Source organism: Desulfonatronum zhilinae (genome assembly GCF_900182865.1).
Lineage (GTDB): Bacteria > Desulfobacterota > Desulfovibrionia > Desulfovibrionales > Desulfonatronaceae > Desulfonatronum > Desulfonatronum lacustre.
In genome coordinates this window covers 1-57,671 of record NZ_FXUJ01000013.1, presented here as the reverse complement: position 1 = coordinate 57,671, position 57,671 = coordinate 1, and the positions used below count along the sequence as shown (strand labels likewise).

Sequence of the window (57,671 nt, the reverse complement as noted above, 5' to 3'; positions counted from 1 at the left end):
GCATTCCGGCCTCCATCATGCTCATGGGCTTGGTGGGTCTGGCCGTGCTGTTGATCTGGCCGCTGTTGGGCATGCCGATCCTTCTGGATTGATCCGGCTGAGGCCGACATCACCCCAATCCTCCCGGCCCGCAACCCGGGCCGGGAGGCCAACCATACAAACAAGGAGAATCCAAACATGAAGTGCAAGGAAGAAATCAGCGCCCTGTTCGACAAGTGGAACCAGGCCGTCCAGAGCGGCAACCCGGACAACGTGGTGGCCATGTACGCCTTCAACGGCATCCTGCTGCCCACGGTGTCCAACCAGGTCCGCCACAACCACGCCGAAATCCGGGACTACTTCGTCCACTTCCTGGCCAAGAAGCCCAGCGGCGTGATCAATGAAAGCAACATCCGGGTCTACGGCGACATTGCCATCAACTCCGGGGTGTACACCTTCACCTTCAGCCCCGACGGCCAGGAGCCCTTCTCCGTGGCCGCCCGGTTCACCTACGTCTACCAGTGGTTCGGCGACCACTGGCTGATCGTGGAGCACCACTCCTCGGCCATGCCGGAAAAGTAAGAAAAGCTTAAAAAAACGGCCCCGCGAGAGCGGGGCCGTGCAAGTCAGGTGAGGAGTGCCAAGAGCGGCACTCGCAGCTGCGGTACAGAAGCAGGAAGAACTCGCCAGCTTTGCCCCGTAATAGCCTATACGACAAGCTAAAGAATCCTGACCCAGAAGACCGGAATTCTTTAGAAAAACAGTCGAAACGGAATAATCCGCTTTTCCAGCAGGTAGTTCAGGATGGGGTCGCGGCCCTGGAGGACGACGCGTTTGGTGGGGGATTCCTGGATGATCAGCAGGGGGACGCCGCGAAAGCCGCTGTTGCGCAGGAACGTGCCTCCCTTGCGCGCGGCATCGGCGACCTGGGGCTGAATGGCGATGTCCGGAGCGGCCGATTGCTCCACCAGGAGAATGGCTTGGAACGGGTTGTCGGCGGTTTCCGGCAGGCCCAGAAGGGCCGTGAGCTTGCGCTGGTCCTCGGGCTGGGTATCCAGGGGCACGAGGTTCCATTCGCCGCTGACAGGGGGATGCGTGGCCAGGCTGGCCAGGACATGGGTACAGAAGGGGCAGTGCAGGCTGAAAAAATAGTACAGCTGAGGATACGTGGAGGAGTCCGCACGGTGGGTGATCAGGACGGTCTCCCGCAGGTCCGGGGTTCGCTCGGGGAACAGGAACATTGCCTGGGAAGCAAAGGCCGCGGTCCAAACGGCCAATCCCATGACCACGGCGGCCAGGGACTTCCGGGCTGCTCCGTAGGCCAGCAGAATCAGCAACAGGGCCACGCCCACGGCATAACAAAGCACGCAGGCTTCCTGGATCCCGAAACGCTGGAAGCCCAGGATGCCACCGTCGAACGCCAAGCCGGCGGTCAAGATGATGGCGATGAGCAGCCAAAGCCAGTTCTTGTCCCATTGCCGGGCCAGAAAAAAAGCGCCGGCCAGAAGCCAGAAAAAGATCACTCCCAAGCCGATAAAGGCCTTTTCGCCGAATTTGACGAAGGTCCCGACCACCGCGCATCCCGCAGTGGGGCACAACCCACCCCGCCCGGTCTCCATCAGCCAGTATTCCAGACTCAAGGCCAGAGCCGCGATCACGGACAAAATCACCGGCATCCAGGAAATAATCACGCTTCCACGATCCGGTGCGCCCAGAGCAATGGGTCCTCTTTTTTGCTTCATGTTTGTCCCGATGTTTTTTTCAGTTGGTCTTGCAGCCACGGACGAAGTCGTTCCAGAGCGTTGTTAATGGAGCAATCGTCCATGTCCAGAGCCAGGTCCGCGGCGGCCTGGTAGAGCGGTTCGCGCTCGGCATAAAGCTGTTCCAGGCTTTGTCCCGGCCGTCTGGCCAGGCCCCGGCCCCGGGCATCCCGGACCCGATCACAGACCGTGCCCACCCCGACCCGCAGATAAACCACCGGCCCCAGTTCCCGCAAGCGCCCTACAGCTCTGGGTCCGTAGACCACGCTCCCGCCGGTGGCCACCACGGTCCGCCACAGCCAGAGCTTCGCCACCACGTCTTCTTCGGCCCGCAAAAAGCCATCCAGACCGAACCGGTCCAGCAATGTCTGCAAGGGAGCGCCCCAGTGCGCCTCCATCAGCCGATCCGTATCCACCAGCGCCCAACCCAAATCCTGGGCCAGGGCCCGGCCCAGGGTGCTCTTCCCGGCCCCGGCCATGCCGATCAGACTGACGCAGGGCACGGTCCGCGGGGCGAGGTCTGGAGAGGTTTTGCGGAGGTCGGGATAAGGGATGGGCATGGGGAAGCTGGAAGTCAGATCACAATCGAGGTCGAAATCGAAATCGCGATCGAAATCGGAATTGGCATCAGAAAACTGTTGGTATCGAATTGTGAAGCATTTTTGTCAGAGATCGATTTCGATCACGATTTCGATTTCGATACCGATATCAGATAATGGTTGAGGGTCGAGAACAAATCTGCCCAGGACTACCCGCCGAGATAGGCCTTCTTGATCTCCGGGTGGTCCATGAGTTCGGAGCAGGGGCCGGAGACGCGAATCTCTCCGGTATCCAGGACGTAGGCCCGGTGGGCGAACTGGAGGGCCAAGCGGGCATTCTGCTCCACAAGCAGAATGGTCATGCCGTTCTGGTTCAGGCGTTTCAGGGCCCGGAACATGTCGTACATCAACAGCGGGGCCAGGCCCATGGACGGCTCGTCCAGCATCAGAAACCTGCATCCGGTCATCAGGGCCCGACTCACGGCCAGCATCTGCTGTTCGCCGCCGCTCAGTGATTCGCTACGCTGGTGGCGGCGTTCATGCAACCGGGGAAACAGGTCGAAAATCTGTTGGTATTCCTGTTCCAGATTCTCGCCGGGCTTCCGGGAATACGTGGCCAGTTGCAGGTTCTCCATGACCGTCAGGTTGCCGAAAATATGCCGCCCTTCCGGGCAGAGGGCGATCTTCAGGTTGGCCACCACACCATGGGCCTGGATTTTCAACAGGCTTTGCCCTTGAAAACGGATGTCCCCTTCCGTGACCCGGGGGGCCTCCGGCGGGGTCAGGCGGGCGATGGACATCAGGGTGGTGGATTTCCCCGCGCCGTTGGCCCCGATCAGGGTGACCACCTCGCCCTGATCCACATGAAAGCTGATTCCGTGCAGGGCCTGAATATTACCGTATTTGACCTTGAGGTTATCCACTGAAAGCATCACAGCGCTCCATCTCCCAGATAGGCTTTGATCACGTCGGGATTGTTCTGAATCTGGTCGGGCGTGCCTTCGGCAATGGTCGCGCCGAAGTCGATCACCTTGATCCAGGTGCACAGGCTCATGACCACGTCCATCTGGTGCTCGATCATCCAGATGGTCAGCTTGAACTCCTTGTGAATCCAGCGGATCAGTTCAATCAGGCCTTCGATGTCCGTGGAGTTCAACCCTGCCGCCGGTTCGTCCAAAAGCAGCAGGGACGGCTTGCCCGCCAGGGCCCGGGCGATCTCCACCCGTCGCTGCAATCCATAGGGCAGGTTTCGGGGACACTCCTGGGCATGGCGGTCCAGGCGCAGGGCTTCCAGTATTTCATGGGCGCTGTGCTCGATATCCGCCTCGGCCCGTTGATAGCGACGGGTCCGGACCAGGGCGTCCACCAGATTGTAGCCCAGGGTCTGGTGCCGGGCCAGACGGATGTTGTCCAGCACGGTCATGTCGTGCCAGAGCCGGATGTTCTGAAAGGTTCGAGCCACGCCCAGGGCCGTGATCTTGTGCGGCTTGAGCCGTCGGGTGTCCGTGCCCTTGAACAGAATGTTTCCCTGGGTGGGCTTGTAAAAGCCGCTGACCAGATTGAAGACCGTGGTCTTGCCCGCGCCGTTGGGGCCGATCAGACCGTTCAGCTCGCCGCCGTCAAAGCGCAGGTTGAAGTCGGACAAGGCGCACAAGCCGCCAAAAACCTGGGTCACGGATTGAATTTCCAGCAAGGCCATTTATCGCTCTCCTCCCACCCTACTTGAACTGAAACCAGCGGCGCAGGCGCGGAAAAATATCGGACAGCTCCCGGTTGCCCATGATCCCTTCGGGCCGGAAGTGCATCAAAATGATCAGCATCAGGGGCACGATCACCCATTTGATGATCTGCAAGGGCCGCATGGCCTCCATCAGCAGCGTGAACAACACGGCGGAAAGCACCGATCCGGTCAGGGAGCCCATGCCGCCCAGATAGACCATGACCATGATTTCCGTGGTTTTCAGGATCCCGAAGGCTCCGGGGTTCACGTAGCCCAGGACGTGGGCGAACAGCCCTCCGGCCAGACCGGCCAGACCGGAGGAGAGCATGAACGCCACCACTTTCATCTTGTTGGTGTTCACGCTCATGATCTCCGCGGCCACCTCGTCCTGACGGATGGCGATGATCCCCTTGCCGTAGGTGGAGGAGACGAAGCGCCGGATGATCCAGACGGTGAAGACGGTGCAGATGAAGATCCAGATCATCATCCAGGGCAGCTCGATCACGTCCTCCATGAACACCACCACGGAACGCATGCCCATGAACCCACGAGGGCCGCCAATGGCGCTGATGTTTTCGATGGTGCTCTTGATGATGTACAGGGAAGCGATGGTGATGATGGCTAGGTAGTCGTCCCGGGTCTTGAACGAGGGAATGGCCACCAGCAGCCCGGCCAGGGCCGCGGCCACGGCGCCGCCCAGCAGACACAGGGGAAAGATGATCAGGGCCAGCTCCGGGGACAGCACCGCCGGTCCGAAAACCCGGTCGTCGGTGAGCAGCCAGACCGAAAGCAGGGAGGAAACATACGCTCCCACGGCCATGAACCCGGCGTGCCCACAGGAGAACTCGCCCATGTAGCCGTTGACGATGTTCAGGCTGGAGGAAAGGATGATATTGATGCCCATGAACATGATCACGGACTGGATGTAAAGATCGATCATGCCGCCCTGGCTCATGCCGATCAGTCCGGCAAAAACCGCGGCCAGCAATATGGGGACGGTAAAACGCTGCATGGATTCGGTCCGCCTGTGCAGGATAAGAGGTTCAGGGGTTCACGGTTCAGCGGTTCAGCGGTTGATCAGAAAAAAACAAGAGGCCACGTTCAGTTCAGGTTGCAACAACCGTGAACCGTTGAACCCTTGAACCGCCCTAGATCTTCGTCGTCTGGGCCATGCCGAAGATGCCCGTGGGTTTGATGGACAGGATCAGCAGCAGGATGCTGAAGGCGATGAGGTCCCGGAAGGTGGACGGGAAAAAAGCCACGACCATGATTTCCAAAAAGCCGAGCAGAAAGCCGCCCACGAAGGCCCCCCGGATGTCCCCGATCCCGCCGACAACCGCGGCGATAAAGGCCTTCCAGCCAATCATCGCGCCCATGTACGGTTCCAGGACCGGATAGGACATGGAATAGAGCAGTCCGGCCAGCCCGGCCAGGGACGAGCCGAGAATAAAGGTGATCACCACGATGGTGGCCACGGGAATGCCCATCAGCGGAATGGCGAAGCGATCATAGGAAATGGCCCGCATGGCCATGCCGATTCGCGTTTTGGAGATGATGGTGTAGAGCATGGCGAAGACCAAAAACGCGGCAAGAATGGTGGCCACGCGCAGATTGGTGAACGTGACCCCGCCGATGGTGTACACGCTGCGCTCCACCAAATCCGGAAAGCTGCGCCGGCTGGCGCCCAGCACGGCCAGGTTGGCGTGCTGGAGAATCAGGCCGCACATCAGGGCCGTGATCACCACGTACAGCCGGTGCGCCCCCTTGTTGCGCAACGGGCGGTAGGCCACCCGCTCGATGGTCACGCCCACCCCGGCCGTGAGAATCATGGTGATGGGAATGGTCAGGAGCAGCACCATGGGATTGGAAAGGCCGAAGGAAAAGTCCGTGTACGTGCCCATCAAAAAAGTGGCCGCAAAGTAGGCGATGAACGCGCCGACCATGAAGATGTCGCCATGGGCGAAGTTGATCAGGCGCAGCACCCCGTAGACCAGGCAATAGCCCAGGGCGATCAGGGAGTAGAAGCTGCCCCACTGCAAGGCGTTCATGATGTTCTGAAACAGTGATTCCACGACAAGCCCTCGGGAAGAAAAGGTTGGAAGCTGATCCGGGACGGACGTTGAACGTCCGTCCCGGATCAGTGATTATTAGATCAGGTTACGGACAAACGGACTCGGTGAATTCGAATTCGCCGGCGTCGTTGATTTTGACCACCACGGCGCACTTGATGGGGTCGCCTTCGTCGTCGAAACGCATGGAGCCGGTAATGCCGTCGAACTCTTCGATGGCGGCCATGGCGTCACGGATGGCGGCCCGGTCGTTGCGCAGGTTGCCGGTCAAACCGCCGGTGGATTGGATGGCTTCAAGGACCAGACGTGTCGCATCCCAGGTCAGGGCGGCCACGTCGTCCGGCGTGTAGCCGTACTTGGCCTGGTACTTCTCGATGAAATCCTTGGTGGCCCCGGTGGCCCCGGCAGCGGCGTAGTGGGTGGAGAAATAGTGGCCTTTGCACAGGTCGCCGCACAGGGTCATCAGCTCGGCGGAGCCCCAGGCGTCGGCGCCCATGAACGGGCCGGTCCAGCCCAGGTCGCTGGCCTGGCGCACGATCAAGGCCACTTCGTTGTAGTTGTTGGGCAGGAAGATGAAGTCCGGCTGGGCCGCGAGGATCTTGGTCAGCTGGGCGCTGAAGTCTTGATCCCGGTCGCCGTAGGATTCAAAGGCCACAACGGAGCCTTTGCCATTTTTCGATTCAAAATCATCCCGAAAAAATTCGGCCAGTCCTTTGCTGTAATCATTCGCCAGAGCAAAAAGCACGGCTGCCTTGTCGGCATTAAACTGCTTCATGGCAAAATCCACGGCCACGGGAGCCTGAAACGGATCCAGGAACGCAGCTCGGAAGACCCAGGGACGATTCAGTGTCGCATCAGGATTGGTGGACCAGGGAGAGATCATCGGAGTGCGGTTGTCGTTGGCCACCTGCCCGGCGGGCACGGCCTGCTTGCTGGACTGCGGGCCGACAATGGCCAGAACGCGGTCCCGGTCGATCAGCTTGAGCATGGTCATGACCGCGGACTCCGGTTTGGATTCGTTGTCCTCGTAGATGAAGCGCAGTTCATGCTTGACTCCGCCGATTTCCAGGCCGCCCTGGGCCATGATCTCCTCACGCAGCATTTCAGCCGCGTAGCGGGAGGATTCACCAACCTTGGGAATGTCCCCGGTCAGCGGGATGACGAACCCGAGGGTGATGGGATCGGACGCATCGGCCCGGGAGTACTCGCCCTGCCCTCCCAAAACAAAGAAACATCCAAGAATCATTACCGAAAAAAGAATACTTACTCGCCGTAAAGACATCGCTCGCCTCCTGAATAAATGGTTAACGGACCCACTACCATGGGATGAAGGAGGACTTAGACGAAGTTTCAACAAAACAAAAGAGGTTGTGCCTATTTTTTTAACCAAATTTTACGATTCTGCCCATCCAGGCATCCCTCGGCTTCACATGATCTTCGTGAAAACATGAACAAGAGTGGCGATTGCTTGACCTCAATTTGTTTTCTTGGCAAAGCCTCGAGCAGTCTTATGAAAAAAACAAGCTTGTGAGCCGTAAACCTCGATATTTCAGCAAATCCAATCAAATCATTACAATTTAGTCAACTTTCGGCTTTCACAAGAACGTGACGTCTCAGACAGCGGTTGTCGCCGTCGCATCTTTGATCACTCCCATAATACCCGCCACAACAGGAGAGTTTTCCGTGCGCATCAAGCTCCGTGAAAAAGTATTCATCCCCTTGTTCATCGCCCTGCTCATGCTGGGCGCGGTCATGTATTTCGTAACGGACTCCAATCTGAAACGTCTGAGCAACGAATTCGTCACCCAGATCGGCCTGGGCAAGGTGGCTGAGATTGAAGCGGCCATGGATATGGCGAGCATGAAAGCCCAGGAATTGACGGCGCTGTTCACCAGATTGCAGGCGGTCCAACGGGCCTATCAGATCGCCCTTTCCGGAAACATTGACGACGAGGCCGACCCCATGCTCCGGCAGGCCCGCCAGATGTTACGCAACGAATTGCTCCACACCCTGCAAGGTTACGAGGCGGTGATGGATGACCGACTGAAACTCCACTTTCACCTGCCCAACGGGAGAAGCTTGGTACGTTTGTGGCGGGACCACAACTTCCGGCGTGACGGCGAATGGATCGACATTTCCGACGATATCTCCGGCTTTCGCCAAACCGTCATGGAAGCCAACCGGGAACGGCGCATGGTGCAGGGTCTTGAGGTCGGCGTCGGAGGCTTCGACATCCGTAGCGTCTTGCCCCTGACCTCCACCCGGGGCGAACACCTGGGCAGCGTGGAGATGCTGGTGGAATTCGAACCAATCCTGCGGACCGCGGCCGCTGGGGAAGGACAGCACCTGCTTCTGTTCATGAATTCGGACTTGTTGCACATCGCCCAGCGCCTGCAGGACGCTCAAAAGCATCCGTTAATCGGAAATCAGTACGTACAGGTCTCCGGGGCAGACGATCCGGCGGTGAACAGCCTGATCACCCCAGCCCTGCTCGGCCAGGCCAAATCACAACTCTCCGTGGCCATCCATGACAACTTCTCCCTGACGGCTTTCCCGCTGGAAGATTACGGCGGACGACAAATCGGGGTGATGGTTTACGTTCTGGACATTTCCAAAGAGCAGGAACTGATTCGCCACATCACCTGGTTGTTGATCGGGTTGATCGGGGTCATTCTTCTGGTCTTCGCCGTGGTGGGCCAGGCCACGGTGTGGGCCGCGATTCTCAAGCCCATGAAGCAACTGCTCGGCTTTGCCCAAAAAGTCGGTGCCGGCGATCTGGAAACCCGCGTCAACCTCGCCTCCCGTGACGAAATGGAAGAACTGGGCATTGCCATGAATACCATGGTCGGCAACCTGCGGGATAAAATCATCGAGGCCGAACAAAAAACCAAGGAAGCGGCCGAAGCCGTGGACCGGGCCAACGTCTGCACCCAGGACGCCGAGGAAGCCCGCAAGGAAGCTGAGCGGGCCCGCCGGGACGGCATGCTTCAGGCCGCGGAGCGCATCGACCAGGTCGTGGCCCAAATCGCCGCTTCGGCCCAGGAGATGTCCAGACATGTGGATACCGCAAGGCAGGGATCCGAGCAGCAGAAGATGCGCACCGGGGAAACAGCCACGTCCACGGAACAGATGAACGCCACGGTGCTGGAAGTGGCCAAAAACGCCTCCCATGCGGCCGAAGGCTCGGATCAGGCCAGGATCAAGGCGCAATCCGGCGCGGACATCGTTCAAAACGCGGTCAAGGCCATTGCCGACGTGCAGCGCAACGCCCTGGATCTGAAAAAGAAGATCACCAGCCTGGGAGAAAAGGCCGAGGGCATCGGTCGGATCATGACCGTCATCGACGACATCGCGGACCAGACCAACTTGTTGGCCCTGAACGCGGCCATCGAGGCGGCCCGGGCCGGAGACGCCGGACGCGGCTTCGCCGTGGTGGCCGACGAAGTCCGCAAACTGGCCGAGAAGACCATGACCGCCACCAAGGAGGTCGGCGACTACATCTCCGCCATCCAGGTGGAGGTCCGGGACAATGCGGCCAGCGTGGACCAGACCGTGGAGTCGGTCAAAGGCGCCACCCAGTTGGCCGCCAAGTCCGGCAAGGAGCTGCGGGAAATCGTCAATCTGGCCGAATCCACCTCGGACCAGGTCCGCTCCATCGCCACCGCGGCGGAACAGCAATCCGCGGCCAGCGAGCAGATCACCCGCTCAGTGGAGGAAATTGACCGCATTTCCACGGATAACGCCGAAGCCATGCAGTCGACATCCAGGGCTATCAAGGATCTGAACGCCGGCCTGGGGGAATTGGACAGCCTTGTGGAGGAATTGAAGCGCGTCGGATAGCAGCAGTCGATAATGGCGATAAAAGCAAAGGCCTCACGTCGGAGACGACGTGAGGCCCTTGCCGTTCATGACCAGATCAGCGCGACCCATTCACCCTCCGTCAGCCTTCGTGGGGTGGCCAGCCCTTGGTCGCGATAGGCGTTTTCCACCCGCTCGGCCTGCTCCCGAAGAATACCGGACAGGACCATGCCCGCCCCGGACTCCAGGCGTCGAGCCAGGGTCGGCGCCATATGCACCAATGGACCGGCCAGGATATTGGCCAAAATCAGCCCGAAGCGCCGGTCCGGATCAAGTATCTCCAGCCCGCCCTTGCGGATGGCCACTCCTTGGGAAACGTCGTTCAGAGCCATGTTTTCCAATGCGTTGGCCACGGCCACGGGATCGATGTCCAGGGCCAGACCGGTCATCCCGAGCTTGGCGCAGGCCAGGGCCAGAATGCCCGAGCCGGTTCCCAGGTCCAGAAACCCGGTATTCCCGGAAACGGCCTCTTCCCTCCACAACATGGCGATGGCCTTCAGACAAAGGGCCGTGGTGGCGTGATGCCCGGTGCCAAAGGCCATTTTCGGCTCGATGAGCAAGGGGATCAGCCCCGAAGCCTCGCCCTCCGACTTCAGCCAGGGCGGCAGCACCAGGAACGTGTCCTCAACCCGCACGGGAATGAAGAACTCTTTCCAGGATTCACTCCAGTCCTGGTCCTCATACGTGGACTCGGAACAGACCACGCCCGGCCACTCCCGCCGAACGTCCCGCAGGAGTTCACTGGCCACGCCGCGCGGGAACTCCTGAGCCGGGTCCGAATCACGGCCCGTTGCCTTCGTCTGGTCCTCGATTTCACAATAGATCACAAACCGAACCCGCCCGGACTCCGGATAATCCACCTCCCACCCCCAGGACACCCGTTGCGCCAGAAACCCGGCAAACCGATCCTCATCCTCTTCCACCACCAGCAATTCTATTCGCGATAGTTTCATGGTGCTCCAATCATTGCGTAATGGGTAACGTAAAAACCCGGCATTCAGCGCACGAATCGCACCGAACGCCGGGCCAGGAATTTTCGGCGACCGCCGAAGGTCTAGACGCCTCAGGTTCCCCCAAAGCCCACGGTCACCTTTCCGTCGGCCACGATAACGGGCACCTTGCGCCGCCCCTGGCTGAGCTTCAGCATTTCTTCCATCCGGCCGGCATCCATCTTCACGTCATAATAAACATGGCCGGGATTCGCCTCACGGGCGTTGGTGGTATAGGGTCAGCCCTGCTTTCCGTAGATAATCGTCTGGCTCATGGTCATCCTCCTTGTTTTGAAGTGTCAGAGATCAAGGTGATGTTTGACATTCACCGCTTTCCTGAGTCAACCTGATAGTCGACCGTTGAGCGGAGCCGGAAGGCTCCGGCCTGAACCTGATATGGACTGCAAGGAGCAAGAATGCGTCTCGTCATCGTATCCAATCGACTGCCCATCAATCTGGTGGAGGAGGACGGCAGAATCATCGCCAAGGAATCCGTGGGCGGACTGGCCACGGGGTTGAATTCCTACCTGGACTCCCTGGACCAAAATTCACCGTTCAGCGGCGACCCGCTGTGGATCGGCTGGCCGGGGATGTATCTGGACGACCCGAGCCGATTCGACTTCTCCTCCCGGATCATGGGCAAGTTCCGGATCTGTCCGGTCAACGTGACCCCGGACCAGATGGACAGCTTCTACCTCGGGTTCTGCAACTCCACCCTCTGGCCCCTGTTCCACTATTTCCCGTCCTATGTCGAATTCGACGAGGCGTCCTGGGACAGCTACGTCCAGGTCAACGACATCTTCCGTCAAGCCGTGGAGTCCGAACTGGAACCGGACGACGTGGTCTGGGTGCATGATTACCAGATCATGCTCCTGCCGGAGATGATCCGTTCCCATAGACCGGACGTGACCAGCGGCTTTTTCCTGCACATTCCTTTCCCATCCTATGAAATCTTCCGCCTCCTGCCCAGCACCTGGCGCACCCGTCTGCTGCAAGGTCTCTTGGGCTCGGATCTGATCGGCTTTCATACTTATGACTATTCCCAGCATTTCCTGCGCAGCGTCTCGGCCATTCTGGGTCTGGAGCACCATCTGGGCAAGATCATGGTCGGGGACCGGCTGGTCAAGGTGGACACGTTTCCCATGGGCATCGACTACCACAAATTCGCCCAGGCCGCCCGGGACCAGCGCACCCAGGATGAAAAACGCGAACTGCGCGATTCTCTGGGGTCAACCAAGATCATGCTTTCCATCGACCGTCTGGACTACAGCAAGGGCATCGCCAACCGGCTGCGGGGGTACGAGAAATTTCTGGAACTGTACCCGGAGTGGCATGAGCGGGTCGTCCTGATGTTGGTGGTGGTCCCGTCCCGTACCGGGGTGGGCAAGTACCAGGAGATGAAGAAGCAGATCGACGAGTTGGTGGGTGCGATCAACGGCCGGTTCGGCAAGCTGTCCTGGTCCCCGCTCATCTACCAGTACACCACCTACCCGCTGCGCGAACTGACCATGCTCTACGACATCAGCGACGTGGCCCTGGTCACTCCGCTGCGCGACGGGATGAATTTGATCGCCAAGGAGTACATCGCGGCCAAGACCGACGACCTGGGGGTACTGGTGCTCAGCGAGACCGCCGGAGCGGCCATCGAACTGGGAGAGACCCTGATCGTCAACCCCAACAGCCTGACGGACCTCGCCGAAGCCATTCACAAGGCCCTGGAAACGCCGGAAGAGGAGCAGCGCCGGATCATGACCCTGCTCAAAAACCGGTTGGAGCGCTTTGACGTCAACCATTGGGCCGAGGACTTCATGAATTCCCTGCTGCACGTCAAGGCTGAACAGGAACAAATGGAGTCCACGTTCATCAGCGCCGACGCAGCCGGGGAGATGGTGCGCCAATGCAAGTCCGCCTCAAGCCGCCTGCTGCTGCTGGACTACGACGGCACCCTGGTACCCTTTCACGACGCGCCGTCCATGGCCTGCCCTTCGGAGGAAATCCGGGCCACTCTCCAAACCCTGGCCGCCCTGCCCGAGACCCAGGTGGCCATCTTCAGCGGCCGGGACAGGCACAACCTGGAGCGCTGTCTGGATGGCCTGCCCGTGGCCCTGGTGGCCGAACACGGGGTCTGGGTTCGGGAGACCGACGGCCAGTGGCGAATGATCCGCCCCCTGCTCAACGAATGGAAGGATCAGATCCGCCCGATCCTGGAGCGTTTCAGCTCACGGGTGCCGGGTACCTTTGTCGAGGACAAGGACTTTTCCATGGCCTGGCACTATCGCCAGGCAGATCGCAACCTCGGTGCGCAACGGGCCCGGGAACTGGCTGAAACCCTGCGAGGACTGGCCTCCAACGTGGGCATTCAGATCCTGCAAAGCCCCATGGTGGTCGAAGTGCGCAGCGCCGGAATCAGCAAGGCCGTGGCCGCCATGCACTTCAGCTCCAAGCGACAGTGGGACTTCATCCTGGCCATGGGCGATGCGGAAAGCGACGAGGAAATGTTCAAAACCCTACCGGACCATGCCGTAACCCTCCGTGTCGGCCACGACCTGTCCCACGCCACCTACAATATCCGCAATCCGCGAGGTGCCGGGGTGCTGCTGAAGAACTTTACGTTGTGACCGGAAACCGGCCCCTGGCGCCGCGGCGGTCTTATACCGTTTCTCATTCAATCATGCTTTATTTGCTTGAGAAAATGCACTTCTCGGTGTCGGCGTCGGTATCGCTATCGGGATCGATAATGTTTATGTGCCAACAACCTGAATTCGATCCCGATTCCGATACCGATAGCGACACCGAAGAGAATCATTGAATTGGAAATGGTATTACTTCACGTAAATCTTGACCAGGTTCGTGGCCACGCGGTCCTGGCGGGGTTTGGGCTGGCCGGCGGTGATGACCACGGCCTCGCCGGTGGCGAAGAAATCCGGGTTGCTGTCCACGAAGTACTCGGTTCGGTCCAGGTGATCCGAAAGTTGTTCCTTGATGGAGTGCGGCAGGACGCCTTTGGAGAAATTCAGGAACTGACGCGCCGGGTAGTCCGGGCAGAGGGCGTGGATGGGCTGTTCCGGGCGACAAGCGCTGAGATGACGGATCGTGGCCCCGGAAATGCTGTGGGCCACCAGAGCGCGAACCTGGGCTTTTTCCGCAAGTAGGCAGGCGGCATAGGCCAGGAACCAGGCCGGATCGGATTGATCCTTGGGCGCTTTCGGCCCCCGATAATGTTTCGCGCCGAAGCGCTCGGCCTCCAGGCCGATCTCCCGCATGGTCCGCACCGCTCCCAGGGGATGGTTGCCGATGGCGGTCTCCTCGGAGAGCATCACGCAGTCCGTCCCGTCGTGAATGGCGTTGGCCACGTCCGTGATCTCGGCCCGGGTCGGCACGGGATTGTCCACCATGGACAGCAGCATCTGGGTGGCCACGATCACCGGCTTGCCGGCCTGGTTGCAGGCTTTGATGATCTCTTTTTGCAAGCCCGGCAGGGTGGCCAGGGGGCACTCCAGCCCCAGGTCGCCCCGGGCGACCATGATCCCGTCCACCAATTCCAGAATCTCCTGAAGATTCTCCACGGCGTTGCGCCGCTCCAGCTTGGCGATCACCGGAACCCGGTGGCCGAGGCGCTCCATCTCGTTGATCAGAGAGCGGATGTCCTGAGCGTCCTGAACAAAGGACAAGGCCACCACGTTCACCCCCAACTCCAGGCCATAGGCCAGGTCCTGGCGATCCTTGGGCGTGAATGCCGGCAATGGGCTGACCTTGCCGGGAAAGGCCACGCCCTTTTTGGACGACAACAAACCCGCGTTGAGCGCCTTGAGCAGAACCGTCCGGGCGTCGGGCTTTTCCACGACCTGGAACTGCAAGCCGCCGTCGCTGAGGGTCACCGTATCCCCCCTCTCCAGGACTTCCAGCATATTCGGCTGATCCAGATCCACCCAGCGCAATCCTTTGATGCTCTGGCCGACGGCCTCCATATCTTTTTGCCCACCCGGCAGACCCATGTACAGTAAATCATCCTTATGCACGTCCCAGGGAGCGTCCGCGATTTCACCGATCCGGATTTTCGGCCCCGAAAGGTCCTGCAACAGACTCAGAGCAACGTCCATCCCGGTCTCCAGTTTCTTCAACCGGGCAATGATCGTTTCAAAATAGGACCGGTCGCCATGGGAAAAATTCAACCGAAAGATGCGCACCCCTTGCTCGATCATTTGGCGCAGCATGTCCTCCGAATCGATTGCCGGCCCTACCGTGACCACGACTTTTGTTTTCATGCGGTTGTCTCCTGAGTTGGATATGAATTAAGCAAACAGCGGGTTTTCGGAAGTTACCATGGATCACCCGATAAGCCACGCTTCAGCGCTTCGCCGCCGTCTTGTAAACAGAACCACGCTCACGCTTCCCCACTGCGATGACCACAATCACGAGCGTCGCGTCACGGACTTCGTAGACCAGGCGATATCCCGCACTTTTCAGCTTGATCTTATATCGGTTCGCGCTTCCGGACAAACGAGAAGCTGGAATATGTGGGTTGCGCAGTCTTTCCTGGAGCTTACGTTTGAATTGTTCTCGGAGATGTTCACTCAGCTTTTGCCATTCCTTCAAGGCTTGCTCCTTGAATCGCAGCTTATAATTCATCGAGACTGACTTCCACTTCCGGCTGATCCTTGCGGGCATCGGCCAATGCGTTCAACTCCAGGTCTTCCAGCCTGTCCATGAGGGCCTCGTAGGCCCTGGACGGAACACAGTAAAAGGCCGGTTTGTTCCGGTTCAAAATCGCCACGGGAAAGCCGTCTCCCGCCTCCACGGTCTTCATGGGATTTTTCTTGAGATCGGATATGCTGGCCGTAGTGTCCACGAGAACGAGATTTGTCGGCATGAGATGTCTCCTGCAATTATTAGCTGAAACTCTCCAATAAGATCTAAAAAAAGGTCTCGTCAAGCTGATGCCCGACTTGCAGCCATGGCGCCATGGAAAGATAACTAACTGAATTTTAAAATATATATGCCCTGCAACAGACCGTTGCCTTTCCCGAAGAGTTACGCGTCCATTCCGGATCAGCCGACGTATCCGCCGCCCTGAAACATCCCCGCGATCCTCCGTTCCAGCTCCCGTAAGGTCGCGGAGTCCGCGAGACGTTGGTCCAGGACGTGGATCCGGGCTTTGTCGCCTTGCAGGTCCACGGCGGCCGTTCCGGGCAGGAGGCTGACCACCCAGAGGAAGAGCACCCGGACCGACTCGGATTCCTGAGCAAAGACGTGAGTGATCACGGTGGGCGTCAGGTCCACCCGAAGCCGCATGGCCCGCGAGGCCACGTCCAGGCCGCCAAGCAGGGACTGCCACAGAAAGTACGGCAAAAAACGGACCACGGCCAAAGGCCGCAGGGGCCAGGACCTTGGCGGCAACAACCGAAAGCTGGCCAGCACGGCCAGTCCGACCCCGAGCAGCCCCAGGATGGAAAGGAGTGATCCGCCTTCGGTCAGAATCCACCAGAGCAGGCTGAATCCCAATATCCGGGCCAAGATGCCGCCCGGGCGGGGAAGACTCCACTCGGGACTCCGGGCCGATTCAGAAGAATTATCCCTGGACTCGATTCTCGATTCCGCCATGGCCGCCACCTACCCCAACCAGGTCAAGACCAGAAAAACCAATACAAACCCGACGAACAACACGCCCACAGTATGCCAGTACAGCAGCCGCCGCTCGATCCGGTCCGGAACGGTCTGCATCCACCGGCTTTGCAGAATCCGGTCCGACCAGGCCACGAAATCAATGGTCCCGCAGGCCGGATCACAGTACGGGCTGCCCAGCCACCAGGAACGCAGGCGGATCAAGCCCCGCTCCACGGCAGCCAGGGCCAGATCGTCCAGCCCCTTGCTTTCACCGTTGTCCCGGCTCATGCGGAGAAACAGACCGGCGGCCAGCAGTCCCAGGGCAATGGGCCACAGTCCATCCCAGAGGCTCTTCCAGCCTTTTCCGGCAAGCCCATTCAACGCATTGAACGATTCCGGCAACACAAGCGACGTCAGGGGAACCACTCCCAGCACCAGGGCCAACAGACCGCCCCAGGCCAAAAGCAGACCCCACCTCGCCTTCGCGCTCTTCAATTCCTGAGCGGCCCCGCCGTGTGCCTGAGAACGGCCAACTTCAGCGGCCATGCCGCGCCAGACCCGCCAGAGAAACATGGCCAGCAGCAGGGTCGTGCCCACGGCGGTCAAAGGCAGCACGGCGCTGAAAAATTCGCTCCAGACCGGCGACAACTGCCCGGCTCCGGATTTCAGGGACTGCTTGACCAGGGCTCCGCCGGTGAACGGCGCTCCGGCCAGGACCAGCCCGGCAGCGGCCAAGCCGGCCAGGAGCCACCGCGCCCGGGCCGTCCCCCATTGCGTCGCCTTGGCCACGCCGACGCCGAGAAACAGCGCGCCCTTGGCCAGGCCGTGGACCAGCACGAACAGCAACATTCCCGCCGACAGGAGGGCATCCTCCGGAGACGTTCCGCCGTCCTGGCTTTGAACGGCCAGGGCGAAGCCCACGGCCATGGTCATCAGCCCCATCTGACTGACGCTGGAATAGGCCAGGATGGTCTTTGGGTCATGCCGGGTAAACCCGACCGCGGCGGCATAGACCGCGCCGGACAATCCCAGCCAGGCCATCACCATCCCCCAGGCCGCCGGCCCTGCAAAGAGCGGAAACAGTTGCAGCCAGCCCAGCAGGCCGATCTTGATCATCACCCCGCTGAGCACCGAGCTGGCCGCGGTGGGGGCCGCCGGGTGGGCCAGGGGCAGCCAGAGGTGCAGCCCGATCACCCCGGCCTTGATCCCGAACCCGACCAGGGCCAGGGAGAAGACCAGGGTGTTTCGGTTCCATCCGGCCTCCGTGCTTGCCAGGGCCTGGGCAGCGTCCGTGAACAGCAGGCTGTCCGCGATAATCCCGGCATAGAAAAAGGCCGCGGCCAGCAGCACCTCGCCGATCACGGTCATGATCAGATAGATCTTCCCGGCATGGAGCGCCCTAGGCGTCTGGTCGTGGATGATCAACGCGTAGGCGGCGAAACTCATCATGGCGAAAAAGACATAGAACGAGGCCAGGTCCTGGGCCACGCAGACCCCGATGTTGCCGCTCAAGGTAACCAAGAAAAAGAAGGCGAACCGAAAGCGATCCCGACCGTCGGACCCGCCTTGCGCCGCTGACCGGGCGAACAGGCCGGCGGCGGTCCAGAGCACGGCGGCCAAAAGCAGAAAAACTCGCCCATAGGTCCCGAAATGCAGTATGGTTTCCAGAAACAGGGCCGGAAAGACGCCCGGCGTCACGCCTCCGCCGAGCAAAGCGAGCCCCAGGGCCGGCAACGACGCCAGCCAAAGTCCCGGCCCGGCGGCCAGGCCTCGCGTCCGGGCATGGCCGAGCAGGCAGCAGAAGAGCAGCGGAAAGCCGATGACGGTCAGCCAGATCATTTCGCTTGAATGCCTCTCTTTCCTTCCAGGATGGCCCTATGCGGAAGGTCGTCGTAACGTAGGGGCGGACCTATGTGTCCGCCCTTGCGGATGGCCGATCCTTCCGTGGTTTGTTCAAGAACGATTTCGATTTCGGTTTCGATCGCGATTTCGATTTCGATTTCGATTTCGATTCAGTCGGAATATATCGAGAAACCGAAAACAAAAGAATCCCGCGATTCACGGAAAAGCCCCCCGACCCATGGTGATCATTTCCGCCACGCCCAAGGGGCTCCACTCCCATCCGGCGAACACCCCGGCGGCCAGGGAGAAAAAGGCCGTGGCCAGAGTGGGCAGCAGGAGCATCCACGGCGCCTCCCAGATTCCGCACCGGGCCTGTTCGCCGCCAGGTTCCGGCTCTCCTCCGCAGGGCCGAAACCAGGCCCGGTGCAGGATGGGCAGGAAATAGGCCGCGTTGAGCAGGCTGCTGAGCACCAGGACCGCCACCACCCAATCCTGCCCGGCCTGGATGCCGCCCTGGGCCAGGTACCATTTGCTGACAAACCCGGCCACCGGCGGAACCCCGATCATGCCCAGGGCCGCGATGGTGAACAGGGCCATGGTCACGGGCATGGTCCGGCCCAGGCCGTCCATCTGGTCGATGCGGTGGATATTCCTGGATCGGGCGAAGATACCGGCGCAGAAAAACAGGGTGATCTTCATGATCCCCTGATGAACCAGATGGGCCAGCCCGCCCACCGTGGCCAGGGGGCCGAGGATCACCGCGCCCAGGGCGATGTAGGACACTTGGCTGACCGTGGAATAAGCCAGGCGGCGCTTCAGTTCATTCTGCATCAAGGCCCGCAGGGAGCCGAAGAGGATCGTGGCGACCACCACGGCGGCCAAGGGCTCCAACACCCCGATCTGGGCCGCGAAGTCCTTGCCGAAGACGTCCTGAACCACCCGGAGCACGCCGAAAGCACCGGCTTTGACCACGGCCACGGCGTGCAGCAAGGCGCTGACCGGGGCCGGGGCGACCATGGCCGCGGGCAGCCAGCCATGCAGGGGCACGAAGGCGATCTTCACGGCCAGCCCGCAGATCAGCAAGGCGAAGATGATCCGAGCCTCCCACGGCCCGATGTGCTCCAAGCTCCCCAGGACCCCGCCGGAAACGAAATCATAGGGACCGGCCAAGGTTTGAAGCCCGACCACGCCCAGAAACAGCACGGCCCCCGCGCTCATGGCGTACCACAGATACGTCCGACCGGCGGCCAGGGCTTGCGGCGTGCCCTGGTGGACCACCAAGGGATAGGTGACCAGGGTCAGGAACTCGTAGAAGATGAAAAACGTGATCAGGTTTCCGGCCAGGGCCACGCCGGTGGACGCAGTTACGCACAGGCTGAAGAACCCGAAAAAACGGTTCCGGTTCCGGGATCCTTTCAGATAACCCACGGCATACAGGGTTGTCAGGAACCAGAGATTGCTGGACAGAGAGACAAAGGCCAGGGACAGCAGGTCCACGTGCAGCACGAAGTCGAATCCCAGACCCATGGTGAAGCGCGCTTCGTACACGGCCCCCTGGACCAGCACGCCCCAGGCCATGACAAAAACCCCGACCACCTTCACAGTGGCCCCGGTCATGTTCAGGGCCGTCCGCCACCCGGAACGCTCCTCGGGCAGGAGAAAGATGATCAGCCCGGTAAACAAAGAGCTGCACAACACGATCAACGGCAGCCAGGAGGTCATGGTCATGGCCGGCCTCCGCCGAAATTTCCCATCAGCACCGCATCAAAGGGTGGTTCGAGCCCCATGTCTCGAAGCAGCAAAGCAATCACTTCCTCGGCCCGGAATCCGAACAGCACGCAAAGCGCGGCCAGAATCAGGGCCGACAGGGTCATCAACGCGGGAACCGGACCCAGCTCCGGAATGCCGGAATTCCTCGAGACCTGACGTTCGTCGGCATCCGTATCGGCGTTTGAATCATCTCCGCCCACCGGCACAAAAGTAAATGAAAGAATCTTGAAGACATAGGCCGCGGTGAGCAGGCCGCCCAAGGCGATGACCACGGCCCACCACCATTGCCCGCTGGCCAGGGAGGCCTTGAGCAACATCCATTTGGCCACGAATCCGGCGCTGGGCGGCAGGCCCATCAGGCTCACCCCGGCCACGCCCAGGGTAAAGGTGACCACGGGCAGCCGCCCGGCGATGTCCCGCATGGCCGCCAGTTCGTCCGTGCCCATGGCCAGCAGCAGGCAGCCCGCGGCCATGAACAGGGCCGCCTTGGCCAGCCCGTGGGAAAAGACATGGAAGACCGTGCCGGTCCAGGCCATGCTCGCCCAGCCCTCGCTCCAGGCTGCCCCGCCCGAGGGCGTGAGCAGGGCGAAAACAAAAAACAGATACCCCAGTTGGCCCACCGTGGAATAGGCCACCAGAAGCTTCAACCGGGTCTGACGCACGGCCTGGAGGGAACCCCAGAGCACGGCCGCGGCCCCCAGGACGCCCAGCAACTGCCCCGCCACCGGGGCCGTGACGTCTGGAAAAACCACGAACCAGATTCGCAACAACAGGAAAAACGACGCCTTGGTCACCATCCCGGAAAGGATGGCGCTGACCGGGGCCGGAGCTCCGGCATGAGCCGGAGGCAGCCAGAAATGAAACGGCAGCAGCGCGGCCTTGATCAGCAATCCGCCGGTCATCAGCCCAAAGGCGACCAGCACGGGAAACGAACCGTCCACGGATTCGGCCAGCAGAAAGATGTCCAACTGACCGGTCTGGGCGTAGAGCAGGGCCACGCCCAGCAGATAGATCAACGACCCGAACATGGTGGCCAAGAGGTAGCGCAGCCCGGCCACCAGGGAGTCGTTGGTCCCGGAAAGCACGGTCAACCCCACGGCCCCCAGCCCGACCATCTCCAACAACACGTAGGCGTTGAACACGTCCGCGCTGAGATACACGCCGTTCAACCCGCCCCAGAGCACCAGCCAGACGGGCCAGAAATAGGGCTCCATCCGTGCGTATTCCCGTCCCCGTCCGAAAAAAGCCAGGGCATACACGCCCACCAGCAGGCCGACGATAGCAGTGAGCAACAGGAACATCGCCCCCAGGCCGTCCAGATACAGTCCGATGCCCAGGGGCGCGGCCCACCCGCCCAGGTCGATCCGGACCGGGCCAAAGAGCCAGACATGGCGCAGCAGCGGCAGACAGGTCCAGGCCGTGACCGCTGAGGCGGCCAGTCCGGTCCAGGCCACGGCCCGGCCCCGGAGCAGCAGGCAGGCCACGCCGCCCACGAACGGAATCAGAATCATCCACGCCGCCTGACTCATGGAATCGGCCCGTCCTTCGTGCTTGAAGCATCTTCGGACCACTCCTTGTTCGCGTCCCTGCCTTGCCCGCGTTCCCTGGCCAGGCCCTTGTGTTGAGCCTGGTAAATCCGGCGCAACAGGGCCAGGGCAAAAGCCGTGGCGCTGATGGCCACCACGATTCCGGTCAGGACCATGGCCTGGGGCACGGGGTCGGCAAAATCTCCCTGATTACGATACGCCGTGCTGATCAGCAGCAGAAACACCCCTCCCGCGATCACGTTCAGGGCCATGATCTGCCGCAGCAGATGCCTGCGGGTGATCAAGCCGTGGACGCCCAAACCCGCCAACAGGGCCGCGGTCAGGGAGTACACCAGAAAGGTGGTCATTGCTCGTCCACCACCAAAACCACGGCCACCAGCGCGGCCAGGGTCACGCCGATGGACACGGTGGCCGCGACCTCCAAGGCCAGAATCAGCGTACCGGCCCAGGCCGACGGGTATTCCAGGGGAAAACTTTGCGGTCCAAACGCGGTCAACACGGCCAGGAGCAGGATGGCCGCGAAGCCCACGACCACGCAGGAGAGCAAGGCGGTCCGAGGCAGCCGATCCACGGAAGACAAGCCGGTCAAGCGCAGCAGGACCAGCCCGGCTGCCAGGACCACTCCGGCCTGAAAGGCTCCTCCCGGAGCGTGGTCTCCCAGCCAGAGCAGGTGCGCCGCGACCAGCACGACCAACGGACCCAATAGGCCCACCAGTCGACGCGGCAAGGGCGAAGGGGCCGGACGCTTGGGCAGCCCGCGCAGGTCATGCGCCCCGCGCACCCCGAACACGCCCATCAGGGCCAAAAGCAGGACGCCCAACTCCAGCCAGGTATCGTACAACCGGAAGTTGAGCAGCACGGCGGTCACCGGGTGCTCCACCCCGGAAGAGCCCAGTTTTTGGGCCACGACCCCGGTCAGTCCGTCCCCGTGGCGCGGCAGGTCCAGGACGGCCAGGACCAGCAACGCTGTCAGGGCAACGGCCCCCACTCCGGCCAGGAGATAGTGGAAACGGCCCGGGCAGGCCGCGGCCTGGTCCAGTCGGCAGGCCCCGGCGACAAAAGGCTCGTCAGCGGGGCCGCTCCCTTGAGAGGGTTGGCCGGTTTGGCCAGCCTGGTCAGCCTGGGGCTCGATACGCTTGAACGTCCCGAACAGCAGCACCCCGGCCAGCCCCGCGCCCACCGCGGCCTCGGCCAAAGCGATGTCCGGGGCGCGAAGGCGCACCCAGGCCAGGGCCAGAAACAACCCGAAGGAGATGAACAACACCGTGGCCTGGAACAGATCCGAGGCTTGCAGCAACCGCCAACTGACCAGCAGCAGGGCCCCGGCCAGCAGCAAATCAAAAACCAGGGACGGGGTCATGAGGTGGGGCTCTTGGGGTTTGTGGGGCCTATGCGACCTATAGGACCAATGGGGCTTATGGGGCTTATGGGGCTTATGGGGCTTGAGGAATGGAATGAATTGATGCCGGTATCGCGGGGCGTTTGGTTTTCGACATCGTCGCCGCCTTGCTCTTGGACCAACATGTTGCGGCCCAGCAGGAAGCAGATGGATGAACTGCCCGCCAGGGCCACCAGCCAGATCAAGAGAATTTTCAGGGCCGTGCTCACGGAGCCGCTGGTTACCATCAAGGCAAGGGCGATCAGCCCCAGGCCGAGGTTGTCGGCCTTGGTCAAGGCATGAATCCGGCTCATGGCGTCCGGAAACCGCAGCAGCCCCACTGTCCCGGCCAGAAAAAAGAATGCTCCCACCAGGCAGAGCAAAACAGCCGATCCCGAGACCACCGCGTCGAACACGATCCTACCCCCCCGCCCCGCCGCCGGAGTCGCGACCCTTGCCGCGCCCGTCGTGCTCTCGAGAACCGCGCACAAAGGCCATCACCGCCAGGACGGCCAGGACGGCGAAGACCATGGCCGTGTTGCGCATGGCCGGGGCATCGAAGGCCGCGGCCAACAGCAGCAACACGGCCACCCCCGTGGTCCCGAAAAGTTGGACGGCCACCAGCCGGTCCTCCTGCCGCGGCCCGCGAAACACCCGAATCAGGCCGACGATCATGGTCAGCAGGAGGAAGCAGGCCACGCCGAGATAGAATGTCTGCATAGGGGGCCTTTCAAGGCAAAGTCCATCTGGGTGGTATCTACTCAGCACATTTTATGTCCGTTCTTGATCTGGCCATCGAGATCGGGGTCGGGGTCGGTATCGGAGTCGGAATCGGAACAGGAAGAATTGAGAACGCATCCCAGCGTTTTCGATCCCGATCCCGATTCCGACGCCGACCCCGGCAACGGCATTACTCTGTGCTGAGTAGTTACTCTGGGTGCTGATAAAGTCCTTGGTCGACAAGTCCGTTCAAAAAACTCCTTTTTGCAGCGACGCAGCAATTGGGAGTTTTTCACTGCTATCCTATGCGCAACTGAGCCAGGGTGGCGACGGCGTTCTCGTCGCTGATGTCCGGCTTAATGGTCAATTCCAGGGTGGTCACTCCGGAGGCGTCCAGGTAGATGTTTTCGCTTTCCTCCCGCATCCCGTCCGGACTGAAGTTCCACTGTTGGCGAACGATGTCCGTGAAGGTCTGGCCGTTGTCGGCGGACCAGCGCAGGACGAACTCGTGGGTTCGCTCCACTTCGGCTTCCTCGAAATGAATCCAGATTCTGCGAATACTTTGGGGTTCGTCGAAAAGGAACCTTATGGTTTGCTCCCCGGGTCTTCCGGCCCGCCACCCAGAGGGATGGCCCGGCAACAGGGCGTGCTCGACAGGATGCTCCGGGTCTTCGGAGGTGATCTCCACTTCCGCGACCTCCTCCAGATTCAGCCATTCCCCTTCCGGGGTCGTGGGGGCCTCGGCCCCGGACGAAACAATGCGTTTACGCATGTGATTTTCCCTTGTGATTCTGATTCGTGGTTTCATTCAGTCCCGCTACAACTTGACCTCGTCCTTCGCGTCTCGTTGTTCGCGGAATTCCTCGATGGACTTTTCCCAAGCCTCGTTGAGCACGGAAAAGGCGTCCAGAAACCCCTCCCGCATCTGTTCCCAAGCACCCGCCGAAGAGCTTTTCAGGGCGCCGTACCTTTCCGCCAGTTCTACCCGTTGCCGCCGCAGTTCGCGCATCGCTCGGCGCGAACGCTCCCGAGCGGCTTGGCTCATCTCGTCCCAATTGTTCTCAATGGACTTTTCCAGGGCGTCCAGGCGACGGTCCAAATCCTCCAAAGCCGGTTTGGACCGTTCCAGAGCCCTGTCCCGCTGCTCCACCCCATACCGACCCAGGGCTTGGCCCAACTCCCGCATTTCCTTGCGCACCTCCTCAAAGGAGGCTTCGACCGAGGTTTCGTCGGGGGCTTCAACCGGCACGGCGTCCGGGCCATGCTCAACATTCTGGGCCGAACCGGTCCAAGCCGAACAAATGATCATCGCCATGGCAAGTAAAACCACGCCTATCGTTCCTTCCCATCCTTTTTTCATGACTTCCTCCCATTATTTCGGCTTATGGAATGAAAAAAGTAACTACTCAGCACAGAGTTGTGCTGTTGCCGGGGTCGGCGTCGGAATCGGGATCGGAATCGAAAACGCTGGGAAGGGTTCTCAATTCTTCCTGTTCCGATTCCGACTCCGATAGCGAAGCGCCGACCCCGATTGCCGGAGCAAGAGCGGACACAAAATGTGCTGAGTAGATTCTAAAAAATTCTACTTCCTGGAATCATCCACATCCCGCTCATATCGAGCTTTTGCCGCGGAGTACCCCTCCTTCAGCGCTTCCCAGGACCGTTCCACGTTCTTCCTGAGATCTTCCCAACCGGCCTCACTCCCCTTGCGCAACTCGGCGATCTTCTCCTCCACCTCGCCTCGTTTGACCCGCAAGGCTTCGATCTGATCGCGGTACTCGATCTCCTTTTCCGCTTTGACCTGTTTGGCCTTTGCCGCCAGCTTGTCGATGTCGGCGTTCCATTCGTCGATTTTTGCCTTCAGCTTGCGAATGTAGGCTTCTCGGTTTTCAAACATGGCCTCTCCTTTTTGTCCAGTTGCCGGGATTCATTTTTACCGCACCGTGTGCAAGAAATGCAGATGCTTTTCATAGTGGTCGACCACGTCGGAAATGATCTGTTCCTTGGTCCAACCCATCACGTCGTAGTCCTGGCCACCTTCGCCGAGATGCACCTCGGCGCGATAGAACTTCAGTTTCTCTCCGCGTCGCTTCTTGGTGTCGCGCATGGCAAAAGCCGGCGGGGTGTAGATTCGGGGACGCACGGAATAAAAGAAATCGATCTCCTCTCCGTGCAGCACTTCCAGCCAAACTCGGCCGTCCTCACCCTGCTCCACCTGGACCTTGAAGTTTCGTCGCTCAAGTTCGTCGGCCACTTCCCGCAGCGCATCCGCCGCCGTTCCCTGAGTGAACTCCAACACCTCGTTCTTGGTGGGATGGTGCAACAGAGCCGTAAGCCGTTTCTGCCAGGATATGGGCTTGGTTCCCACCTGGGGCATGAGCACGGCGGTCCGCAGGCTGGCTCGTTTGACCACGTCGATATGCAAAGCCCGCAACAGTCCCCAGCACATCAAGAGCATGATCACGGTGAACGGGAACGCGCTGGCGATGGATGCGGTCTGCAACGCGCCCAGGCCGCCGGCCAACAGTAAGGCCGCGGCCACGAAGCCTTCGCTGGAGGCCCAGAAAATGCGCTGCCAGACCGGTGCGTCCTCCTCGCCGCCGGAGGCCAGCATGTCGATGACCAGGGAACCGGAGTCCGACGAAGTCACGAAGAAGGTCACCACCAAAATCGTAGCGATCAACGAGACGATGCCGGACAGGGGCAGTTGTTCGAAGAAATTGAACAAAGCCATGGTAGTATCCGCTGCCACGGCCTCGCCCAAACCGGTGACGCCCTGAACCATGATCATGTGCAGGGCCGTGTTCCCGAAAAAGGTCATCCACATGAAGGTGAAGCCAACGGGCACCAGCAGTACGCCCAGGACGAATTCCCGAATGGTCCGGCCCCGGGAGACCCGTGCGATGAACATGCCGACGAAAGGCGCCCAGGCGATCCACCAGCCCCAGTAAAACAGGGTCCAGCCACCGATCCAGCCCGTGGGCTCATAAGCATAGAGGTTGAAGGTCGTGTTCACGATGTCCGCCACGTAGGCCCCAATATTCTGTGTCAGAGTCTGCAACAGGAAGACCGTGGGGCCGACCACGAGCACGAAAGCCAGCAGAACCACGGCCAGAATCATATTCAGCTCGGACAGTCGTTTAATGCCGCCGTCCAACCCCAGGACCACGGACACGATGGCAATGGCCGTGATGATCGCGATGAGGGTCATCTGCACAGAGACCGTATTGGGCACGCCGAAGAGGTATTCCAGGCCGGAATTGACCTGCATTGCCCCGAAGCCCAGTGAGGTGGCCACCCCGAACATGGTTCCCAGGATGGCGAACACGTCCACGGCATGGCCGATGGGTCCGTAAATCCGGTCGCCGATCAGGGGATAGAACGCTGAACGGATGGTCAACGGCAGGTCGTGGCGATAGGAGAAATAGGCCAGGGAAATGGCCACCACGGCGTAAATGGCCCAGGCATGCACGCCCCAGTGAAAAAAAGTGATCTTCATGGACTCCCGGGCCGCGGCCACGGTTTCCGGGTCGCCCACGGGCGGACTCATATAGTGCATCACCGGCTCGGCCACGCCGAAAAACATCAACCCAATGCCCATGCCCGCGGAAAAAAGCATGGCAAACCAGGAAATGTAACTGTAGTCCGGCTCGCTGTGATCCGGACCGAGCTTGATCCGACCGTATCCGGACAGAGCCAGGTAGACGACGAAAAGCAGAAAGGTTGCGACGGCCAGAACATAGAACCAGCCGACCGAATGCACGATCCATCCCTGTATGTTGCCGAACAACGCACCCGCACGCTCCGGAGCGACCATGGCAAAGATCATGAAGACCAGAATCAGTCCGGCTGATCCGAAAAAAACCGGGGGGTTGATCTGTACGCGGGGTTTCAGGTCTTGGCTTTCACCAGGATTGCTCATTCTTCCTCCTTGGTTGACGGATTCAAATCAGACTATACGATCAAGTGTCCGACTTTGGATCAACTCATGGGGCAAACGCACTCTCGTTTCCACGTCGTCGCCATCCTCGGACCAAACCGCCATTCAGTCCCGCGAACGGGACATGGACGGGCTTTTCGACTTGAACGGCCGCGAACGTGCTCTGTTTCAGCCGCTCGATTTCATCACGGGAAAGACGCAAAAAAAGATAACGCAGGTTATGCGCTAGACGGAGGATGATCAACCGGATCGTTTGAAACACGATCGGTCGTAGGCGCGGGTTTCAAAACCGCCCCTTGCGCAATGGGCCGCCAATGAAATACGGACCAAAGACGTTCAACGAAAGCTACTCCTTGTTTTTCACCCGAAACAAAGAAGGCGACATGCCATTGTCTTCAGGAATTCCTTCAATATCATGAAAAAACTCTGCATCGTCATGGTCGGCCTCCCGGCCCGCGGCAAGTCCACCATCGCCTGCCGCCTCCGGGAGAGTCTGGAAGCGGAAAACTTCAACGTTGCGATCTTCAACAACGGGGAGGTCCGCCGAAGCATACTCCCTGAGAACACGGCATCCGCCGACTTCTTCAGCCCCGACAATCTGGAAGGGGTCCGCCTGCGGGAATGGATCGCGCGCCAGAATTTGCAATCCGCCAGTCAATTCCTCGACGGAGGCGGGGATATCGCCATTCTTGACGCCACGAATATCAGTCGGGAACGACGAGACACTATCCGCCGAGGCATGGAGCAAGTCCCTGTATTATTCATCGAGTGCGTCAACGACGACGAGGAATTGCTGACCACCAGCATCACGCACAAGACAAAAATTTCTGAGTTCGGGCACATGACCTTGCCCGAGGCGATCAAGAGCTTCACGGATCGCATCCAGTTCTACGCAAACAGATATGAGCCCTTGGACAGGGAGAGCAACTACGTGGTGCTCAACTCTCTGCAAAACAGGGTGGTCCGGGAAAAGACGACCGACAACATTCCGCACTATCCCCGCATCCGGGACATCCTGGTCTCGGACATGATCCAGAATCTCTACCTGATCCGGCACGGGGAAACCTACTTTAACCAGGAACGGCGCATCGGGGGGGACTCGCCCCTCACTGAAAAGGGATTGTCCCAGGCCGAGTTGCTGGGCGAGCATTTCAGGACCACCCGGATTCCGTTCATTTTTACCAGCACCAAGCGCAGAACGATCCAGATGGCCCAGCCGATCATTGCCGCCCAGGCGGAATGCGCCCACGTCGCTCTGCGGGAATTCGACGAAATCCGTTCCGGAACCTGCGATGCACTGACCTATGACGAGATTCGGGAGCGCTACCCGGAAATCCACGTCGCCCGGAGCATGGACAAGTATCACTACATTTACCCCGGCGGCGAAGGATATGTCACCCTGCAATCCAGAATTCAGATCGGCATCAAGAAGGCCTTGTATCTCAGCGGCAGGGCGGAGCATATCGTGATCATCGGCCATCAGGCCGTGAACCGAATGATCCTCTCGTACTTCCTCTATCGCCGCCTGGAAGACGTACCCTACATCTTCATCCCCCAGGATAGATACTTCCACATTGTCTCCACGCAGACCAAGAAGCTCTTCGAGCTGAAACGGTTTTAGGCCTGAACCACGGGCACTCTGGATCGGTATCGAAATCGAAATCGTGATCGAAATCGATTTCAGGTAACTTTCCGATTTCGATGGCGATTTCGATGGCGATTCCGATTTCGATGATTTTTGGCCAACCCTGGGAGACTCTTGAGCATCTTGCAATCTACACCCCTAAAAATATTGAGATTCTCCAGAGAACAAAAATGCCCAAGGGGAGAGGGAGCAGAAAATTGCAAGAGTGACAACTGAGGATAGAGTTATCGCGACCAGAGGAACCCGTCAGGGCAAATAACGCTCCACCGGGGCCAGAGCGTCGGTCAATACGGGGATGTCGCGAGGGATGGGGCGGGGCCAGCGGTGGGCGAGTTTGGCGGTCAATTTGGAATGGTTTTGCTCTGAATCCACATCGAGCAACGGGCTGTTCCCGGCGATCAGGACGATGTTCTGGACCTGCTCGGGATCGGCGGGATCGGCCACCAGGAACGTCTCCACCTGGGTGAACACGGCGTCCATGGTCGCCAGCAGGGCCCGCAACATCCGCCCGTCCGGCCCGGAAACGGCGGAGATCAGGTTGACCACGACCACCCCGCGGTCGGCCAGGTTGGCGGAAATGCGTGCCATGGCCTCGCGGGTGGTCAGTTGAAAGGGGACGGAATAATGGGAACTGAAGGCGTCCAGAATGATCACGTCGTAGGGCGCGTGGGTCTGATTCAGAAAGCGGCGGGCGTCCTGGTGATGGATTTCGATCCGCTGCCCCGGCGTCCCGTCCGGATCAAACCCGAAATGATTCCGGGCCAGTTTCGTGAAGACCGGGTCGATCTCCACCACGTCCAGTTCCAGGTCCGTCCGGGTCCGCATCAGATGTTTGGGAAACGAGTACCCGCCCCCACCGACCATCAGGACCCGCCGATGATCAGGAACGTACAGCTCGGCGAGTCGGAAGAAGCGCGTGTAGGGTAGGGCCAGCTCCACGGGATCGTCCAGGTACATGGCGGACTGCAGCCACCCCGGCCCGGTGGACATGATCCGCATTCGACGGCCCGAGCTTTCCTCTTCGGCCTCGGCCACGATGATCCGGTTGTAGGCCGTGTCCAGATCAAAATAGCCCTGGGCCGCCAGGGCCTGGCGATATTGGACGTGCAGGAATCCGCCCACGATCAACACGGCCAGAAACGCGCTTTTCAGCACCATCCCGGAGCGCGGGGACAAGGCCATGGCCAAGAGAGCCATGACCGCGCCCAGGACCAGCAAAATGGGCAGACTGCCGAAAAAAGACAGGAGAACGAATCCGGCCAGAAACGTGCCCACGATGCTGCCGATGGTGGACAGGGCGTACATCCGCCCGATCACGGCCCCGGAATGCTCCAGGGAGGCCAGTTTCATCTTCACGGCATAGGGAGCGATCATCCCCAGAAGGATGCTTGCCGGGCCAAACAGGCTCACGGTGGCCAGGAGCACCCCGAGACGCAGCCCGGGCACATGGCCCTGGATCAGACGTAAAACCGGGGCCTGAAGCACCGCCGTCAAGGCGATCAACACCCCGGCCCAAAAGACGATCCAAGCCAGGCCGGACCTGGTCGGTCCCTGGTCCGCCAAACGACCGCCCCACCAGTAGCCGATGCTCAACGCGGCCAGGACCACGCCGATCAGGCCGGTCCAGACCACCAGGGACGTACCCAGGAACGGGGCCATGAGCCGCGAACCGGTCAGCTCCAGGATCATTACCACGGCCCCACAGAGAAATACGGTCAGTTCCAGCATAACGATCCGATTCCCAAAGCTATTTGCCGAAAGGACATTTGGGGAAAGAACACGTCCGGCACTGCATGCACAGGGAACCGGCCCCCATCCGAGCCAGCTCATTCCGGCTGACGCTGCGCCCGGCCAGGAGCCTGGGCAGGAACAGATCCAGACTGGTGGTCTTGAAAAACAACGCACAGGCGGGAATACCCAGGACCCGGACCGAGCCGATGCGCCCGAAAAGGGTCATGGTTCCGGGCAGAATGGGCGCGCCGTAGAGCAGATCCTCGGCTCCGGCTTCCAACAGGGCCTGGCGGGTCACGTCGTCCGGGTCCACGGACAATCCGGCCGTGGTGATCAACAGATCCGCGCCCAAATCCAGAAGCTCTCGGACCGCGATGACGATGGCCTCTTTGCTGTCCGGGACGATCCGGCTGGCCAAAACCTCGCTCCCCAGGGCCTGCACTTTGGAACCGACAATGGGCACGAATTTATCCTCCACCAGTCCCTGAAACACTTCCGTACCCGTGACCAATACGCCGACCTTGGCCTTGCGCAGCGGCAGGACGGAAAACAGCGGCCCCGGCTCCAGGACGCTCATGGCCCGCAAAAACGGATGCCGGGACAGATACAGTGGAATGGCCCTGGTCCCAGCCACGGTCATGCCCTGCTTGACCAGCACGGCGTCGTGCCGGGAGGCGCACATTACCTCCGGAACCAGGTTGAAGGCTTCCAGCCGATCCCGTTCCACGGTGAGCAGCCCGTCCCGGGCGGCCAGCAGATCGACCTTGCCTTCCCTGGGCGGCAGACGCAGATCCACCCCCTCCCCGGCCATGGCCCGGGCAAAGGTCTCGGCGGCCTCGTTTTCATGCACCCAGTCCGCTCCCTCGCCGGATTCAGCTTCGGACTCCTGGACATAGACCCGCATCCGGCCCATCTGCTGCAACCGGCAGATATCGCCTACGCTGATCTCCTGGCCCTTGACGAACACCGCGTCCTTGGTCTTGCCCGGCTCGATCCGGGTCATGTCGTGCAAGACCTTGCGGCCCACGGCCTGGTCCACGGGCACGGCCCGGGGCTCGGGCGCCACCGGGGCGGCCATATTCTGCACATAAGGGGCTTCCCCCTGGCAGGCCCGGCAGATCCGGCCGTCCAGCTGAGGATAGGCCTCCTTGCAGACCGGACAGACCATGATGCCGCCCCGCCCTTTACGCTGCATCAGATGAGGGGCCACTTGAACCGTCTCCAGGCTGCACACGCTTGCGCCGGCAGCCTTGATCTCCGCGAACAAGGCCGCGCTGTCCTGCTCCTTCTTGGGCAGAAGCTTCATGTACCAGGTCCGGATGGCCGACCAGTCGGCGACCTTTTCCGGGTCCAGGTAAATCCGGACGCCGCCGCCGGAATACTTGTCGTACAAGGTCAGGGCGTATCGACCCAGGTTGATCACCCGCAGCCAGCCGTTGCCGATGGTGCAGGGCGTGAGCAGCTGCACGGCGTCCGGCAGACAGTGCGTGGTTTCGGAGATGGCGTCGAAGAGCGTATTCTCGGGCAGATGCCGCCGGGCCTCCTCGACCATGAAGCCCCCCAGCACCAGCCCGGGCGCGGCGGATCCGTGAAAATCACGAACCTGCAAGACAAAATCGTCGAACGACTGAGAACCAACGTACACGGCTTGGCCTTCCGAGGTCTCTTTCACGATCTCTTCAGTGGTCATGGATGCTCCTTATTCCATCTTGCTTTCAATAAAGATATTGCTCAGGTCAACGAGGCATTAGAGTCCGGATCGAAATCGAAATCGAAATCGAAAAAACTCGTTATCACGAAGTATTGCAATATGCTTGTTCAAGAACGATTTCGATTTCGATTTGGAACATGGCGGTGTCTTCGCGTGTCATATTGAATGCAAATCCGTATCATCAGCGGAATCTGTTGGTGTCGAAACAGAGCCGAAAGCAGGTGGTGTGGGCGAGCCGGGCGAAGAACGATACGGCAGCACCGGCCAGGGAAAATGCTCTTGGGCCAAGGCCAGGGCGCAGCGCTCCACTGCGCCGTGCCACTTCAAAAAGCCGTCGGCCAAGTGCTCGCCGAAGTCGGTGAGCACATAGCCCTTGCCCTCCTTGCGGACCAGATCCTCTCCCAGATACTCCTGAGCCTGCCGAATCTTGCCCCAGGCCGCCCGGTAGGAAATACCCAGCTTCTCCGCGGCCCGGCGCAACGAACCGCATTCCCTGATCCTGACCAGGAGCATGGCCCGGCCCAGGCCGATCAACGCGCCCCGGTCGTTTTCCAGCCAGAGGTGCAGGCGCATGGACGGAGATGTATTTTTTTGCATGGGCACTTCCATATGCTAATACAAACATAACATCAAGCGACGGTTTCTTGACCCGGACAGACCTTCGGTCGCCGTGCGTTCTAGATTTTCTGCATGGTGAAGCTGACGGCGTAGCGTTTGAACTTGCCGAACAGGAGGGCAATTCGGCCGTTCTCATTGCCGTCGAGCTGGAGCCCCAGGTCTTTAGGACGGAAAATGGCCCGGGCCTTGATCAGCTTCCGCAAGGACGTCTCCACGCTTCCTTCGCGGCGGTGGATGTACAGCCGCAGGTCGGGGCGGACATCGCCCTCAATGGTTCCCGTCTTTTCCCGGACCGAAAAATTTGCCCGAGGGCCGAACACTCCGGAAATCTTGAACTTGAACAAACGTTCCAGAACCCGCATCATCCCGGCCTGAGGATTCTCGCCGACATAGAGATTCCAGAGAAACCGCCCGACCCCGTACTTGTCGCTCCACCAGACGCCCTCGTGATTCAAAACATGAACCCCGGAAGGAACAAGCTGGTAGGAGCCCAGGCCGAGGTCGTCGGTCTTAATGTCGAAACTGACCTGACGACAGCCCAAATGTCGCTGCTTTTCCCGAACCAACAGAGCCGAATTTCTGGGCGTCAACAGCTTCAGAGCCATCCGGTCCCGCGGCTGCAAGGGCATTCCCCGAGTCCGCTCCACCGCTGAGATGATGTCCAGAGCGCAGGAGGTGATCAGTCGCTGGTCGCGCACAAGCAGGGGCGAATGCGCTTCGTTTCGGTCATCGTAAGATGCATTCATGGTGAGACGGGTACGATTATCAATCGGTCGACGGAAAGAGTGTTGCCTGGACGGCTTCTCGTGGCTCAGGTTTGCGTTTTATGGCGATTACCTTTATGAAGCCGTGAAGTCGTTTTAAACTAAACTTTTTGCGACTCCTGCATTTATCTGGCAAGTTATCAAGCAAGAAACGGTCCAACGCCCGCAAAGGCCCGATGGGAACCAGAGCAAGGCGCTCTACTGAAAAAACTAGCCTACCTCCGTCCGGTGGACAAGCCTTGGACGGAGCAAGAAATAACCAGGGTAGAGAATCATGTCCGCACGAATTCTCGTGGTTGAGGACGACCAACTCAACAGATTCGCGCTCAAAAAGCTCTTGGAAAAAGGCGGCTTCACCGTTCGTGAGGCCGAAGACGGACGACGGGCCCTGGAAGTGTTGGAACAGGAAACCGTGGACTGCATTCTGATGGATGTCCAGTTGCCGATCATGAACGGAGTGGAAGCCACCGAGATCATCCGGGCCCACGACGGCTCCCGATACAATCCCAAAACACCCATCATCGCCCTGACGGCGTATGCCATGCCGGGAGACAAGGAAAAATTCCTGGCCTCCGGCATGAATGACTATCTCGCCAAACCCACCACCTATCAGCAGTTGGAACAGGTTTTGCGCAAATATATCGCGAAAGAGAAGCTTTGAATTAGAAATGGCATAAGACGGCAACTTCACGGGCCTTGGGAAGCAAACCAGGTTTTTAAACCGATCATGCCGTTTCCCCAGTTTGCAAAGGAGCAAGCTTATGAAGGTTCTTATCGTCGATGACGACTTGGCGAATCGCGTGGTAATGCAGACGTTCATGCGCGAAAAGGCGTCCCACATCAACATGGCCGCCAACGGTGAGGAAGCCGTCCAGGCGTTCGCCATGGCTCTGGACGACCAGGATCCGTACACCTTGATTCTCATGGACATCATGATGCCGGTCATGGACGGTCATGAGGCGCTGAAAGCCATCCGCAAGGTGGAAAAAGACCGCAGCGTTCCCCCTGGAAGCGAAGTCAAGGTGATCATGGTCTCCTGCCTTGAGGACCAAAAAAATGTCTGCCAAGCCTTTTTTCACGGCATGGCCACCTGCTATCTGACCAAGCCGTTGAGCAAGGAAGGCCTGGACACGGCCCTGGGCAGTATTTCGCTCTGACGGACCGGGACAGCCGCCCTTATCAATCGCCGACTGCGCTCCGGCGATTGATAAAAAAAGAACTTCCCGTAATGCTCTTGGCGACTTTCTTGACCTCCGCACACATGGCGGAGACCTCCAAGTGATGGCTGAAGGATTTTTTATCCACTTCCACCACTCCCAGGCTGATGGTCATCAATGGAAAAAACCGTAGATTTCCGTTGCGGTCCTTGACCCGTATTTCGCCTTTCTCCAGGTCTTCTCCAGAGTAGAAGGAGCGAATCCCTTCGTCGAAATCCCGGATCAGCCGATCCACGGCGGTCCGGGTACAGTCCGTGGGAGCAATAAACACAAAATCGTCGCCGCCCACGTGACCCACCATCCGCCCCTTGCCGCAAGCCGTTTCCACCGCCGCGACGATCCGGTTCGCCGTAAAACGCAAGACCTGATCACCGGCAGCGAACCCGTATTTGTCGTTGAAGGCCTTGAAGTTGTCGATGTCCACGTAGACCACGCTCAGGGGCCGCTGATCATTCAAGGCCTCGGAGATGGCCTTGACGATGGAATTGTTGCCCGGCAACTGAGTCAAGGGATTGGCGTCCAGAGCCAGTTGCCGCAACCGCTCCAGTTCCATCAACACGTCGTGCAGACGGATGTGGGTCTGCACCCGGGCCAGGATTTCCGCCTCGTTGAACGGCTTGGGAATATAATCCACCGCTCCGGCGGCAAAACCCCGTACAATGTCCTCCGAGGAATTCTTGGCCGTGATGAAGACGATGGGCGTGGCCGTGAAGCGGCTCATGGATTTGATCCTGCAACACAGCTCCAGGCCGTCCATGCCGGGCATCATGATGTCCAGCAGAAAAATGTCCGGAGTCTCTTCTTCGGTAATCTCCAGGACTTCCTCTCCGTTTTCCGCCACCAAGACCTCATAACCGGATTTTGTCAGGATATCGTGCAACAAATGCAGGTTGCTCGGTGAATCATCGGCAATCAAAACCGTCTTCATGGTGCTCACAACTCCTCGATCCGAGTCAGCTTCGAGTAGGCGTCGCGCAAGGCGGCCATGTCCATGTCCCGGGCGTGACCGTGCAGGGAACGAGGCCAGGCCGCGGCCTCCGGAAGTCCCCCGGCTTCGAGCATTACCGTCAGCTCTTCGCCAAGGGTCGCGATACGCCGAACGTTTCTGGACTTCAAGGCCTTGCGGAGATCATTCCAGTGCGTCGCCGCGGACGGGTCGTCCCGTACGGCCAAAACGAAAGCCCGCACGGCCAGATCCTCGTCGACTTTTTCCAAATCACCTTCTTGAACGCTTGGCGCTCGTGTCGCGATCATCGCCTCCACCCGCGCCTGGATCGCGGCGATCAGCGGCTTGACTTGCGCCCAGTCCTCATGCTCCAGGGCCGTCTCCAGATTTTCGGCCGCCCCGCGAACATCCTCCAGACGCAAGTTGGCCGCGCTGCCCTTCAGGGTATGCGCGCACATCCGGGCATTGGCCACATCCCGTTTCCCCTCCGCCGCGAGAAGCTGGGCCAAAATTTCCGGGGTATGCTTGAGAAACAGCGCCATGGCCCTGTCGATGATCTCGCCATGTCCGTGGTCCTGATCCTCCTCGCTTTTATCGCCACGAGCATCTCCGAGCGGTGAAGGCCCGTCCGTGTCGCGCACATCGGATCGGTCAGGCGGATATTTTTCAAGGATACGGACTAAGTCACCGGTCTTCACCGGCTTGGAAAGATAATCATCCATTCCAGCGGCCAGACATTTCTCCCGGTCCTTTTCCATGGCGTGGGCGGTCATGGCCACGATGGGCGTACGCCGACCGCCGGACTCGCCTTCCCGAATGCGCCTGGTGGCCTCGAACCCGTCCATGATCGGCATCTGACAATCCATAAACACCAAGTCGTACTTTGCGGCCCGCACGGCCTCCACGGCCTCGCGCCCATTACCGACTACGTCCACGGAAGCCCCTATCTCCTTGAGTAATCCTTTGGCGACTTCCTGATTGACCAGATTGTCCTCCACCAGCAGGATTTTGCCCCCCAGGCCCCGTCCACCGGATTCTCGTCCCTCTTGGGCCGCCCGGGCCTCGGCGATGCGGTGCCGGGTGATCAGGCCGCCCGGGTCCCGACCTTTCCGGCTGGCCAGCAGCGTCAACGTATCATAGAGATGCGACTGCAACACCGGCTTAAGCAGATACGCGGCAAAGCCCACGTGCTCCATCCGCTTGGCGTCGCCTCGCTTGCCCATGGAGCTGAGCAGAACGAGTTTCGTCGGGTTCAGGTCCGGATCAGCCTTGATCCTCCGAGCCAGTTCCTCCCCGTCCATTCCCGGCATGTGAAAATCCAGAATCGCGATCTGATAGGGCGTGCCGCTGGAAACTCCTTGTCGCAGCAGTTCCAGGGCCCGCGCTCCGGAGTCGGCCAGGCCGGCCTGAATCCGCCACCCTTGGAGCAATTCCTCCAAAATTTCCAAGTTGACCGGATTGTCGTCCACCACCAGCACCCGCAACGACTCCATGTCCACGGCCTGGGGAATGTCCATCTCGACCTGTTCGGCCCCGCGCAATTCCAGGACCATCGTAAAGGTCGAGCCTTGCCCAAGTCGACTTTGGACCTGAATTTTGCCGCCCATCAATTCCACGATCTGACGGGAGATGGACAGTCCCAGCCCGGTGCCGCCATAGACTCGGGTCGTGGACTGATCCGCCTGAGTGAAGGACTCGAAGATCCGTTCGACCATCTCCTGGGAAATGCCGATTCCGGTGTCCTCCACGGCGATCCGCAATTCGTGGCGGCCCTGGTCCAGATCCAGGCAGTCCACGCCCAGATAGACATGCCCCCGCTCCGTGAACTTGATGGCGTTGCCCAGCAAGTTGGTCAGCACCTGACGAATTCGACCCGGATCGCCCACGAAGCGGTCCGGACACGACGGGGGATAGCGGATGATCAGTTCCAGGCCCTTTTCCTCGGCCCGGGCCGCCAGCAGGTGGGCCATTTCCTCGACGATGACCCGCAGGTTGAATGGAATGGATTCAATGCTCAGCTTGCCGGCCTCCAGCTTGGAGAAGTCCAGGATGTCGTTGATGATCCCCAGTAACGCCTCCGCGGATCTCTTGACGGTCATGGTGTAATGACGCTGCTGATCGCTCAGGTCGGTACGGGCCAACAGTTCGGTCATGCCCACCACCCCGTTCATCGGAGTGCGGATTTCGTGGCTCATATTGGCCACGAATTCGCTCTTGGCACGGTTGGCCGCCTCCGCCGCGTCCCTGGCCCGGCGCAACTCCTCCTCGGCCTTCATCCGTTCCGTCACCTCCTGACTGAGCTGCTCCACCACGGAGTGAAGCTCGCCGGTCCGATCCCTGACCCGGCGGTCAAGAACCAGATGAGCATGCTTCAGGGCGCGTTGCGCACGCTTCGCCGAGGTGACGTTGCGCACCAGTAGAATCACGAACGCCTCGTTGCCGAGGCGCAGGATCGTGGCCACGATTTCGATATCCAGCTTTTTGCCGCCCTTGTTCGGAACCAGCACCTGATAGCGTCGCTTTTCGTCAGGACCAGCCGCAAGATCAGAGGAAGCCTCTGTTTGCTCGGCAAATTGCCGCATTTCCTCGAACACCCGCCGCGCGACATCGCCGCCGAACAGGTCCTCCATACTTTTGGTGGCGAACTCCTGCTCGGAATAGTCCAGCATGGTCCGGGCCGCGGGATTGAACTGCAGGAGATTGCCCCGCAAGTCGTAGACCATCATGCCGTTGGCCATGTTCATGTAGATGGCGTTGAAAAAAATCAGGTTGTCCTGGAGTTCCCGCGTGGCGGCCTGAATCCGTCCGTGCAGTCCGGAGATCATTTCGTCCAGATGCCGGGCCATCCGTTGCATGGTCCCGGCCAGGTCCCCGATCTCATCCTTGGAACTGACATGCAGCGGGGCGTCGAATTCATGATCAGCCACGCGCTTGGCATAGTCCGAGAGTTGGGTCAAAGGCCTGGAGATGCGGTTCATCAGGATGAAGGCCACGCCGATGCCCACCACGAAAAAAAAGATGAACATCCCGTGCTGGAACAGAATTTCCCGCCAGATGAAGGAGTTGATACTGTCCAGGTCCATGCCCACATGCACGGTCCCGGCCAGCCCGCCGAGGATGGGGTGCGCGATGTCCAACACCATGCCCAGGGCCGGTACCTTGACCTTTTGCAGATCGATTTCATGGTAGGGCATTCGATCAGTGGCCGAGGAAGGGCGAAGGCGCAGCAACTCCTCGGGCGCCCTGGGCGTAAACGTATGGGAGATCACGTCCCCAGAGCGATCCTGGACATAAACGTAGGCCACGTTTTTGATTTCCAGATACTGGTCGATCACCGCCTGCACAGTGGCCGCGTCCCGATTCAAAAGCAGCTCCGTGCTGGAGTTGGCGATACTTCGGGCAATGGCCACGCCCTTGCTTTCGTTTTCAAGCATCAACTGCCGGTGCAGGGTCCATCCGGAGTACAGGGAGGAGACCGTGGCCATGGCTCCGAAAATAATAATCATGGCCAGGAGCGTCTTGCGAAACAGCTTGGAAGATTTCATCGCCGCCCCTCCTCGGACCATTGCTTCCAGTCGTGCAGCGGGACGAAACGACCGTCCCGGACAGTGGAGAAATAGACGGCGTCCATTCCCTGACGACGTCCCGCACCCAGAAAAACCGGCGCGCCGATGCCCAGGTTGATCAGCAGAGGGACGGCTTCAAACTCACCATTCTCGTCAGCGGCCAGCTCACCCAACGGAATTTTCCGCGCGAGTTCCGTGAACACCTTGGCGTTGAGCATGCCCTCGAAGCTGGCGAAGCTGTAGGGCAAGGGATCATAATGGTCCGGGGCGAGTTGCCCGGGCAGCTTACAGACGCACTGATCCATGATCCATCGATACTCCATCACCCCCCACAGCGAATAGTCCTCGTAGCTGGGCACCACCTGCGAATTGACCAGGTTACAGGTATAGCTCCGCTCCGTACGTCGCTCCTGCTCCAGCAGCAACTCCAGCATGCTTTCGCTGGCCACGAAGGAGACGTTGGCCACGGGCACGCCCCAGTCCAGGTCCCGAGCCTCGCGGATAAAGGCGGCGGCAGCGGCGTAGGAGGCGATGCTGATGACCACGTCCGGGTCCGCGTCGCGCAAAATGTCCACCTGCTTGCCCATGCTTTGTTCAAACCGAAACCCTCGGGAATAGGTGGCCTCCTCCACAATGGAGAGCGAGTGCCGATGCAAGGCGTTGCGCAGCCCCTCCCAACCGCTGCGGCCATAGGAATCGGCCTGGTAAAGGATCGCGAACCGGGTTTTTCCCAACCGAACAAATTCCCGGACCAAAGCGTCCACTTCCTGAGCGTAGGAAGCCCGTAAATTGAAGACGTAACCGCCATAGGGCGGCTGGCGCTGAGGTTCAGCCCCGGTCACCGGGAAGAATAGAGAAATGTCTCTGTCGTCATAAACCTTGAGCAGGGGCAGGACGCGGGTCACGGTGGGCGTGCCCACGAAGCTGAACAACGCGTCCACCCGGTCCTGCTCCAACAGCCGGACCGTGTTTTCCAGGGCCAAGGCCGGATCATACGCATCGTCGTAAGCCAGAAAGGTAACGGGCCGACCGTTGATTCCCCCTCGGCGGTTGACATGCTCGAAATACGCCATGGCCCCGCGGTACACCTCGATGCCCAGAGCCCGGATCGGCCCGCTGAACGCCCCGGACATGCCCACCCGGATCGGCTCCGGCTCATCATCGGAGGCCAGGGCCGGAATCCCCAAAAACAGTACGAAAAGCAAAAGCGCAAACAATCCCCCTGCCTCTTGGATCCACTTCAACAACCAACTTGCTTTCATGTGCGTGCTCGCCGACTCCTGAACCACATATTGATTCAAAAAAAGTTTTCGGTCGTTCATCCTTCTTCCTCGTCTCCACTCAACAATCGAGCCAAAACGCTTCGCAACTCGTTCACCGTATAGGGCTTGGCCACCACGGCGTCAAAACCGTATTCCCGATAGTGGGCCATGGCCGGAGCCGTGCTGTAGCCGCTGGAAACCACGGCTTTGAGCAGCGGATCCACGGCCTTCAGCCGCCCGACCGCCTCCGCTCCGCCCATGCCGCCGGGAATGGTCAGGTCCATGATGGCCACGTCGAACACCTGGTTGTCCTCCCGCGCCTGATGCAGCGCCTCCAAGGCCTCTCGTCCGTCCCGGACCAGCGTCACCGTATAGCCGATGTCCTCCAGAATCTCGCCCATGGATTCGCGAATCATATCGTCGTCGTCCATGAAGAGAATATGATGGGCCACCTCAGCGGAGTGAAAAGGCTCACTGGGTTGGCTGTGAGCCGAATCCGTCTCGAACCGCGTGGCGGGCAGGCAAAACATGAACGTCGCGCCCTGTCCCTGCTTGGACCGTACGCTGAGTGTTCCCCCGTGCTTCCGGATGATCGAATAGGAAGTGGCCAATCCGAGGCCACTGCCCTGGGGCTTGGTGGTAAAGTAGGGATCGAAAATTTTGGCCAACGTCTCTTCGGGAATTCCTGGGCCACTATCCTGGATGGTCACGCAGAGATGGTCGCCATGGGGCAAATGCTCTCCGAACGTCGATTCTCCCCCCCCCTTGGCGTGTATCACGTTGCGCACGGTCACGCGCAACATCCCGCCCTCGGGCATGGCCTGAACCGCGTTGATCAGGAGATTGTTCAAAACCTGCGAAATCTGTCCCGAATCAATGTCCACCAGCCATAAATCATCGGGAATGGTCAGCATGGGTTTGACGTTGGTTCCGGCCAGAACCAATCGCAAGGCATCGCCGACCAAACCCGCCATGGAAGTGATCTTGCGCACGGGCTCCCCGCCCTTGGCAAAGGTCAACAGTTGCTGGGTCAATCCTTTGGCCTGCAAGCAGGCGTTTTCCGCGTAGGTCAATTTTTCCAGAATATGATCCGCCTGATTCAAATGCAGCTTGGCCAAGGAAATCTGGTTCATGATCGCCGTCAAAAAATTATTGAAATCATGTGCAATGCCTCCGGCAAGCACCCCAAGAGCCTCCAGATTCTCGGCCCGCTGTAGTTCTTCCTCCATGCGTAACCGTTCGGTGATGTCCCGGGCCACGACCACGGCATAGGGGTCCAGATCGAACCGAACCAGTCGCGAGGAGACTTCCACGGGAAAACATTCTCCATTGGAGCGAATGAACTCCGTGATAATGGACCGCCCGTGCTCGGATTGGTCCATGGTGGAGAGAAACGACTCCAGCCGACGATGATCCTTGGTTGGAAAAAGATCGAAAAAGGAGAGTTCCAGAATTTCCTGGCAGGAGTAGCCGAGCTGGGCACAGGCTGATTCGTTCACGTCCACCATGTCGACATCCGGCATGTCGCCATCCGGCACGCCGGAATCCGTTTCGCGCGAATCCGTTTGGAGCGAATTTGGCAACCGAATCAGAAAAATGCCTTCATTGCTGCCGTCCAGCAGGGTCTTGAAGCGATGCAGCTCCCGCAAGCGCTGCTGCAACTGCGGGTAATAGCTTTTATGGATGGACCCCTCGCCCAGACCGATGATCCGGCGACGCAAGGCATCGCGGTTCGTGGTCGTCCCTTGAGGACCGACGCCCGCATCGCCCTCGGAGAGAAGGACTTCCGGCGGGATGGTTTTATTCAGAGTTTCGGACATACAATCGTTCGATGTCTTCCACGGCGGGGTGGACAGGGTTGGTGACCATGCAGGGATCGCACACGGCCTGCCGGGACAATCCCTCGATATCCGCTTGACTGACGCCCAGTTCTTCCAGGTCCCTGGTCAGTCCGACCTGCTTGCGCAACGCCGTCAGCCCCTGCACCAGCGCCTGGCGTCGCCCCTCGACCTCCAGCCCCCGACAATCCAGCCCCAGGGCTTCAGCCACCCGCAAATAGCGATCCGGAACGGCGTGGAAATTGAAGTCCACCACCCGACTGAGCAGAATGGCGTTGCACTCGCCATGGGGCAGATCCAACAGTCCGCCGAGACTGTGGGCCATGGCGTGGGTCGCGCCCAGGCTGGCGTTGGAAAAGGCCAGCCCGGCATGCAGCGAGGCCAGCATCATTCCGGACCGGGCCTCCATGTCCAGGGGAGCCTCCACCGCGCGCGGCAAATGCGTGCCGACCAGGCGGACGGCCTCCAGGGCGTGCAGGTCTGTAATGGCCGAACTGGCGTTGGACACATAGGCTTCCACAGCATGGGTCAGGGCGTCGTAGCCGGTGCAGGCCGTGAGATGCGGCGACATGCTGACCGTGGTTTCCGGATCAATCAGGGCGATATCCGGAACCATGGCCTTGCTCACGATGGCGATTTTCACCTTGCGCGCCTGGTCCGTGATGATCGCGAACTGGGAGACGTCGGCGGAACTGCCCGCGGTACTGGGAATGCAGATCAAAGGCGGTCCGGGCACGGGGACGTTGTCCACACCTTCAAAATCCAGGATCGGCTTATTATTGACGCAGACGATGCCGACCCCCTTGGCGCAGTCCAGGACGCTGCCGCCGCCCAGAGCGACGATGGCCTGGCAATCCTCCTGAAGATAATACCTCGCCCCCCGCATGACCTCGTCCGCCCGAGGGTTGGGAGAAAGGTCCGAAAAAATGCGATACTCCAGACTCGCCTGATCCAGACTGGCGAGGACGTCCGTGGTCCACGGCAGCCCACCGACCACCTCGTCCACCACCACCAGAACACGCCGCACCGAGAAGTTCCGGGCAAACTGCCCGACAAGCCGACGCGCCCCCACCCCGAAAACAAACTCCGGGGCCACGAATTTCCGCAAATTCTCCATGGAAGCTTGAGACATGCCGCACCTCCAAACCGGGACCGCAAAGCGCCCCCAGCCACGACAACGTGATTGGGAATGGAATTCGAGCCTGAAAAAGGTCTTATCGCAAAAAAAATGAATAATCCAGAGACGACGGTGGAGAATCTCGAAAAATAATACACCGAGCAACAAGATGATATCCGGCCGCTTCTCTCCCTCGCTCCATCTTCTTCGCTAGCGTTTTGTTTCCAAAGCGAATAGAGAAGCTCGCGACAAGCGAATCACCTCCCACCCATCCCCAACCACCATTTCCCATGCCCCAATCCATCGACATCGTTCTCGGTACACGGCCCGAAGCCGTGAAAATGGCCCCTGTCATCGCTGCTTTTCGCGACTTCCCCGATGAGTTCTCGGTCCGGGTGTTGAGTACCGGACAGCACAGGGAAATGCTGACGCAGATCCTGGACTCCTTCGATTTACAACCCGACCGCGACCTTGAAATCATGCGCCCGGGCCAATCCCTGGCAGAGATATCCGCGGACGTGCTCCGCGTCATGGACCAGGAAATCAAAAGCCACCGTCCGGATCTGCTCCTGGTCCAGGGCGATACCAGCACGGTCCTGGCCGCGGCCCTGGCCGCGTTTTATCATCACGTGCCCGTGGGACACGTGGAAGCAGGCCTGCGGAGCCATGACCTCCAAAACCCTTTTCCCGAGGAAGCCAATCGTCGCCTGGTCTCCATCCTGACCGGACCGCACTTCGCGCCCACGGATTCGGCGGCCTTGGAATTGCTGGCCGAGCACGTCCCAGCGGAGAACATCGCCGTCACGGGTAATACCGTGGTGGACGCCTTGCTGCATTTCGCGGACAAACTGGGCCCCCTGGCCCAGGACGTCCAAAGCCGCCTCCAGGGCCGCCGAATGATCCTGGTCACGGCCCATCGCCGAGAATCGTGGGGCCGAGGCCTGGAAAACATTTGCCGGGCCGTGGAAACCATCATCCAGGACCATCCGGACGTGGTCGCGGTATTTCCGGTTCACGCCAACCCGATTGTCCAACAAACCGCGCGCCAAATCCTCGGACACCATGACCGGATCGTTCTGCTCCCGTCTGTTCCGTACCTGGAATTCGTTCGCATGATGTACCAAGCCGAACTGATTCTGACCGACTCCGGAGGCGTGCAGGAAGAAGCCCCTTCATTCGGCGTACCGGTCCTGGTCACCCGCGACGTCACCGAACGCGCCGAGGCCGTGGACTGCGGTCAGGCCCGGATAGTGGGCACGGACCCCCAAACAGTGATTCAAGCCGTCGGCGAGGTGCTCGCCAAGCGGTCCGAGGTTTCCCGAATCATACGCCGGACCGGCAATCCCTTCGGCGACGGCCGGGCATCGCGGCGCATCGTCCTGGCGACCAGGCGTTTTCTGCGCGGAGAACGTCCCTTGCTGCTCCCGGAAGAAACCTTCTTCGGAACCTGTTCCGAGGTTGAGGCATAAGCGCATGCTTCTGGATTTCCTGCCCGTTCTGCTCATCTTTCTGAAGGCCGGCCTGTGGGTCTTCGGACTGGTCTTTTTTCTGAACGGGCTCAGCGATCTGTTCATCGACCTGGTCCGCATCGGCATTGAAGTCTGGCGGCGAGTGTTCATCTTCGGGTTTCGAAAGTCCAAGCACCTCACCGAAGCCGATCTGACGGGCCGCCCCGAACAGTTCATCGCCATAATGATTCCATGCTGGGACGAGTCCGCGGTCATCAGCCGCATGCTGGAAAACTCCATCAAGGTGCTCAACTATTCCAACTACGTCTTTTTCGTCGGTACGTATCCCAATGACCCGGCCACGCAGCGGGAAGTGGACCTTGTCCGGGAACGCTTCGGCAACGTGGAGCGCATCGTTTGCCCCAAGGACGGTCCGACCTCCAAAGCCGACTGCCTGAACTGGATTTTCGAGGGCATCCGCCATTACGAGAAGGAGCACGGCACCGAATTCGAGATCATCGTCATGGAGGACTCCGAAGACATCCTCCATCCCATGCTTCTCAAACTCTTCAATTACCTGATTCCCCGGATGGACATGGTCCAGGTTCCGGTTCTCCCCATGGAACCCAAGTGGTGGCAATTCACCATGGGCACCTACCTGGATGAGTTCGCCACGAACCACTCCCGAGACATGGTCGTCCGGGAGCTGCTCACCGGGAACCTCCCCTCCGCCGGAGTCGGAACGGCCTTTTCCAGAAAATTGCTGCTCGGCCTGGCTCAAAAGAATCAGAATCGCCTTTTCACCATCGGTTCGGTGACCGAAGACTACGACTTCGGCATCCGCCTGGGCGACGTTCCCGGAGTGCGCCAAATTTTTTCACGGGTGGCCTTTGAGCGTACCGTGCAACGGAAAAGCCGCCTGACAGGTCGTGAACGGACGGTCCGCAAGCGGGATTATATCGGCGTTCGGGAATTCTTCCCCAGCACCTTTCGCACCGCGGTCCGCCAAAAATCACGCTGGATTTTGGGCATTACCTTGCAGGCCTGGGAAACCATCGGCTGGGTGGGCGGATTCTGGACCCGGTACATGCTGGCCAGGGACAGGGTTGGATTGATCACCAATCAGGTGAACATGCTGGCCAACATCCTGGTGCCGGTCTATCTGGCCGTCTGGGGCTACGTGTATTTCTTCCCCGACGCCTATCGCTACCCCCCGGTTGTCACCGGCGGAACGATCCTTTTCCATCTGATGCTGGCCAACCTTGGCCTGCTGCTCTGGCAGCTCGGCATGCGGGCCTGGTACGTGGCCCGAACCTATAACATCGCTCAGGCCGCCCTGAGCCCCTTCCGATTGATCTGGGCCAACGTCATCAATTTTTTCGCCACCATCCGGGCCATCAGGCTTTACGTCCGATACCTGCTCACCGGGGCCCCCGTGGCCTGGGACAAGACCGACCACTCCTACCCGAGTGAAGAAGAACTGGTCCGCTATCGGCGCCGGTTGGGCGACTTGCTGCTGGATCGCCGGTTCGTGACCGTGGCCCAGTTGGACACGGCCCTGGAGCGTCAAAAAGCCACCGGTCAACCTCTGGGCGCGATCCTGGAGGACATGGGCGTCATCGAGGAGGACAAACTTTTACAGACCCTGGGGATCCAACTCAGCCTTCAGACTACCCCCGTCGATCCGTATGCCGTGGACAAAGAGGTCATTGCCATGGTCCCCCTCGGCATGGCCCGACGACAACGCCTCTTTCCGGTGGGCCTCTCCCCGAACGGAGGCTTGATCCTGGCCATGGAATCCATGCCGGACTCCGATGAAATCAGACAATTGGCGAGCGACATCGGCCGTGCGGTCGAGTTGCGTCTGACCACCCGCGGCGACCTGTCCTTCGCGATACGCTTTGGCTACGATCGATTGGCACGAGAATCGCATGAAGAGAAACTCACAGCGGAACTCCTCCGTCTGGAACTGCTCACTCCGGAACAACTCGCCGAGGCCCGCAAGAGGCAGCGAAAGGGATACCGGAGTCTCGGAGAAGTATTTACAGCACTTGGACATCTGGACAGAGCCAGTCTCAGCGAACTCAAATCATGCTTGGAGAACGGACGGGACATCGCCCCGGTGGGAACCTGTCTCCTGGAGCGAGGCGTCATAACGCAAGCCCAACTGGATGAAGCCCTGCACTTACAAAACAGAAAGACCAGACAGCTGGAAACAATTCTGACCGACATGGGTGTGATCGATCAGGCAACATTGGAATCTCTTTCGACCCGTATCTCCGGAACCGATGCATGAACCACCTCCTTGTTCGCGTCTTGTTTTTCCTCGGCCTTGTCCTTTTTTTCCTCCCTTGGGCCACGCATGCCGAGGAAAAACTTCCCAGGTTTGAGATCCCTCGGGAACGCGAAGGCGTCATTGCCCGGGAACTCCGCACGAACCGTACCTGGCCGCACCAGGACATGGCCAATCGGCTGCAAGCCAAGGGCGACATTCATGGCGCGGCCAACGAATTGCGGGCGTTGCTGGACATCGACCCCATTGAGGACAACGTACGGCTCCAGTTGATCGTTTTGCTGGAGCAGCTTGGAAATGACCCTGAAATCGTCGAACACGCCGGTCGGATTCTGGAAAACCGACCAAACGCCCTGGTCCCGCTTTTGTATCGGGCCTGGGCACTGGACCGTCTGGAACGCTGGGACGAAGCCCAGGTCGATTTTCAACGGGCCCTGAGTTTGGCGGATATCTCCGAGAAACAACACAACGACATCCTCCTGACCCTGGTCAACCGGGCCATGGCTCGGGAGGATTTCCACCAAGTTCTGGCTCTTCTCGACGGATCAGTCCAGGAAGAGCTTTCGTGGTCACCGAACCTGGTCCGAGGATTCGCCCTTTCCGCTCTCGGTGAGCACGCCCTGGCCCTGGACTCGCTGGAAACAGCCGCAATCCAGGCCAAAACCAGGGAAACCCGCGAACAAGCCCTCGCGGCCGCCTCCGAAGAGGCCATCCATGTGGGGCAATACGCAAGAGCACGATCGCTGCTTCTGCAATCCACCGTGAACCAGCCCCCCCCCAGCCTGGAACCGCGATTGGCCGAACTGGCTCTGCGCGCCGACCTTCCCAGTGAGGCCGCGGAGCACTACCGCCGAGCCGTGGAAGCAGGTGATCAGCAAGCCCGCGAGCATCTCGCGCAGTTGCTTTTCGACCTCGGACAGCTCCAGGAAGCCGAACAACACGCTGAAATCCTCGCAAAGACCACCGACCCGGAAAAGCGCAAGCGGGCCCTGGTCATGCTCGGCGTCATCCGCGAGCGTCTCGGCGACTTCCGAGGAGCGAGTCTGGCTTTTGAGCAGGCCGCCCAAGACGACCTCACTCCGGCATCCTGGGCCACCCTGGGTGCGCTGGCCGTGAAGGAGGAACGCTTTGACATCGCTGCCAGCAATTACGAAAAAGCCTGGAAAGCCGGAGGATTGAAAGATTCCGCCATGGCGGAGATGATCGTCGGGTTCTGGGCCAGGGCTGGACGGATCGACCAAGCCATCGCCACGTCCCTGCAATTGGCCGGCAACACCGATGCCGACCCAAAGGACCGACTTCGAGCCATGGAGTCCGCGGCGCATCTGCAACGTCAGGCCGACAGCCCGAACGCCGCGGCGCTGACCCTGCTCCGCGCCGCGGACTTGCCCGCGGTGGACGCGGAAAAGCGAGCGGACCTCCTGGAACGCGCACAGAGATTGTTTTTGGAGGGCAACAGGCCGGACCAGGCAAGCGACGTCCTGGTCACTCTTCTGGAGGATGCGGCTGACGGACCGGAGCGAGCCGACGTTCTGCTGCGCCTGGCCCGCTTGGAAGAAGTCCGGGCCCTGCCAGGCTGGCCGGAACGAACCGTGGCCTTTCTTGAACAAGCCGAGGATCAACCCGGTCTCCCACCGGAAGAAGCCGCTCGCATCGCCGAATCCTCCGTGGACATCCTCATCGGCCAAGGCGAGCGCATCCGGGCGCTGCAAGCCCTGGAACGCGCCGTGATTCGAGGAGGCGAACAGCCCGGACGCATGCTCCGGCTTGGTTATGCCCTGGCCTCGATGGACCTTTACCGCCGGGCTCGGGACGCCTTTGCCCGGGCGGCCGAGCTTGGCGCCGGAGACATGGCCTGGATCGGCTTGGCCAGATCCTATCAACGCCTTGACCAACCCGGTCTGGCCCTGCACTCGCTCGTCCAAGCCCCGTTCATGCGCAGACAGACGGCTTTGGATATGGATCTGGGCATGTTGCCGAAAGAAGAACAGTACCCTGTGCTGATGCTTTTGGGCTATCTGAGCGAGGCACTTGCCCGCCATGAGTTGGCCGCCGACTGGTACGAACAAGCCCTGAAACTGCAGGACACCCCTGAAACACGCTATCGACTGGCCAGGGCCTCGCTTTCCAGTGGGGACGCGAAATGTGCCGACGACCTGCTTCGCGTTGTGGACCCAGCCGAACTTCCGGAGCACGATCAGCCACCGGGAGTCGTCTTGCTGGCCCGAATCGCCGGGGCTCTCGATCGCCTGGACGAAGCAGAGACTCTTTATCGGGACGCACTGGCTTGGACCGGGAATCGAGGGCATGGCGATGAGCGACTCGCGGAGCTTTGGTTTGAGTTGGGCGGGATATATCGTCGCAAGGAAGATCATCAAGCCGCGGCCAAAGCTTTCGCGCAAGCCGCCAACCTGCACGGAACGCCGGCGATGCTGATGGCCTCAGGCTACGAATTTCTGGGCCTGGACCACCTGGACGAAGCCCGGCCTCTTTTGAGCGAAGCGGCCCTGAACGAGCCGGACTTCCTCGCGGTGCATCAGGATTTGGGCTACATTGCCATGCAACAGGGCGACAACGACGAGGCCGTGGAGCACTTCATGGACGCCATTGACAACGCCCCGCTTCGTCCCATCGAAGATGAGGAACAAGCCCTGGCCGTCGCCGAGGATGTCCGCAGGATGCGGGGGGAATTGCGGGCCTTGCGCAATTCCGTGGATCTGGACTTTTGGCTGACCTACACCTCGGGCAAAACCGGGACCCTCGGCGGACTGGCCGCTCCGGGTCGGGACGTGCTGCGCACGTCGTCCGGGATCGAACTGGGCTGGATTCCGCCGGAATGGGGATTCCAGGATCACCGGATCTTGAAGCTGATCGGACGACTGGGCTGGAGCATGGAGCCGGACAGTTTCCGCGTTCTGGACAACTCCTGGGAAGCGGCCCTGGGTCTGCGCTACAAGCCTCTGAAAGCCTATAATCTGAATTTGGGGTTGGAGCGCCTTTTTTCTCTTTCCGGAGAGGGCGAGGACAACTGGGTCGCCCGGGCCATGCTTTCCCTGTTTGATGACTCGGACCGGATCCGTCCCAATGCAACGTTTTGGAATTACTCTTTCCTGTTCGGGGAAGTCGACGCCTACCTGGAGTCTCCCTCTCGATTGGCCGCCTATGTGGAGGCCCGTCAAGGCTTTAACTGGAAGGTGCGCGACAACCTGATCCTCACGCCGTTTCTGGTGGCCGACGCCAAGTGGTGGTCCTCATCCCGGGCCGACGACGTCTCCTTTTACGAAGGCGGGCTCGGCCTTTCGACCCGCTATCTGTATGACGAGGACAAATACTCCCTGCCCCGTAAAAGCGTGGAACTTCTGATGACCTACAAAGTCGGTCGGGTTTTCGATACGGACAACATCAAGGACGACACAATTGATGCATTTTTCGCGACCCTGCTCTTCCGGTTCTAGGTTTCGAGCCGCATGGTGGGCGCTCCTTGCGAGCCTGGTCCTGGCCTGGGGCGCTCTTCCCGTCCAGGCCGGGACGCCCCCGGCTTTTTCCTCCACGTTTATCCAGATCTGGGACCGTCACGCCGACTGGCCCGAACAGACCTGGGACGCTCTCTGCGCGGACCTAGCGGAGATGGGGGTTCGTGAAATTATCCTCCAGTGGACCCTGGTCACGGAACCGGCATTTTTCTGGCGACTGACCCCGGAGCGACGCATGGACGTTCCCCACGACCGCGTCGATCCCGCTCCCGCCGTGGACCTGATCGTCGATACGGCGAGGCGGCATGGTCTGTCGGTCCGTTTCGGCCTGACTGAAGACCGCGCTTGGTGGGAAAAAATCAAGAATGAAGCCGGACTTGTGGAGGTCTTCCTGAACCGCCTGCTCCAGGACCAGCTTTCCCTGGCCCGGACCTTGGTCGAGCGATACGGCAAGGATCCGGTTTTCGCGGGTTTTTATATTCCACAGGAAATCGACGACGCCACCTGGATCGACCCGGAACGCCTGAACCGGCTCACTAAACATTTGGCCCGGCTCACCGACGGATTGCGCGAACTCTCCCCGGAAGCGGAAGTGACCGTCTCGTGCTTCGCCACCGGACACAACGATCCAGCCGGATTTGCCGCGCTCATGGCCGACCTGGCTCAGTCCGGAAACATCACGGAAGTGCTGTACCAGGACGGCCTGGGTACCGAACGTCTTCTGCACGCCGAGTCAGCGGCATACCTTGAGGCTTTGGCGGCATCCATCCCACGGACCGGCGCGCGTCTTCGCGTCATCGTGGAAACCTTCGCCCCGACGGAAGACGGCCTCGGCTTTATTCCAGCGCCCATGGAACGAATCGAACAACAACTGCTCCAGGCCCAAACCCTCGCGGGCAACGACATCGTGGCCTTCAGCATCCCGGACTATCTCCACCCCTTGGCTGGCAACACCCTCGCCGAGGTTTTGTATACCGACTATGTAACATATCTGGGCATTTCTGGACTGAAACAGGAATGAGCCATGACACACCTCAACGCTCCACCGGAGATGCATTGATGTCCACCGCTCCATTCCAAGGCGTCATCTTCGACCTTGACGGAACCCTGCTCGACACGCTGGAAGACCTGGCCGACGCCATGAACACGGTTTTGGCCGAGCACCACTGGCCCACGCACCCATTGGACGCCTACCGGCGATTCGTCGGCAACGGAGTGACCATGCTGGTCCGCCGGGCCATGCCGGAGGAAGAACGCCGCGAAGATCGGCGGGTCGCGGAGATCGTTTCGGAAATGCGAGAGGTCTACGCCCGCGGATGGGCCAACAAGACCAAGCCGTACCACGGGATCGACCACCTCCTGAACGCCTTGCGGGATAAGAGCGTTCCGATGACCGTACTGTCCAACAAACCCCACGACGCCACCTTGGCCATGGTCGACCACTTTTTCCCGGCAAACCTTTTTCGAGTGGTCATGGGCGCGCACCCGGACAAACCCCGCAAACCCGACCCGACCACGGCCCTGGAGACGGCCGAGCACCTGGGACTGCACCCCGGCGCCATTCTTTTTCTCGGCGACTCCGATGTGGACATGCGCACCGCCCAAGCCGCCGGCATGACCCCGCTCGGCGCGGCCTGGGGCTTCCGCGGCCCTGAAGAACTCCGCGCCGCCGGTGCACGCGTGGTCCTGGGCACCCCAATGGAACTGCTGGAATGGTTGGCTGCTGACTGTTGATCGTGCAGACTAGAACATCAGATATGCCCAGACCACCGGCACCAAGCTGAAAGTGGAGCTCGTTCCAAGGCCTGCGTGAGCACTTTTCCCTTCATCGTGCACTTGCCAACTGGTGCGGATCGGCGCACCCTACCTGCCCTGGCCAGACTGAAGGAGCTTGAACCATGACCATGAGCGGACCCGCCAAAATTTTGTTCATGACCCCGAGTTCATCCGAGAGCGAGCGGCCCTGGAGGATGAATTCACCATAGCTGAAGCCGATTCTCGCAAGGCCGCGTCCAGATGTTTGGGCCGGGAGGACAGAGTTTCATGGCATCCCGACCCAACAACCAGCGACCAGCGAAGTCATCACCCTGAAGCCGCGCAAGGTGTTTGTGTTCCGGCTTTCGAGGAAATTTCGGGGTGAGTTGAATTAGGGCCCTATATCGCGCACTGCAAACAGCGAACCGTGAGGAAATTATGAAAGCTGAATTAACAGCCATCATTGAGCAAGCCCCAGAAGGCGGCTACTGGGCGGTCTGCCCGGAGATTTCCGGAGCCAACGGCCAAGGGGAAACCATTGAGGAAACAAAGGAGAGCTTGCGGCAGGCCATTGAAATGATTCTGGAGGATCGAATGGCGGACATTCTTCGCGGCCTTCCTGCCGATGCTATCCAGGAAAAGGTCATGGTCGGATGAAGCGAAGAGATTTAGAGCGAAGACTGCGCATGGCTGGTTGCTATCTGAAAAGGGAGGGCAGTGCGCACTCATTGTGGATCAACCCCCGCACCGGCGTTGTGGAAGCTGTCCCGAGACATACTGAAGTCAAAGAACCACTGGCTATAAAAATTCTGAAAAACCTCAGCGTTATTTGAGCGTTTCAGAATTCAAAAACATCTTCCACTTGAATCGCCGCAATTGACGCGCAGGTGGGTATGAAAAGACAACAAAAAAGGGCTTACGATTTTCATCGTAAGCCCTTGATTTTCTTGGTGGGCAATGCAGGATTCGAACCTGCGGCCTTTGGCTCCGGAGGCCCAAAACAGCCCCTTTCTTGCCTTTACCCTTCCTTCCTCTTTTTTACTTCCACATACCATAAAGCCAGAACTGGTAAGGCTTTATCCGGGAAAAACGCTTGACCTTTGGGCTTTTCCTTTCTATTTCTTACTCACGTTTTCGGCGGTCATTGTTGGCTTTTTTGTTGGCTTTTTTGTCTGGCCCCGATTCAGCGTTTTCAACGGTTTTCGGAGATCGGCCCTTTCGGTGATGTTGGCTTTTTCAGGAGGTGGAGAGATGAGCGACCGGCGCGTTTACCATTACACAGACATTGCAAACAAGTTGCCCCTGATAATCGGATCAGGTGGATTGATGCCGACAAACACTTTCGCGGAAAATGAGCGGCCCTTGATATGGTTCACGACAAGCCCGGACTTCGAACCCACGGCAACAAGGGGCATATATGACAAGGAAACGGGCGAAACGAAATGGCTTACCGTTCAGGAACAGGAAAAAATGCTAGGGCTTTGTCGCTTCCTGCTACCTGCTACCGATAAGCGATTGATGAACTGGAAAAAGGCTTGTGTATATGCCGGAACCCCAAAGCGGATCAGGGTTGCCCTTGAAAAATATGCGCGGGAAAAAGGAAGCAATACCAAAGACTTTTTCGCGGTTGCACCATTCATCCCCCTGAGCGAACTATCCTTTGAAAGATGGACCGGCCAAGAGTGGTTGAATTGTGACGATGACCTTGCCCGGATCATTGCAGAAAGCGACCTGGAGGCGACCCCATGAGCAGCGACAAGAGCAAGCGACACAAGACCAGATACCCAGGCGTCTATTTCCGTTGGGTTGATCGGCGGCCCGGCCCTGGCCAAGAGAAATCCTTTAGCGTCACCTTTTGGCAGAACGGCAAGCTTGTTGAAGCCCGCGTGGGCAAGCAATCGGCTGGAATGTCAGACAAGCAAGCCCAGATCGAGCGTAACAAGCTGATGACCGGCGAAGCGTTGACCCGGACGGAAGCCAAGGCCAAGGCTGAACAGGAAGCGGAAGCGGCCCGGTTGGCCCTGGAACTGGAGCGGGACCGGCCTACCCTGGCCCGGCTTTGGGAAGCGTACCGGGAACAGAAAAGCGGTATTTCAAGCGAGGCCCAGGACCGGAGCAGGTGGACGCGGTATCTTGCCCCGGCTTTTGGCGACAAGACCCCCCAAGAGATTGTGACCCTTGACCTTGATCGTTTCCGGCTGAAGCTGAAGAAGCAGGGAAACAGCCCCCAGACCGTGAAGCATTGCTTGGCCCTGTTCCGGCGGATCGTGAGGTTTGCGGTATTGCGCGGCCTATGCCCCCCGGTTGATCCCCAGCGGCTTCACCTGGAAATGCCCAGGGTGGACAACATGAAAACCGAATATCTTGACCGGCCCGAGGTTACCCGGTTGATTGCGGCCATGGATCGTTGCGAGGATTGGCGGCCCGTGGCAGTGCTGAAAATTGCCATGTTGACCGGCATGAGGCGCGGCGAAATCCTCAAGCTACAATGGCGCGACCTGGACCTTGAACGCGGGTTTATCGCAATCCGTGACCCCAAGGGCAAGCCCACCACGTTGCCCCTGAGCGAGGCGGCCCAGGACGTGTTCAAGGGCATTCCCAGGCATGAGAGCAATTGTCACCTATTCCCGGCCAAGGACGGCCCCGGCCATTTGGCGGACATGAACCGGCCACTTCGGAAGCTGAAACAGGCGGCAAACCTTCCGGCTGACTTCCGGGTTTGCCATGGGTTGCGACATCATTTTGCCAGTACCTTGGCGAGTAAGGGCGTTTCTCTTCACGTTGTCCAAAAGCTTTTGAACCATTCCGACCCCAAGATGACCATGCGATATTCCCACCTTCAGGATGAAGCATTGCGGAACGGCGCGGCGGCAATGGCGGATGAACTGAACGGCCCGGCAAAAGTGATCGACCTGGAGCAGGCCCGGAAAGCCCAGGAAGGCGCGGCGTAAGCTCGTCCCATTGCCAGTATGAGCAAAAGGTTATATCATGAACACCTGGACATTTGAATTCATCAATGCCGAGGCTGAGGAAGAGTTTCTGGCCCTTCCCATGGACACCAAGGCCCGACTGGACCGGATCATTGACTTGATCACGGAACACGGCCTGGAGCGGATCGGAGCGCCATACGTCAAACACCTGCGAGGCAAGCTTTGGGAACTCCGGGCGCATGGCCGGACCGGGCAGGCCCGAAGCCTTTACGCAACCTTGACCGGGCGGCGTGTCATCATCCTGCGGACATTCACCAAGAAGACGTCCAAAACTCCCGAGAGAGAAATCACCCTTGCACTGGCCAGACTGAAGGAGATTGAACCATGACCATTTCCTATGAACAGACTCGAAGAAAGTTTGCCGATGATCCCGGTTTTATCCGAGAGCGGGCGGCCCTGGAGGATGAATTCACCGTGGCCGATGCCATGATCAGGGCACGGATTGCGGCGGAGCTCACCCAGACCCAGCTTGCCGAGCGCATGGGCGTTTCTCAACCGGCTATTGCAAAGCTGGAATCGGGAAAATCGGTCAGCCTGAACACTCTCAAGCGTTATGCCCAGGCCACGGGGACCAAGCTGAAAGTGGAGTTTGTTCCCAAGGCGGCATGACAAGACTTCCCTTGCCCTAGGCTGGCCCCCGAAAAGCCGCAATCCTGAGCGGGCTGGGCAAGGGATCAATTCAGGAACAACCAGCAGGAAGGTTGACGTATGGGCAAGGACTTTCAAAAGCAGGTGCGGGAGATCATCGAGGAACGCGGATACAAGTTGAGAGATTTTCTTTTGCCTTTGTTCGATGGTACGGACAAGACGGGAACGGTTAACAAGACAATATGGCCAACATGGGAGAAATACCCAGCGGTAAAAGTGGCCAATGTTGTTGTAGAACTGAGAAAGATCATTCCAATACATGAAGAGTTTATGGACTGGACCGGAGACGGTGAAGAGTATTCGCCACCTGACCAAATCATGGGCATGAGATATGATGAAGTGATAAAGACGATTAAACATCTATCCTTGTTGTTGTCTGATTTTTCCAACAAGACAGATCGTAAAAATTCATTATTGCGGCAAGACTTAACGCTTGGTCAGATAGGCTGTATCGACAAGAAACATTGGGAATTATTACAATCAACATGTGATAACATAAAAGAATTGCTACCAGAACTTGAGAAGACCGAGGCCGTGTTTAATGTTGCAAGCATAGGGCGACAATGCCGGTTGCCCTACCGCAAAGGCAAAGGCCAAGACGGGATTTGCAAAACAATGAAGATGGAAGCGGCCCGGCGTATTGCTGAACTGCAAAAGGTTGTACTTGGCGAGCCATTGTATAATGTCGCGGCGGCCATTGCGACAGTATTTGTCATGCCCAATTTATGCAATGCAACGGTTGATCCTGATTCAGTGAAGGTCAGATGTCCCTGCAAAAAGTCAGCGGCAATTATGCGGCCAGCCCCCAGCGATGCCCCTGGTAGGTGTGCTGAAGGGGGCGAACCGGAGCAGTTGAGCTGAAAAGGCGATAAAAAGGTGTCCTGAGAAAGTAATTTGACAGTAATTTGCTCTTTGACATGGCTTCCCGCGTCTT

The 57,671-nt window shown here is 59.6% G+C and carries 52 protein-coding genes and 1 tRNA gene (1 of these 53 running past the window's edge); 19 read left to right on the top strand and 34 right to left on the bottom strand.

All coding sequences use genetic code 11. The features are described from left to right. Together AC559A_RS11415 and AC559A_RS11410 are read left to right on the top strand one after the other, a co-directional pair. On the top strand, positions 1-92 hold the final stretch of the coding sequence (locus AC559A_RS11415) for an SLC13 family permease (RefSeq protein WP_028571244.1). 1,375 nt of this gene lie to the left of the window's left edge; only the last 92 of its 1,467 coding nucleotides appear in the window; the start codon falls outside the window, past its left edge; its stop codon occupies positions 90-92. Positions 93-177: 85 nt separating this feature from the next. Further along, positions 178-561, top strand: a complete 384-nt coding sequence (locus AC559A_RS11410; protein WP_028571243.1) for an SgcJ/EcaC family oxidoreductase — start codon at positions 178-180, stop codon at positions 559-561. 170 nt (positions 562-731) lie between these two features. Here AC559A_RS11410 and AC559A_RS11405 read toward each other — a convergent pair whose 3' ends face one another. The 7 genes from AC559A_RS11405 to AC559A_RS11375 all read right to left on the bottom strand — a co-directional run bounded on the left by AC559A_RS11405 (position 732) and on the right by AC559A_RS11375 (position 7,313). After that, on the bottom strand, positions 732-1,721 hold the full coding sequence (locus tag AC559A_RS11405) for a hypothetical protein (RefSeq protein WP_498818020.1): 990 nt from the start codon (positions 1,719-1,721) through the stop codon (positions 732-734). Next, positions 1,718-2,299, bottom strand: a complete 582-nt coding sequence (gene thrB, locus AC559A_RS11400) for a homoserine kinase (RefSeq protein ID WP_498818019.1) — start codon at positions 2,297-2,299, stop codon at positions 1,718-1,720. Before thrB ends, AC559A_RS11405 begins: the two co-directional genes overlap by 4 nt. A gap of 188 nt (positions 2,300-2,487) precedes the next feature. Further along, positions 2,488-3,213, bottom strand: a complete 726-nt coding sequence (locus tag AC559A_RS11395; RefSeq protein WP_498818018.1) for an ABC transporter ATP-binding protein — start codon at positions 3,211-3,213, stop codon at positions 2,488-2,490. Further along, positions 3,210-3,977 (bottom strand): ABC transporter ATP-binding protein, encoded by a 768-nt coding sequence (locus AC559A_RS11390; protein ID WP_028571239.1) that lies wholly within the window; start codon positions 3,975-3,977, stop codon positions 3,210-3,212. Before AC559A_RS11390 ends, AC559A_RS11395 begins: the two co-directional genes overlap by 4 nt. A 19-nt stretch (positions 3,978-3,996) precedes the next feature. Next, positions 3,997-5,010 (bottom strand): branched-chain amino acid ABC transporter permease, encoded by a 1,014-nt coding sequence (locus AC559A_RS11385; protein WP_498818017.1) that lies wholly within the window; start codon positions 5,008-5,010, stop codon positions 3,997-3,999. 136 nt (positions 5,011-5,146) lie between these two features. Beyond that, positions 5,147-6,070, bottom strand: a complete 924-nt coding sequence (locus AC559A_RS11380; RefSeq protein ID WP_028571237.1) for a branched-chain amino acid ABC transporter permease — start codon at positions 6,068-6,070, stop codon at positions 5,147-5,149. An 85-nt stretch (positions 6,071-6,155) separates the two neighbouring features. After that, positions 6,156-7,313, bottom strand: a complete 1,158-nt coding sequence (locus AC559A_RS11375) for an ABC transporter substrate-binding protein (RefSeq protein WP_051434307.1) — start codon at positions 7,311-7,313, stop codon at positions 6,156-6,158. Between the two features lie 437 nt (positions 7,314-7,750). Between AC559A_RS11375 and AC559A_RS11370 the strand changes: the two genes are divergently transcribed. Beyond that, positions 7,751-9,907, top strand: coding sequence for a methyl-accepting chemotaxis protein (locus tag AC559A_RS11370; protein WP_051434306.1), 2,157 nt, complete (start codon positions 7,751-7,753; stop codon positions 9,905-9,907). Between the two features lie 65 nt (positions 9,908-9,972). Here AC559A_RS11370 and AC559A_RS11365 read toward each other — a convergent pair whose 3' ends face one another. Together AC559A_RS11365 and uxx1 are read right to left on the bottom strand one after the other, a co-directional pair. Beyond that, positions 9,973-10,878: a 50S ribosomal protein L11 methyltransferase gene (locus AC559A_RS11365; RefSeq protein WP_498818016.1), complete on the bottom strand. Its 906-nt coding sequence runs from the start codon at positions 10,876-10,878 to the stop codon at positions 9,973-9,975. 110 nt (positions 10,879-10,988) lie between these two features. Further along, positions 10,989-11,195 (bottom strand): UXX-star selenoprotein family 1, encoded by a 207-nt coding sequence (uxx1, locus tag AC559A_RS11360; protein WP_492207358.1) that lies wholly within the window; start codon positions 11,193-11,195, stop codon positions 10,989-10,991. 135 nt (positions 11,196-11,330) lie between these two features. On the opposite strand from uxx1, the gene AC559A_RS11355 reads away from it, so the two are divergent. Continuing rightward, a complete protein-coding gene (locus AC559A_RS11355; RefSeq protein ID WP_498818015.1) occupies positions 11,331-13,532 on the top strand; it encodes a bifunctional alpha,alpha-trehalose-phosphate synthase (UDP-forming)/trehalose-phosphatase in 2,202 nt (733 codons plus the stop codon). 204 nt (positions 13,533-13,736) lie between these two features. Here the strand turns inward: AC559A_RS11355 and pyk are convergent, their stop codons facing one another. From pyk to AC559A_RS11280, 15 genes are all read right to left on the bottom strand, one after another. After that, the gene (gene pyk, locus AC559A_RS11350) at positions 13,737-15,179 is read right to left on the bottom strand and encodes a pyruvate kinase (protein ID WP_498818014.1); all 1,443 of its coding nucleotides are present in this window, start codon (positions 15,177-15,179) and stop codon (positions 13,737-13,739) included. Positions 15,180-15,261: 82 nt separating this feature from the next. After that, positions 15,262-15,543 carry a type II toxin-antitoxin system RelE family toxin gene (locus tag AC559A_RS11345; protein WP_028571231.1) on the bottom strand — a complete coding sequence of 94 codons (282 nt, stop codon included), beginning with the start codon at positions 15,541-15,543 and terminating at the stop codon, positions 15,262-15,264. Then, positions 15,533-15,784, bottom strand: a complete 252-nt coding sequence (locus AC559A_RS11340) for a type II toxin-antitoxin system Phd/YefM family antitoxin (protein WP_028571230.1) — start codon at positions 15,782-15,784, stop codon at positions 15,533-15,535. Before AC559A_RS11340 ends, AC559A_RS11345 begins: the two co-directional genes overlap by 11 nt. Before the next feature lie 179 nt (positions 15,785-15,963). Beyond that, on the bottom strand, positions 15,964-16,515 hold the full coding sequence (locus AC559A_RS11335) for a Na+/H+ antiporter subunit E (protein WP_084031824.1): 552 nt from the start codon (positions 16,513-16,515) through the stop codon (positions 15,964-15,966). A 9-nt stretch (positions 16,516-16,524) separates the two neighbouring features. Then, positions 16,525-18,357: a complex I subunit 5 family protein gene (locus tag AC559A_RS11330; protein ID WP_498818013.1), complete on the bottom strand. Its 1,833-nt coding sequence runs from the start codon at positions 18,355-18,357 to the stop codon at positions 16,525-16,527. Between the two features lie 219 nt (positions 18,358-18,576). After that, the gene (locus AC559A_RS11325) at positions 18,577-20,088 is read right to left on the bottom strand and encodes a complex I subunit 5 family protein (protein WP_498818012.1); all 1,512 of its coding nucleotides are present in this window, start codon (positions 20,086-20,088) and stop codon (positions 18,577-18,579) included. Further along, the gene (locus AC559A_RS11320) at positions 20,085-21,641 is read right to left on the bottom strand and encodes a complex I subunit 5 family protein (protein ID WP_498818011.1); all 1,557 of its coding nucleotides are present in this window, start codon (positions 21,639-21,641) and stop codon (positions 20,085-20,087) included. Before AC559A_RS11320 ends, AC559A_RS11325 begins: the two co-directional genes overlap by 4 nt. 14 nt (positions 21,642-21,655) lie before the next feature. Next, positions 21,656-22,024, bottom strand: coding sequence for a sodium:proton antiporter (locus tag AC559A_RS11315; RefSeq protein ID WP_498818010.1), 369 nt, complete (start codon positions 22,022-22,024; stop codon positions 21,656-21,658). Beyond that, complete coding sequence (locus AC559A_RS11310; RefSeq protein ID WP_498818009.1) at positions 22,021-23,037, bottom strand: hydrogenase subunit MbhD domain-containing protein; 1,017 nt, start codon at positions 23,035-23,037, stop codon at positions 22,021-22,023. The genes AC559A_RS11315 and AC559A_RS11310 overlap by 4 nt, the downstream gene beginning before the upstream one ends. After that, positions 23,034-23,471 (bottom strand): cation:proton antiporter, encoded by a 438-nt coding sequence (locus AC559A_RS11305; protein WP_498818008.1) that lies wholly within the window; start codon positions 23,469-23,471, stop codon positions 23,034-23,036. The genes AC559A_RS11310 and AC559A_RS11305 overlap by 4 nt, the downstream gene beginning before the upstream one ends. 4 nt (positions 23,472-23,475) lie before the next feature. Then, positions 23,476-23,775 carry an MrpF/PhaF family protein gene (locus AC559A_RS11300; RefSeq protein WP_028571226.1) on the bottom strand — a complete coding sequence of 100 codons (300 nt, stop codon included), beginning with the start codon at positions 23,773-23,775 and terminating at the stop codon, positions 23,476-23,478. A gap of 298 nt (positions 23,776-24,073) precedes the next feature. Further along, positions 24,074-24,547, bottom strand: coding sequence for a hypothetical protein (locus tag AC559A_RS11295; RefSeq protein ID WP_028571225.1), 474 nt, complete (start codon positions 24,545-24,547; stop codon positions 24,074-24,076). 45 nt (positions 24,548-24,592) lie between these two features. Next, complete coding sequence (locus AC559A_RS11290; RefSeq protein WP_498818007.1) at positions 24,593-25,135, bottom strand: sll1863 family stress response protein; 543 nt, start codon at positions 25,133-25,135, stop codon at positions 24,593-24,595. A 222-nt stretch (positions 25,136-25,357) separates the two neighbouring features. Continuing rightward, a complete protein-coding gene (locus tag AC559A_RS11285; protein WP_498818006.1) occupies positions 25,358-25,672 on the bottom strand; it encodes a sll1863 family stress response protein in 315 nt (104 codons plus the stop codon). A 36-nt stretch (positions 25,673-25,708) separates the two neighbouring features. Beyond that, entirely contained in the window at positions 25,709-27,697 is a 1,989-nt protein-coding gene (locus AC559A_RS11280) for a BCCT family transporter (protein ID WP_498818005.1), read from the bottom strand. 433 nt (positions 27,698-28,130) lie between these two features. Here AC559A_RS11280 and AC559A_RS11275 point away from each other — a divergent pair, with 433 nt between their 5' ends. Next, complete coding sequence (locus AC559A_RS11275; protein ID WP_498818004.1) at positions 28,131-29,336, top strand: histidine phosphatase family protein; 1,206 nt, start codon at positions 28,131-28,133, stop codon at positions 29,334-29,336. A 270-nt stretch (positions 29,337-29,606) separates the two neighbouring features. Here the strand turns inward: AC559A_RS11275 and AC559A_RS11270 are convergent, their stop codons facing one another. The 4 genes from AC559A_RS11270 to AC559A_RS11255 form a co-directional block, all read right to left on the bottom strand. Beyond that, entirely contained in the window at positions 29,607-31,088 is a 1,482-nt protein-coding gene (locus AC559A_RS11270; RefSeq protein WP_498818003.1) for a fused MFS/spermidine synthase, read from the bottom strand. 19 nt (positions 31,089-31,107) lie between these two features. Beyond that, complete coding sequence (locus AC559A_RS11265) at positions 31,108-32,781, bottom strand: FmdE family protein (RefSeq protein ID WP_498818002.1); 1,674 nt, start codon at positions 32,779-32,781, stop codon at positions 31,108-31,110. A gap of 177 nt (positions 32,782-32,958) precedes the next feature. Further along, entirely contained in the window at positions 32,959-33,399 is a 441-nt protein-coding gene (locus AC559A_RS11260) for a winged helix-turn-helix domain-containing protein (protein ID WP_498818001.1), read from the bottom strand. A gap of 80 nt (positions 33,400-33,479) precedes the next feature. Beyond that, entirely contained in the window at positions 33,480-34,166 is a 687-nt protein-coding gene (locus tag AC559A_RS11255) for a hypothetical protein (protein WP_028571219.1), read from the bottom strand. Between the two features lie 292 nt (positions 34,167-34,458). On the opposite strand from AC559A_RS11255, the gene AC559A_RS11250 reads away from it, so the two are divergent. Continuing rightward, positions 34,459-34,845 carry a response regulator gene (locus tag AC559A_RS11250; protein WP_498818000.1) on the top strand — a complete coding sequence of 129 codons (387 nt, stop codon included), beginning with the start codon at positions 34,459-34,461 and terminating at the stop codon, positions 34,843-34,845. A gap of 100 nt (positions 34,846-34,945) precedes the next feature. Continuing rightward, positions 34,946-35,341 carry a response regulator gene (locus tag AC559A_RS11245; protein ID WP_498817999.1) on the top strand — a complete coding sequence of 132 codons (396 nt, stop codon included), beginning with the start codon at positions 34,946-34,948 and terminating at the stop codon, positions 35,339-35,341. Between the two features lie 22 nt (positions 35,342-35,363). On the opposite strand, the gene AC559A_RS11240 is transcribed toward AC559A_RS11245, so the two are convergent. The 5 genes from AC559A_RS11240 to ercA form a co-directional block, all read right to left on the bottom strand. Beyond that, positions 35,364-36,329 carry a response regulator gene (locus AC559A_RS11240; RefSeq protein ID WP_035261243.1) on the bottom strand — a complete coding sequence of 322 codons (966 nt, stop codon included), beginning with the start codon at positions 36,327-36,329 and terminating at the stop codon, positions 35,364-35,366. Positions 36,330-36,334: 5 nt separating this feature from the next. After that, positions 36,335-39,892 carry a response regulator gene (locus tag AC559A_RS11235; protein WP_498817998.1) on the bottom strand — a complete coding sequence of 1,186 codons (3,558 nt, stop codon included), beginning with the start codon at positions 39,890-39,892 and terminating at the stop codon, positions 36,335-36,337. Then, positions 39,889-41,130 carry an ABC transporter substrate-binding protein gene (locus AC559A_RS11230; protein ID WP_498817997.1) on the bottom strand — a complete coding sequence of 414 codons (1,242 nt, stop codon included), beginning with the start codon at positions 41,128-41,130 and terminating at the stop codon, positions 39,889-39,891. Before AC559A_RS11230 ends, AC559A_RS11235 begins: the two co-directional genes overlap by 4 nt. 101 nt (positions 41,131-41,231) lie before the next feature. Next, on the bottom strand, positions 41,232-42,995 hold the full coding sequence (locus AC559A_RS11225; protein ID WP_498817996.1) for a hybrid sensor histidine kinase/response regulator: 1,764 nt from the start codon (positions 42,993-42,995) through the stop codon (positions 41,232-41,234). Then, positions 42,976-44,145, bottom strand: a complete 1,170-nt coding sequence (ercA, locus tag AC559A_RS11220) for an alcohol dehydrogenase-like regulatory protein ErcA (RefSeq protein WP_498817995.1) — start codon at positions 44,143-44,145, stop codon at positions 42,976-42,978. The genes AC559A_RS11225 and ercA overlap by 20 nt, the downstream gene beginning before the upstream one ends. A 275-nt stretch (positions 44,146-44,420) precedes the next feature. On the opposite strand from ercA, the gene wecB reads away from it, so the two are divergent. The 7 genes from wecB to AC559A_RS11185 all read left to right on the top strand — a co-directional run bounded on the left by wecB (position 44,421) and on the right by AC559A_RS11185 (position 53,932). Next, complete coding sequence (wecB, locus tag AC559A_RS11215) at positions 44,421-45,599, top strand: non-hydrolyzing UDP-N-acetylglucosamine 2-epimerase (protein WP_498817994.1); 1,179 nt, start codon at positions 44,421-44,423, stop codon at positions 45,597-45,599. 4 nt (positions 45,600-45,603) lie between these two features. Beyond that, positions 45,604-47,874: a glycosyl transferase family protein gene (locus AC559A_RS11210; protein ID WP_498817993.1), complete on the top strand. Its 2,271-nt coding sequence runs from the start codon at positions 45,604-45,606 to the stop codon at positions 47,872-47,874. Next, positions 47,871-51,326 carry an NfrA family protein gene (locus AC559A_RS11205; RefSeq protein WP_498817992.1) on the top strand — a complete coding sequence of 1,152 codons (3,456 nt, stop codon included), beginning with the start codon at positions 47,871-47,873 and terminating at the stop codon, positions 51,324-51,326. Before AC559A_RS11210 ends, AC559A_RS11205 begins: the two co-directional genes overlap by 4 nt. After that, positions 51,292-52,365, top strand: coding sequence for a DUF4434 domain-containing protein (locus tag AC559A_RS11200; protein ID WP_498817991.1), 1,074 nt, complete (start codon positions 51,292-51,294; stop codon positions 52,363-52,365). The genes AC559A_RS11205 and AC559A_RS11200 overlap by 35 nt, the downstream gene beginning before the upstream one ends. A gap of 38 nt (positions 52,366-52,403) precedes the next feature. Continuing rightward, a complete protein-coding gene (locus AC559A_RS11195) occupies positions 52,404-53,078 on the top strand; it encodes an HAD family hydrolase (protein ID WP_498817990.1) in 675 nt (224 codons plus the stop codon). Positions 53,079-53,537: 459 nt separating this feature from the next. After that, positions 53,538-53,756: a type II toxin-antitoxin system HicB family antitoxin gene (locus AC559A_RS11190; protein WP_028571208.1), complete on the top strand. Its 219-nt coding sequence runs from the start codon at positions 53,538-53,540 to the stop codon at positions 53,754-53,756. Continuing rightward, entirely contained in the window at positions 53,753-53,932 is a 180-nt protein-coding gene (locus tag AC559A_RS11185) for a type II toxin-antitoxin system HicA family toxin (RefSeq protein WP_084031818.1), read from the top strand. The genes AC559A_RS11190 and AC559A_RS11185 overlap by 4 nt, the downstream gene beginning before the upstream one ends. Positions 53,933-54,047: 115 nt before the next feature. Here the strand turns inward: AC559A_RS11185 and AC559A_RS11180 are convergent. Further along, positions 54,048-54,123 (bottom strand) — tRNA-Arg (locus AC559A_RS11180). A 227-nt stretch (positions 54,124-54,350) separates the two neighbouring features. Between AC559A_RS11180 and AC559A_RS11175 the strand changes: the two genes are divergently transcribed. The 5 genes from AC559A_RS11175 to AC559A_RS11155 all read left to right on the top strand — a co-directional run bounded on the left by AC559A_RS11175 (position 54,351) and on the right by AC559A_RS11155 (position 57,598). Next, positions 54,351-54,848 (top strand): hypothetical protein, encoded by a 498-nt coding sequence (locus AC559A_RS11175; protein ID WP_498817989.1) that lies wholly within the window; start codon positions 54,351-54,353, stop codon positions 54,846-54,848. Then, the gene (locus AC559A_RS11170) at positions 54,845-56,050 is read left to right on the top strand and encodes a tyrosine-type recombinase/integrase (RefSeq protein ID WP_498817988.1); all 1,206 of its coding nucleotides are present in this window, start codon (positions 54,845-54,847) and stop codon (positions 56,048-56,050) included. Before AC559A_RS11175 ends, AC559A_RS11170 begins: the two co-directional genes overlap by 4 nt. Positions 56,051-56,087: 37 nt before the next feature. Continuing rightward, entirely contained in the window at positions 56,088-56,417 is a 330-nt protein-coding gene (locus AC559A_RS11165; RefSeq protein ID WP_498817987.1) for a type II toxin-antitoxin system RelE/ParE family toxin, read from the top strand. Next, entirely contained in the window at positions 56,414-56,698 is a 285-nt protein-coding gene (locus tag AC559A_RS11160) for a helix-turn-helix domain-containing protein (protein WP_498817986.1), read from the top strand. The genes AC559A_RS11165 and AC559A_RS11160 overlap by 4 nt, the downstream gene beginning before the upstream one ends. A 99-nt stretch (positions 56,699-56,797) precedes the next feature. Further along, positions 56,798-57,598, top strand: coding sequence for a hypothetical protein (locus AC559A_RS11155; RefSeq protein WP_498817985.1), 801 nt, complete (start codon positions 56,798-56,800; stop codon positions 57,596-57,598). Positions 57,599-57,671 lie beyond the last annotated feature (73 nt).

Excerpts from the sequence above, each read along its gene's own strand:
- AC559A_RS11410 (WP_028571243.1), top strand. The coding sequence starts at position 178 with ATGAAGTGCAAGGAAGAAATCAGCGCCCTGTTCGACAAGTGGAACCAG.
- AC559A_RS11405 (WP_498818020.1), bottom strand. The coding sequence starts at position 1,721 with ATGAAGCAAAAAAGAGGACCCATTGCTCTGGGCGCACCGGATCGTGGA.
- thrB (WP_498818019.1), bottom strand. The coding sequence starts at position 2,299 with ATGCCCATCCCTTATCCCGACCTCCGCAAAACCTCTCCAGACCTCGCC.
- AC559A_RS11390 (WP_028571239.1), bottom strand. The coding sequence starts at position 3,977 with ATGGCCTTGCTGGAAATTCAATCCGTGACCCAGGTTTTTGGCGGCTTG.
- AC559A_RS11385 (WP_498818017.1), bottom strand. The coding sequence starts at position 5,010 with ATGCAGCGTTTTACCGTCCCCATATTGCTGGCCGCGGTTTTTGCCGGA.
- AC559A_RS11375 (WP_051434307.1), bottom strand. The coding sequence starts at position 7,313 with ATGATTCTTGGATGTTTCTTTGTTTTGGGAGGGCAGGGCGAGTACTCC.
- AC559A_RS11365 (WP_498818016.1), bottom strand. The coding sequence starts at position 10,878 with ATGAAACTATCGCGAATAGAATTGCTGGTGGTGGAAGAGGATGAGGAT.
- AC559A_RS11355 (WP_498818015.1), top strand. The coding sequence starts at position 11,331 with ATGCGTCTCGTCATCGTATCCAATCGACTGCCCATCAATCTGGTGGAG.
- pyk (WP_498818014.1), bottom strand. The coding sequence starts at position 15,179 with ATGAAAACAAAAGTCGTGGTCACGGTAGGGCCGGCAATCGATTCGGAG.
- AC559A_RS11345 (WP_028571231.1), bottom strand. The coding sequence starts at position 15,543 with ATGAATTATAAGCTGCGATTCAAGGAGCAAGCCTTGAAGGAATGGCAA.
- AC559A_RS11340 (WP_028571230.1), bottom strand. The coding sequence starts at position 15,784 with ATGCCGACAAATCTCGTTCTCGTGGACACTACGGCCAGCATATCCGAT.
- AC559A_RS11335 (WP_084031824.1), bottom strand. The coding sequence starts at position 16,515 with ATGGCGGAATCGAGAATCGAGTCCAGGGATAATTCTTCTGAATCGGCC.
- AC559A_RS11330 (WP_498818013.1), bottom strand. The coding sequence starts at position 18,357 with ATGATCTGGCTGACCGTCATCGGCTTTCCGCTGCTCTTCTGCTGCCTG.
- AC559A_RS11325 (WP_498818012.1), bottom strand. The coding sequence starts at position 20,088 with ATGACCATGACCTCCTGGCTGCCGTTGATCGTGTTGTGCAGCTCTTTG.
- AC559A_RS11320 (WP_498818011.1), bottom strand. The coding sequence starts at position 21,641 with ATGATTCTGATTCCGTTCGTGGGCGGCGTGGCCTGCCTGCTGCTCCGG.
- AC559A_RS11315 (WP_498818010.1), bottom strand. The coding sequence starts at position 22,024 with ATGACCACCTTTCTGGTGTACTCCCTGACCGCGGCCCTGTTGGCGGGT.
- AC559A_RS11310 (WP_498818009.1), bottom strand. The coding sequence starts at position 23,037 with ATGACCCCGTCCCTGGTTTTTGATTTGCTGCTGGCCGGGGCCCTGCTG.
- AC559A_RS11300 (WP_028571226.1), bottom strand. The coding sequence starts at position 23,775 with ATGCAGACATTCTATCTCGGCGTGGCCTGCTTCCTCCTGCTGACCATG.
- AC559A_RS11295 (WP_028571225.1), bottom strand. The coding sequence starts at position 24,547 with ATGCGTAAACGCATTGTTTCGTCCGGGGCCGAGGCCCCCACGACCCCG.
- AC559A_RS11290 (WP_498818007.1), bottom strand. The coding sequence starts at position 25,135 with ATGAAAAAAGGATGGGAAGGAACGATAGGCGTGGTTTTACTTGCCATG.
- AC559A_RS11285 (WP_498818006.1), bottom strand. The coding sequence starts at position 25,672 with ATGTTTGAAAACCGAGAAGCCTACATTCGCAAGCTGAAGGCAAAAATC.
- AC559A_RS11280 (WP_498818005.1), bottom strand. The coding sequence starts at position 27,697 with ATGAGCAATCCTGGTGAAAGCCAAGACCTGAAACCCCGCGTACAGATC.
- AC559A_RS11275 (WP_498818004.1), top strand. The coding sequence starts at position 28,131 with ATGAAAAAACTCTGCATCGTCATGGTCGGCCTCCCGGCCCGCGGCAAG.
- AC559A_RS11270 (WP_498818003.1), bottom strand. The coding sequence starts at position 31,088 with ATGCTGGAACTGACCGTATTTCTCTGTGGGGCCGTGGTAATGATCCTG.
- AC559A_RS11265 (WP_498818002.1), bottom strand. The coding sequence starts at position 32,781 with ATGACCACTGAAGAGATCGTGAAAGAGACCTCGGAAGGCCAAGCCGTG.
- AC559A_RS11260 (WP_498818001.1), bottom strand. The coding sequence starts at position 33,399 with ATGCAAAAAAATACATCTCCGTCCATGCGCCTGCACCTCTGGCTGGAA.
- AC559A_RS11255 (WP_028571219.1), bottom strand. The coding sequence starts at position 34,166 with ATGAATGCATCTTACGATGACCGAAACGAAGCGCATTCGCCCCTGCTT.
- AC559A_RS11250 (WP_498818000.1), top strand. The coding sequence starts at position 34,459 with ATGTCCGCACGAATTCTCGTGGTTGAGGACGACCAACTCAACAGATTC.
- AC559A_RS11245 (WP_498817999.1), top strand. The coding sequence starts at position 34,946 with ATGAAGGTTCTTATCGTCGATGACGACTTGGCGAATCGCGTGGTAATG.
- AC559A_RS11240 (WP_035261243.1), bottom strand. The coding sequence starts at position 36,329 with ATGAAGACGGTTTTGATTGCCGATGATTCACCGAGCAACCTGCATTTG.
- AC559A_RS11235 (WP_498817998.1), bottom strand. The coding sequence starts at position 39,892 with ATGAAATCTTCCAAGCTGTTTCGCAAGACGCTCCTGGCCATGATTATT.
- AC559A_RS11225 (WP_498817996.1), bottom strand. The coding sequence starts at position 42,995 with ATGTCCGAAACTCTGAATAAAACCATCCCGCCGGAAGTCCTTCTCTCC.
- ercA (WP_498817995.1), bottom strand. The coding sequence starts at position 44,145 with ATGTCTCAAGCTTCCATGGAGAATTTGCGGAAATTCGTGGCCCCGGAG.
- wecB (WP_498817994.1), top strand. The coding sequence starts at position 44,421 with ATGCCCCAATCCATCGACATCGTTCTCGGTACACGGCCCGAAGCCGTG.
- AC559A_RS11210 (WP_498817993.1), top strand. The coding sequence starts at position 45,604 with ATGCTTCTGGATTTCCTGCCCGTTCTGCTCATCTTTCTGAAGGCCGGC.
- AC559A_RS11205 (WP_498817992.1), top strand. The coding sequence starts at position 47,871 with ATGAACCACCTCCTTGTTCGCGTCTTGTTTTTCCTCGGCCTTGTCCTT.
- AC559A_RS11200 (WP_498817991.1), top strand. The coding sequence starts at position 51,292 with ATGCATTTTTCGCGACCCTGCTCTTCCGGTTCTAGGTTTCGAGCCGCA.
- AC559A_RS11195 (WP_498817990.1), top strand. The coding sequence starts at position 52,404 with ATGTCCACCGCTCCATTCCAAGGCGTCATCTTCGACCTTGACGGAACC.
- AC559A_RS11190 (WP_028571208.1), top strand. The coding sequence starts at position 53,538 with ATGAAAGCTGAATTAACAGCCATCATTGAGCAAGCCCCAGAAGGCGGC.
- AC559A_RS11185 (WP_084031818.1), top strand. The coding sequence starts at position 53,753 with ATGAAGCGAAGAGATTTAGAGCGAAGACTGCGCATGGCTGGTTGCTAT.
- AC559A_RS11175 (WP_498817989.1), top strand. The coding sequence starts at position 54,351 with ATGAGCGACCGGCGCGTTTACCATTACACAGACATTGCAAACAAGTTG.
- AC559A_RS11170 (WP_498817988.1), top strand. The coding sequence starts at position 54,845 with ATGAGCAGCGACAAGAGCAAGCGACACAAGACCAGATACCCAGGCGTC.
- AC559A_RS11165 (WP_498817987.1), top strand. The coding sequence starts at position 56,088 with ATGAACACCTGGACATTTGAATTCATCAATGCCGAGGCTGAGGAAGAG.
- AC559A_RS11160 (WP_498817986.1), top strand. The coding sequence starts at position 56,414 with ATGACCATTTCCTATGAACAGACTCGAAGAAAGTTTGCCGATGATCCC.
- AC559A_RS11155 (WP_498817985.1), top strand. The coding sequence starts at position 56,798 with ATGGGCAAGGACTTTCAAAAGCAGGTGCGGGAGATCATCGAGGAACGC.